Annotated in this window: 53 protein-coding genes, 10 tRNA genes and 1 other RNA gene (2 of these 64 cut by a window edge); 23 read left to right on the top strand and 41 right to left on the bottom strand. The window is 68.7% G+C overall.

Going from position 1 to position 54,524, the window contains the following annotated elements; translation table 11 throughout:
• The 12 genes from ACT9AS_RS06440 to ACT9AS_RS06385 all read right to left on the bottom strand — a co-directional run.
• Window positions 1-164, bottom strand: partial view of a DNA polymerase III subunit delta' gene (locus ACT9AS_RS06440; protein WP_445099295.1) — the start only. It extends 820 nt beyond the left edge of the window; only the first 164 of its 984 coding nucleotides appear in the window; it begins with the start codon at window positions 162-164; the stop codon falls past the left edge of the window.
• Window positions 161-808, bottom strand: a complete 648-nt coding sequence (gene tmk / locus ACT9AS_RS06435; protein WP_445099294.1) for a dTMP kinase — start codon at window positions 806-808, stop codon at window positions 161-163. The genes ACT9AS_RS06440 and tmk overlap by 4 nt, the downstream gene beginning before the upstream one ends.
• The gene (gene mltG, locus ACT9AS_RS06430) at window positions 805-1,836 is read right to left on the bottom strand and encodes an endolytic transglycosylase MltG (protein ID WP_445099780.1); all 1,032 of its coding nucleotides are present in this window, start codon (window positions 1,834-1,836) and stop codon (window positions 805-807) included. The genes tmk and mltG overlap by 4 nt, the downstream gene beginning before the upstream one ends.
• Window positions 1,837-1,865: 29 nt before the next feature.
• Window positions 1,866-2,747, bottom strand: coding sequence for an aminodeoxychorismate lyase (gene pabC, locus ACT9AS_RS06425; RefSeq protein ID WP_445099293.1), 882 nt, complete (start codon window positions 2,745-2,747; stop codon window positions 1,866-1,868).
• Window positions 2,734-4,125, bottom strand: a complete 1,392-nt coding sequence (locus ACT9AS_RS06420; RefSeq protein ID WP_445099292.1) for an aminodeoxychorismate synthase component I — start codon at window positions 4,123-4,125, stop codon at window positions 2,734-2,736. The genes pabC and ACT9AS_RS06420 overlap by 14 nt, the downstream gene beginning before the upstream one ends.
• A gap of 33 nt (window positions 4,126-4,158) precedes the next feature.
• A complete protein-coding gene (gene fabF, locus ACT9AS_RS06415) occupies window positions 4,159-5,415 on the bottom strand; it encodes a beta-ketoacyl-ACP synthase II (RefSeq protein ID WP_445099291.1) in 1,257 nt (418 codons plus the stop codon).
• Between the two features lie 133 nt (window positions 5,416-5,548).
• On the bottom strand, window positions 5,549-5,788 hold the full coding sequence (gene acpP, locus ACT9AS_RS06410; protein WP_332615151.1) for an acyl carrier protein: 240 nt from the start codon (window positions 5,786-5,788) through the stop codon (window positions 5,549-5,551).
• Between the two features lie 103 nt (window positions 5,789-5,891).
• Window positions 5,892-6,638 (bottom strand): 3-oxoacyl-ACP reductase FabG, encoded by a 747-nt coding sequence (gene fabG, locus ACT9AS_RS06405; protein WP_445099290.1) that lies wholly within the window; start codon window positions 6,636-6,638, stop codon window positions 5,892-5,894.
• 107 nt (window positions 6,639-6,745) lie between these two features.
• The gene (fabD, locus tag ACT9AS_RS06400) at window positions 6,746-7,672 is read right to left on the bottom strand and encodes an ACP S-malonyltransferase (protein ID WP_445099779.1); all 927 of its coding nucleotides are present in this window, start codon (window positions 7,670-7,672) and stop codon (window positions 6,746-6,748) included.
• 126 nt (window positions 7,673-7,798) lie between these two features.
• Window positions 7,799-8,779, bottom strand: coding sequence for a beta-ketoacyl-ACP synthase 3 (locus ACT9AS_RS06395; RefSeq protein ID WP_445099289.1), 981 nt, complete (start codon window positions 8,777-8,779; stop codon window positions 7,799-7,801).
• 218 nt (window positions 8,780-8,997) lie between these two features.
• The gene (gene rpmF / locus ACT9AS_RS06390; RefSeq protein WP_215219914.1) at window positions 8,998-9,192 is read right to left on the bottom strand and encodes a 50S ribosomal protein L32; all 195 of its coding nucleotides are present in this window, start codon (window positions 9,190-9,192) and stop codon (window positions 8,998-9,000) included.
• Between the two features lie 53 nt (window positions 9,193-9,245).
• Window positions 9,246-9,782 (bottom strand): YceD family protein, encoded by a 537-nt coding sequence (locus ACT9AS_RS06385; RefSeq protein ID WP_445099288.1) that lies wholly within the window; start codon window positions 9,780-9,782, stop codon window positions 9,246-9,248.
• A gap of 169 nt (window positions 9,783-9,951) precedes the next feature.
• Between ACT9AS_RS06385 and ACT9AS_RS06380 the strand changes: the two genes are divergently transcribed.
• Window positions 9,952-10,326 carry a hypothetical protein gene (locus tag ACT9AS_RS06380; RefSeq protein WP_445099287.1) on the top strand — a complete coding sequence of 125 codons (375 nt, stop codon included), beginning with the start codon at window positions 9,952-9,954 and terminating at the stop codon, window positions 10,324-10,326.
• A gap of 4 nt (window positions 10,327-10,330) precedes the next feature.
• Window positions 10,331-10,909 carry a Maf family nucleotide pyrophosphatase gene (locus ACT9AS_RS06375; RefSeq protein ID WP_445099286.1) on the top strand — a complete coding sequence of 193 codons (579 nt, stop codon included), beginning with the start codon at window positions 10,331-10,333 and terminating at the stop codon, window positions 10,907-10,909.
• Window positions 10,910-10,921: 12 nt separating this feature from the next.
• Here the strand turns inward: ACT9AS_RS06375 and ACT9AS_RS06370 are convergent, their stop codons facing one another.
• A complete protein-coding gene (locus ACT9AS_RS06370; RefSeq protein WP_445099778.1) occupies window positions 10,922-12,796 on the bottom strand; it encodes a glycosyltransferase family 39 protein in 1,875 nt (624 codons plus the stop codon).
• A gap of 167 nt (window positions 12,797-12,963) precedes the next feature.
• On the opposite strand from ACT9AS_RS06370, the gene ACT9AS_RS06365 reads away from it, so the two are divergent.
• From ACT9AS_RS06365 to ACT9AS_RS06350, 4 genes are read left to right on the top strand one after another with little or no spacing between them, the layout of a single operon-like run.
• Complete coding sequence (locus tag ACT9AS_RS06365) at window positions 12,964-13,923, top strand: AAA family ATPase (protein ID WP_445099285.1); 960 nt, start codon at window positions 12,964-12,966, stop codon at window positions 13,921-13,923.
• Window positions 13,923-14,888: a DUF58 domain-containing protein gene (locus ACT9AS_RS06360; RefSeq protein WP_445099284.1), complete on the top strand. Its 966-nt coding sequence runs from the start codon at window positions 13,923-13,925 to the stop codon at window positions 14,886-14,888. The genes ACT9AS_RS06365 and ACT9AS_RS06360 overlap by 1 nt, the downstream gene beginning before the upstream one ends.
• Window positions 14,881-16,872, top strand: coding sequence for a transglutaminaseTgpA domain-containing protein (locus ACT9AS_RS06355; RefSeq protein WP_445099283.1), 1,992 nt, complete (start codon window positions 14,881-14,883; stop codon window positions 16,870-16,872). Before ACT9AS_RS06360 ends, ACT9AS_RS06355 begins: the two co-directional genes overlap by 8 nt.
• A gap of 26 nt (window positions 16,873-16,898) precedes the next feature.
• Window positions 16,899-17,396 carry a Slp family lipoprotein gene (locus tag ACT9AS_RS06350; protein WP_445099282.1) on the top strand — a complete coding sequence of 166 codons (498 nt, stop codon included), beginning with the start codon at window positions 16,899-16,901 and terminating at the stop codon, window positions 17,394-17,396.
• Between the two features lie 63 nt (window positions 17,397-17,459).
• On the opposite strand, the gene ACT9AS_RS06345 is transcribed toward ACT9AS_RS06350, so the two are convergent.
• From ACT9AS_RS06345 to dnaX, 4 genes are all read right to left on the bottom strand, one after another.
• The gene (locus tag ACT9AS_RS06345) at window positions 17,460-17,810 is read right to left on the bottom strand and encodes an HIT domain-containing protein (RefSeq protein WP_445099281.1); all 351 of its coding nucleotides are present in this window, start codon (window positions 17,808-17,810) and stop codon (window positions 17,460-17,462) included.
• Window positions 17,811-17,918: 108 nt separating this feature from the next.
• Window positions 17,919-18,515: a recombination mediator RecR gene (gene recR / locus ACT9AS_RS06340; protein WP_445099280.1), complete on the bottom strand. Its 597-nt coding sequence runs from the start codon at window positions 18,513-18,515 to the stop codon at window positions 17,919-17,921.
• 16 nt (window positions 18,516-18,531) lie between these two features.
• Complete coding sequence (locus tag ACT9AS_RS06335; protein WP_445099279.1) at window positions 18,532-18,852, bottom strand: YbaB/EbfC family nucleoid-associated protein; 321 nt, start codon at window positions 18,850-18,852, stop codon at window positions 18,532-18,534.
• 105 nt (window positions 18,853-18,957) lie between these two features.
• Window positions 18,958-20,754 (bottom strand): DNA polymerase III subunit gamma/tau, encoded by a 1,797-nt coding sequence (dnaX, locus tag ACT9AS_RS06330; RefSeq protein ID WP_445099278.1) that lies wholly within the window; start codon window positions 20,752-20,754, stop codon window positions 18,958-18,960.
• Window positions 20,755-20,962: 208 nt separating this feature from the next.
• Between dnaX and ACT9AS_RS06325 the strand changes: the two genes are divergently transcribed.
• A tRNA-Ser gene (locus tag ACT9AS_RS06325) sits at window positions 20,963-21,055 on the top strand.
• 48 nt (window positions 21,056-21,103) lie between these two features.
• An RNA gene (ffs, locus tag ACT9AS_RS06320) (signal recognition particle sRNA small type) lies at window positions 21,104-21,200 on the top strand.
• Here the strand turns inward: ffs and ACT9AS_RS06315 are convergent.
• Window positions 21,187-21,975 carry an MBL fold metallo-hydrolase gene (locus ACT9AS_RS06315; protein WP_445099277.1) on the bottom strand — a complete coding sequence of 263 codons (789 nt, stop codon included), beginning with the start codon at window positions 21,973-21,975 and terminating at the stop codon, window positions 21,187-21,189. The two genes, ffs and ACT9AS_RS06315, sit on opposite strands and share 14 nt — an antisense overlap.
• Before the next feature lies 1 nt (window position 21,976).
• Window positions 21,977-22,726, bottom strand: a complete 750-nt coding sequence (locus ACT9AS_RS06310; protein ID WP_445099276.1) for a 3-deoxy-D-manno-octulosonic acid kinase — start codon at window positions 22,724-22,726, stop codon at window positions 21,977-21,979.
• Window positions 22,727-22,781: 55 nt separating this feature from the next.
• Here ACT9AS_RS06310 and ACT9AS_RS06305 point away from each other — a divergent pair, with 55 nt between their 5' ends.
• Both ACT9AS_RS06305 and ACT9AS_RS06300 read left to right on the top strand, forming a co-directional pair.
• Window positions 22,782-23,825 (top strand): glycosyltransferase family 9 protein, encoded by a 1,044-nt coding sequence (locus ACT9AS_RS06305; protein ID WP_445099777.1) that lies wholly within the window; start codon window positions 22,782-22,784, stop codon window positions 23,823-23,825.
• 45 nt (window positions 23,826-23,870) lie between these two features.
• Complete coding sequence (locus ACT9AS_RS06300) at window positions 23,871-24,191, top strand: hypothetical protein (protein ID WP_445099275.1); 321 nt, start codon at window positions 23,871-23,873, stop codon at window positions 24,189-24,191.
• 16 nt (window positions 24,192-24,207) lie between these two features.
• Here the strand turns inward: ACT9AS_RS06300 and ACT9AS_RS06295 are convergent, their stop codons facing one another.
• On the bottom strand, window positions 24,208-24,615 hold the full coding sequence (locus ACT9AS_RS06295; RefSeq protein ID WP_445099274.1) for a DUF6165 family protein: 408 nt from the start codon (window positions 24,613-24,615) through the stop codon (window positions 24,208-24,210).
• A gap of 101 nt (window positions 24,616-24,716) precedes the next feature.
• Between ACT9AS_RS06295 and ACT9AS_RS06290 the strand changes: the two genes are divergently transcribed.
• Window positions 24,717-24,807: transfer RNA gene (locus ACT9AS_RS06290), tRNA-Ser, on the top strand.
• Window positions 24,808-25,032: 225 nt separating this feature from the next.
• Complete coding sequence (locus ACT9AS_RS06285) at window positions 25,033-25,737, top strand: protein phosphatase 2C domain-containing protein (protein ID WP_445099273.1); 705 nt, start codon at window positions 25,033-25,035, stop codon at window positions 25,735-25,737.
• 3 nt (window positions 25,738-25,740) lie between these two features.
• On the opposite strand, the gene dnaQ is transcribed toward ACT9AS_RS06285, so the two are convergent.
• The 3 genes from dnaQ to ACT9AS_RS06270 are packed head-to-tail and all read right to left on the bottom strand — an operon-like array spanning window position 25,741 to window position 27,612.
• Complete coding sequence (gene dnaQ, locus ACT9AS_RS06280; RefSeq protein ID WP_445099272.1) at window positions 25,741-26,469, bottom strand: DNA polymerase III subunit epsilon; 729 nt, start codon at window positions 26,467-26,469, stop codon at window positions 25,741-25,743.
• Between the two features lie 25 nt (window positions 26,470-26,494).
• Window positions 26,495-26,947 carry a ribonuclease HI gene (gene rnhA / locus ACT9AS_RS06275; protein ID WP_445099271.1) on the bottom strand — a complete coding sequence of 151 codons (453 nt, stop codon included), beginning with the start codon at window positions 26,945-26,947 and terminating at the stop codon, window positions 26,495-26,497.
• Complete coding sequence (locus ACT9AS_RS06270) at window positions 26,944-27,612, bottom strand: methyltransferase domain-containing protein (RefSeq protein WP_445099270.1); 669 nt, start codon at window positions 27,610-27,612, stop codon at window positions 26,944-26,946. Before ACT9AS_RS06270 ends, rnhA begins: the two co-directional genes overlap by 4 nt.
• 72 nt (window positions 27,613-27,684) lie before the next feature.
• On the opposite strand from ACT9AS_RS06270, the gene gloB reads away from it, so the two are divergent.
• From gloB to ACT9AS_RS06255, 3 genes are all read left to right on the top strand, one after another.
• Window positions 27,685-28,464, top strand: coding sequence for a hydroxyacylglutathione hydrolase (gene gloB, locus ACT9AS_RS06265; protein ID WP_445099269.1), 780 nt, complete (start codon window positions 27,685-27,687; stop codon window positions 28,462-28,464).
• Window positions 28,461-29,444 (top strand): transglycosylase SLT domain-containing protein, encoded by a 984-nt coding sequence (locus tag ACT9AS_RS06260; protein WP_445099268.1) that lies wholly within the window; start codon window positions 28,461-28,463, stop codon window positions 29,442-29,444. Before gloB ends, ACT9AS_RS06260 begins: the two co-directional genes overlap by 4 nt.
• A gap of 65 nt (window positions 29,445-29,509) precedes the next feature.
• Window positions 29,510-30,304, top strand: coding sequence for an SDR family oxidoreductase (locus tag ACT9AS_RS06255; protein ID WP_445099267.1), 795 nt, complete (start codon window positions 29,510-29,512; stop codon window positions 30,302-30,304).
• 65 nt (window positions 30,305-30,369) lie between these two features.
• Here ACT9AS_RS06255 and ACT9AS_RS06250 read toward each other — a convergent pair whose 3' ends face one another.
• The 14 genes from ACT9AS_RS06250 to ACT9AS_RS06185 all read right to left on the bottom strand — a co-directional run bounded on the left by ACT9AS_RS06250 (window position 30,370) and on the right by ACT9AS_RS06185 (window position 40,506).
• Window positions 30,370-32,349, bottom strand: a complete 1,980-nt coding sequence (locus ACT9AS_RS06250) for a SurA N-terminal domain-containing protein (protein WP_445099266.1) — start codon at window positions 32,347-32,349, stop codon at window positions 30,370-30,372.
• 144 nt (window positions 32,350-32,493) lie between these two features.
• Window positions 32,494-32,570, bottom strand: a tRNA-Asp gene (locus tag ACT9AS_RS06245).
• Window positions 32,571-32,682: 112 nt separating this feature from the next.
• Window positions 32,683-32,759, bottom strand: a tRNA-Asp gene (locus ACT9AS_RS06240).
• 39 nt (window positions 32,760-32,798) lie between these two features.
• Window positions 32,799-32,873, bottom strand: a tRNA-Val gene (locus ACT9AS_RS06235).
• Between the two features lie 46 nt (window positions 32,874-32,919).
• A complete protein-coding gene (locus tag ACT9AS_RS06230; RefSeq protein WP_445099265.1) occupies window positions 32,920-33,192 on the bottom strand; it encodes an HU family DNA-binding protein in 273 nt (90 codons plus the stop codon).
• A 223-nt stretch (window positions 33,193-33,415) separates the two neighbouring features.
• The gene (gene lon / locus ACT9AS_RS06225) at window positions 33,416-35,854 is read right to left on the bottom strand and encodes an endopeptidase La (protein WP_445099264.1); all 2,439 of its coding nucleotides are present in this window, start codon (window positions 35,852-35,854) and stop codon (window positions 33,416-33,418) included.
• A gap of 223 nt (window positions 35,855-36,077) precedes the next feature.
• The gene (gene clpX, locus ACT9AS_RS06220) at window positions 36,078-37,373 is read right to left on the bottom strand and encodes an ATP-dependent Clp protease ATP-binding subunit ClpX (protein ID WP_445099263.1); all 1,296 of its coding nucleotides are present in this window, start codon (window positions 37,371-37,373) and stop codon (window positions 36,078-36,080) included.
• 183 nt (window positions 37,374-37,556) lie between these two features.
• Window positions 37,557-38,183, bottom strand: a complete 627-nt coding sequence (gene clpP / locus ACT9AS_RS06215) for an ATP-dependent Clp endopeptidase proteolytic subunit ClpP (RefSeq protein WP_445099262.1) — start codon at window positions 38,181-38,183, stop codon at window positions 37,557-37,559.
• Between the two features lie 119 nt (window positions 38,184-38,302).
• Window positions 38,303-39,607, bottom strand: a complete 1,305-nt coding sequence (gene tig / locus ACT9AS_RS06210; protein ID WP_445099261.1) for a trigger factor — start codon at window positions 39,605-39,607, stop codon at window positions 38,303-38,305.
• A gap of 252 nt (window positions 39,608-39,859) precedes the next feature.
• Window positions 39,860-39,944, bottom strand: a tRNA-Leu gene (locus ACT9AS_RS06205).
• 123 nt (window positions 39,945-40,067) lie between these two features.
• A tRNA-Lys gene (locus tag ACT9AS_RS06200) sits at window positions 40,068-40,143 on the bottom strand.
• A 63-nt stretch (window positions 40,144-40,206) separates the two neighbouring features.
• Window positions 40,207-40,283: transfer RNA gene (locus ACT9AS_RS06195), tRNA-His, on the bottom strand.
• Window positions 40,284-40,324: 41 nt separating this feature from the next.
• Window positions 40,325-40,401: transfer RNA gene (locus ACT9AS_RS06190), tRNA-Arg, on the bottom strand.
• A 28-nt stretch (window positions 40,402-40,429) separates the two neighbouring features.
• Window positions 40,430-40,506 (bottom strand) — tRNA-Pro (locus tag ACT9AS_RS06185).
• 144 nt (window positions 40,507-40,650) lie between these two features.
• On the opposite strand from ACT9AS_RS06185, the gene ACT9AS_RS06180 reads away from it, so the two are divergent.
• On the top strand, window positions 40,651-41,406 hold the full coding sequence (locus ACT9AS_RS06180; protein WP_445099260.1) for a Bax inhibitor-1/YccA family membrane protein: 756 nt from the start codon (window positions 40,651-40,653) through the stop codon (window positions 41,404-41,406).
• Between the two features lie 48 nt (window positions 41,407-41,454).
• On the opposite strand, the gene ACT9AS_RS06175 is transcribed toward ACT9AS_RS06180, so the two are convergent.
• From ACT9AS_RS06175 to grxC, 3 genes are all read right to left on the bottom strand, one after another.
• Window positions 41,455-42,816: a Na+/H+ antiporter NhaC family protein gene (locus ACT9AS_RS06175; RefSeq protein ID WP_445099259.1), complete on the bottom strand. Its 1,362-nt coding sequence runs from the start codon at window positions 42,814-42,816 to the stop codon at window positions 41,455-41,457.
• 331 nt (window positions 42,817-43,147) lie between these two features.
• Window positions 43,148-44,155: an isocitrate dehydrogenase gene (locus ACT9AS_RS06170; protein ID WP_445099258.1), complete on the bottom strand. Its 1,008-nt coding sequence runs from the start codon at window positions 44,153-44,155 to the stop codon at window positions 43,148-43,150.
• A 122-nt stretch (window positions 44,156-44,277) separates the two neighbouring features.
• Complete coding sequence (gene grxC, locus ACT9AS_RS06165) at window positions 44,278-44,523, bottom strand: glutaredoxin 3 (protein WP_445099776.1); 246 nt, start codon at window positions 44,521-44,523, stop codon at window positions 44,278-44,280.
• 87 nt (window positions 44,524-44,610) lie between these two features.
• Between grxC and ACT9AS_RS06160 the strand changes: the two genes are divergently transcribed.
• The 7 genes from ACT9AS_RS06160 (at window position 44,611) to ACT9AS_RS06130 (ending at window position 53,992) form a co-directional block, all read left to right on the top strand.
• On the top strand, window positions 44,611-46,302 hold the full coding sequence (locus ACT9AS_RS06160) for a M48 family metalloprotease (protein WP_445099257.1): 1,692 nt from the start codon (window positions 44,611-44,613) through the stop codon (window positions 46,300-46,302).
• Between the two features lie 126 nt (window positions 46,303-46,428).
• Window positions 46,429-47,157 (top strand): phosphate regulon transcriptional regulator PhoB, encoded by a 729-nt coding sequence (phoB, locus tag ACT9AS_RS06155; protein WP_445099256.1) that lies wholly within the window; start codon window positions 46,429-46,431, stop codon window positions 47,155-47,157.
• Between the two features lie 37 nt (window positions 47,158-47,194).
• Window positions 47,195-48,535: a phosphate regulon sensor histidine kinase PhoR gene (phoR, locus tag ACT9AS_RS06150; protein ID WP_445099255.1), complete on the top strand. Its 1,341-nt coding sequence runs from the start codon at window positions 47,195-47,197 to the stop codon at window positions 48,533-48,535.
• A gap of 14 nt (window positions 48,536-48,549) precedes the next feature.
• Window positions 48,550-50,691 (top strand): polyphosphate kinase 1, encoded by a 2,142-nt coding sequence (gene ppk1, locus ACT9AS_RS06145; RefSeq protein ID WP_445099775.1) that lies wholly within the window; start codon window positions 48,550-48,552, stop codon window positions 50,689-50,691.
• Between the two features lie 14 nt (window positions 50,692-50,705).
• A complete protein-coding gene (locus ACT9AS_RS06140; RefSeq protein WP_445099254.1) occupies window positions 50,706-52,238 on the top strand; it encodes a Ppx/GppA phosphatase family protein in 1,533 nt (510 codons plus the stop codon).
• Window positions 52,239-52,317: 79 nt separating this feature from the next.
• Entirely contained in the window at window positions 52,318-53,481 is a 1,164-nt protein-coding gene (locus ACT9AS_RS06135; protein ID WP_445099253.1) for a glycosyltransferase, read from the top strand.
• Window positions 53,441-53,992, top strand: a complete 552-nt coding sequence (locus ACT9AS_RS06130; protein ID WP_445099252.1) for a phosphatase PAP2 family protein — start codon at window positions 53,441-53,443, stop codon at window positions 53,990-53,992. Before ACT9AS_RS06135 ends, ACT9AS_RS06130 begins: the two co-directional genes overlap by 41 nt.
• A 20-nt stretch (window positions 53,993-54,012) precedes the next feature.
• On the opposite strand, the gene ACT9AS_RS06125 is transcribed toward ACT9AS_RS06130, so the two are convergent.
• Window positions 54,013-54,524: the 3' portion of a GNAT family N-acetyltransferase gene (locus tag ACT9AS_RS06125; RefSeq protein WP_445099251.1), read on the bottom strand. Its footprint extends 139 nt past the window's final position; the window shows 512 of its 651 coding nt (coding positions 140-651); its start codon lies beyond the right edge, outside the window; its stop codon occupies window positions 54,013-54,015.

The following is a 54,524-nucleotide window of genomic DNA, read 5'->3' as shown; positions in this document are numbered from 1 at the left end:
CGACGGTCGGTGCACAGCAGGCGACGGGCGAGATGTTCGGCGACCTGGCGCTTGCCCAGCCTGCCCGGCCCGCAGAACAGCAGGCCATGACCCAGCCGGCCGGCGTCGAGCGCGGCCGCGGCCTGGTCGTGGATGCGTTGCTGCCAGGGCGCGAAGGTCGTCATCCGGATACCTGCAATGCGTCACGATGCGCCTGCAGTTGCGCCACCGCCTGTGCGGCAACCGCTTCAACCGGCTGGCTGGCATCGATGATCCGGAACCGCTGCGGTTCGGCCTCCGCGCGCGTGCGATAGCCGGTGCGCACGCGCTCGAAGAACTCGTCGGCCTCCGACTCGATCCGGTCCGCATCGCCACGTCCGCGGGCACGCTGCAGGCCGATCTCGACCGGCACGTCGAGCAGCAGGGTCAAGCCCGGACTGATCCCGACCACGCGCCGCTCGAGCTCGGCGATGAAATCGACATCCCCGCCACGGGCCGCGCCCTGGTAGGCGTAGCTGGCGTCGGTGAAGCGATCGCTCAGCACCCAGGCGCCCCGGCGCAACGCCGGCAGGATGGTCTCGCTGACGTGCTGGGCGCGTGCGGCGAACATCAGCAGCAGTTCGGTTTCCGGTGACGGCGGCTCGTGGCGGGTATCGAGCAGCAAGCCACGGATCTGCTCCGCCAGCGGCGTGCCGCCGGGTTCGCGGGTGCACACGACCTCGCAACCACTGGCCAGCAACGCATCGCGCAGCGCGGCCAGCACGGTCGACTTGCCGGCGCCCTCGCCGCCTTCCAGGGTCACCAGCCGCGGCTGTCGCTGCAGGCTCATTCGGCGTTACCGGTGTTCTGGTGGTAGTTGCGCAGGTACGTGCGGACGTTGGCCTGGTGCTCGGCCAGGCTGTCGGCGAACAGGTGCCGGCCGCTGCCGTCACCGATGGCGACGAAGTACAGCGCGGTGCCGTCGGCCGGGTTGGCGACCGCGTTGAGCGCATCGACACCGGGCATCGCGATCGGGGTCGGCGGCAGGCCGGCGCGGGTGTAGGTGTTGTAGGGCGTGTCGGTGACCAGGTCGCGGCGCCGGATGTTGCCGTCGTAATCCGTGCCAAGCCCGTAGATCACGGTCGGATCGGTCTGCAGCTTCATGCCGATGCGCAGGCGGCGCTCGAACAGTCCGGCGATCTGCGGCCGTTCCGAGGCGATGCCGGTTTCCTTCTCGACGATGGAGGCGAGGATCAGCATCTCGTAGGGCGTAGCGAGCCGGGTGTCGGGATCGCGCTGTTCCCATGCGGCAGCCAGCGCCTTCTCGCTGGCGGCGTACGCGCGACGCAGCAGGTCGAGATCGCTGTCGCCACGGGTGTAGAGGTAGGTCTCGGGCAGGAAGCGCCCTTCGGGATGTTCGTCGGCATGGCCGAGCGCCGCCATCAGCTCGGCGGCGTCCATTTCAGCGGACTCGTGTTCCAGCGGCTCGGCGGTCGCCAGCGCGGCGCGAAGCTCGCGGATGTTCCAGCCTTCGACAATGGTGAAGCGGTGCTGGATGGTGTCGCCCTCGCGCATGGCGACCAGCAGCTCGCGCGGCGAAGTGCCGGGATCGAGCGCGTATTCGCCGACATGCAGGTTCGCGGCCGCACCCAGTTGCCGCGCCAGCAGGCGCCATTCGAGCTGTTCGCCTTCGCGCACGCCAGCCGTACGCAGCTTCGAGATCACCGTCGGGAACGAATCGCCGCGTTCGATCACCACGCTGTCGCCCTGCTGCAAGCCGGCGAGCGGTGCGTCGGCGAACGCGGTGTAGCGCTGCCATGCCCAGGCCCCGACCGCGGCGGCCGCGATCGCCAGCACAACCAGAAGCAACAGGAACATCACGCCAAAACGACGCTTGCGGGTGCGGCTCACGGCATCTCCGATGGGCTGGATGGGTGGGAACCGGACGGAGCAGGTTCCGTCGCGGCAAACCCGGGATGGGCCCGGGCCAGGCGTCGCTGCCATTCAAGCACCGCGGGGTGCTGCCGCCAACGTCGCGCGCCCAGTCGCGCGACCGGCAGGATACCGCGCACCGCGTTGGTCAGGACGACGGCGTCGGCAGTTTCGATATCGGAAACCGCCAGCCTCGCCTGCTCGATCCCGGCGTTGTCGAGCAGCCACTGCCGGCACACGCCCGCGACGCCGCAGCGGTCCAGCAACGGCGTGCGCCAGCGGTCGCCATGCAGTACGAACAGGTTGGCGGCGGTCGCGCTGACCACGTCACCTTCGGTGCTGCACATCAGGCCGTCGTCGGCGTTGCCGTCATCGGTACCGGCGGCCAGCCATTCGGCGCGCGCGAGCACCTGTTCGAGGCGGTTGCAATGCTTGATCCCGGCCAGCGCCGGCTGGATCGCCAGGCGGGTGGCGCACCAGCGCAAGCTGATGCCCTGCGGCGGCATCGCCGCGGGCAGTGGATGGCGGGCGAGGATCCAGACCGGCTCGGCATCCTGCGATGGCGCATAGCCGCGACCGCCACGGCCCCGGTCGAGTTGCAACCTGAGCACGGCATCGGTGCCGGCGAGCAGGCGCCCGGCCTCCTCTCGCACCTGCGCCTGCCGCGGCAACGCCAGCCCCAGTCGCGACGCGCCGCGTTCGAACCGTGCCCAGTGCAAATCCCACCACGGCAGTCCGCCACGATGCGCGCGCATGGTTTCGAACACGCCGTCGCCGTAGGCCAGTCCCCGGTCATCCAGCGGGATACCCGACACCCGGTCGTCGCCGACGAATACCCGGACCTCAGGGCTCGCCACGCGCCCCCCGTGCATCATCGATCCCGAGCGCACGCAACATGCCGCGCGCCTTGGCCCGGGTTTCGTCGAGTTCGCGCTGCGGGTCGGAGTCGGCGACGATGCCGGCGCCGGTGCGGAACCGGAGCAGGCTGCCATCGCAATCGTCCTCGACCTCGGCGCTGCGGATCAGGATATTGAGGTCGAGGTCGCCGTCGCGGTTGAGCCAGCCCATCGCGCCGGTGTACGCGCCACGGCCCTCCCCTTCCAGCTCGGCGATGATCTGCATGCAGCGCACCTTGGGGCAGCCGGTGATGGTGCCGCCGGGAAAGGTCGCGCGGATCACCTCACCGGGGGTGACGCCTTCGCGCAGGCGGCCGCGCACATTGCTGACGATGTGGTGGACGTGGGCGTAGCTCTCGACCGTCATCAGTTCGTCGACCTCGACACTGCCCGGCGTGCAGACACGGCCGAGGTCGTTGCGCTCCAGGTCGATCAGCATCACGTGTTCGGCGCGTTCCTTGGGATGGCCGACCAGCTCGCTGATGCGCGCGTGGTCGTCGTCACCGGGCGTGCGTGGACGGGTCCCGGCGATCGGACGGGTCTCGACCAGGTCGCCGCGCACCGATACCAGGCGCTCCGGTGACGCGCTGACGACCGCCCAGTCCGCGCCGGCGAACAGTCCCGCAAACGGCGCCGGGTTGTTCTCGCGAAGGCGCTGGAACAGTGCCGCCGGCTGCAGCGGCCGGTCGAACCGCGCACGCCAGCCGCGCGACAGGTTGGCCTGGAACACATCACCGGCGACGAGATAGTCGAGCACCCGGGCGACGCCATCGGTGTAGCAGTGCGGCGGGTCCTCGTCGATCCGGTCCGGCGGCTGCCATCCGGGCAACGTAGCGAGCGTCGCGACCGGCGCGAGGTCGGCCACGATGCTTTCCAGCAGCGCCTCGTGACCGGGCTCGACAACCGCCACGCAGTCGCCGCTGGCGTGGTCGCGCAGGATCGCACCGGGGCACCGCAGCGCGAGCGCCACCGGCAGGCCACCCGGTGCCGGCGGCAGCCGCAGAACCGGCTCGACCTGGGCCGCCAGTTCATACCCCAGCAGCAATGCCCAGCCGCCACGGAACGGCCAGCGCGGCTCGTCACGGGCGGTCCGGGCGGCGCTCCATGCAGCATCCAGCGCCTGCAGGAAGTCGCCGGTGACAACCCGGCCATCGGCATCGCGGGTGACCCCATCGCGATCCAGCCGCAACGAAGCGCCTTCGACGACCAGCAGCAGGTCCCAACGTCCCTGCGCGGTGCCGGCGGCACTGGATTCAAGCAGCAGCGGATAGCGCTCGCGATCGTGCCGGTGCAGGTCCAGCAGGTCGATCGAGGGCGGCAGCGCGCGGGTCAGCAGCATGTGGAGTCGTCACCGCGTGCGCGCGAATCCGTTTCAGACCCGCTTGAACACCAAGGTGCCGTTGGTGCCGCCGAAGCCGAAGCCGTTCGACATCGCGACGTCGATCTTCGCCTCGCGCGCGGTGTTGGGCACGTAGTCGAGGTCGCAGCCCTCGCCCGGCTCGTCCAGGTTGGTGGTCGGCGGGATGATGCCCTCGTGCAGCGCCATCACCGAGAAGATCGCCTCGGCGCCGCCGGCCGCGCCGAGCAGGTGGCCGGTCATCGACTTGGTCGAGCTGACCATGGTCTTGTAGGCGTGGTCGCCGAACGCGCGCTTGATCGCGAGGGTTTCGGCCAGGTCGCCCAGTGGCGTCGAAGTACCGTGGGCGTTGAGATAGCCGATCTCTTCCGGGTTGACCCCGGCATCCTTGATCGCCATCGCCATGCAGCGCGCCGGGCCTTCGCCGTTCTCGCTGGGCGCGGTCATGTGGAACGCGTCGGAGCTGGCGCCGAAGCCGGCCAGCTCGCAATAGATGCGGGCGCCGCGGGCCTTGGCGCGCTCGTACTCCTCAAGCACGAGGATGCCGGCGCCGTCGCCGAGCACGAAACCGTCGCGGCCCTTGTCCCACGGGCGCGAAGCGATCGTCGGGTCGTCGTTGCGGGTCGACATCGCCTTCATCGCGCAGAAGCCGCCAACCGACGTCGGCGAGGAGCCGCGCTCGGCGCCGCCCGCGATCATCACGTCGGCGTCGCCGTACTGGATCATCCGCATCGCCATGCCGATCGAGTGGTTGGACGTGGCGCAGGCCGAGACCGCGGAAAAGTTGGGCCCCTTGATGCCGGTCAGCAGCGACACCTGCCCCGGCAGCATGTTGATGATGGTGCTGGGCACGTAGAACGGCGAGATCTTGCGCGGGCCGCCCTCGTTGAACTTGATGGTCTGCTCCTCGATACCGAGGATGCCGCCGATGCCCGAACCGATCAGCGCACCGATGCGCTCGGCATTGGAGTCGTCGACGACCAGGCCCGCGTCCTCCATCGCCATCATCGAGGCGGCGACGCCGTAGTGGATGAACGGGTCCATCTTGCGCGCGTCCTTCGGCGACACCCATTTGGTGACGTCGAAATCGCGCACTTCGCCGGCGATGCGGGTGGTGAAGCCCGTGGTGTCGAAATGCGTGATCGGACCGATGCCGGAGCGGCCGTTGATGACGCCGTCCCAGCTGCTGGCCAGGTCGTTGCCCAGCGGCGAGACAAGGCCGAGGCCGGTGACGACGACGCGCCGGTTGAAGGAGGCCGGACGATTGGACATGGATGACTCCGCTTGCGAACGCGACCGGCGATGGGCCGGATCCGCGCCTGGAAATGTGCGACGGGCGATGGCTGTCGAGAAAGACGCAGGGCCGCACGATGCGGCCCCGGTCTGTGTTGCTGGAAGCAGGTGCTTACGCCTTGACGTGCGCCTTGACGTAATCGATCGCCTGCTGGACCGAGGTGATCTTCTCGGCCTCTTCGTCCGGGATCTCGCACTCGAACTCTTCTTCCAGCGCCATCACCAGCTCGACGGTGTCGAGCGAGTCGGCACCCAGGTCGTCGACGAACGAGGCGTTGTTGGTGACGTCCTCTTCCTTCACGCCCAGCTGTTCAATCACGATCTTCTTGACGCGCTCTTCGATGCTGCTCATTGCTGTTCACTCCTCCCGGACGGGATATTCGATGGAATAGTGTAGTGGAATCGAGGCCCCTGCGAATAGCCGCAAAAGGCCTTGTGTCTCAATGCTTTATGGCCTAGGCCATATACATGCCGCCGTTGACGTGCAGGGTCTCGCCGGTGATGTAGGCGGCCGACGGCCCGGCCAGGAACGCCACCGCGCGCGCGATGTCGGCCGGTTCGCCAAAGCGGCCCAGCGCGATCTGGCCGAGCATCGCCTCCCTTGCGTCCTGCGGTAGTTCGCGGGTCATGTCGGTGTCGATGAAACCCGGCGCGACGACATTCACCGTCACCCCGCGCGAACCGATCTCCTTCGCCAGCGACTTGCTGAAGGCGATGATGCCGGCCTTGGCCGCGGCGTAGTTGGCCTGCCCGGCATTGCCGGTGACGCCGATCACCGAGGCGATGTTGACGATGCGGCCCTTGCGCGCCTTCATCATCGAACGCATCACCGCCTTGGAGGTGCGGTAGACGCTGGTGAGGTTGGTGTCGAGGATCGCCTGCCAGTCCTCGTCCTTCATCCGCATCAGCAGGTTGTCGCGGGTGATGCCGGCGTTGTTGACCAGGATCGAGATCGCGCCGATGTCCTTGCCGATGGCATCGAGCAGCGCGGTGATGGAATCCGGGTTGGCGACGTCCAGCACGCGGCCGTGGCCACCGCTGGCCGACAGGCGTTCGCCGATGGCGGCGGCGCCCGCTTCGGACGTCGCGGTACCGATGACCGTGGCGCCCTGCGCGGCCAGTTCGTCGGCGATCGCCGCACCGATGCCACGGCTGGCGCCGGTGACGAGTGCGATCTCTCCAGTGAGGGGCAAGTTGCTCATGTGCTTCCTTCCTTCGAGGGAGTAGGAGCGGCTTCAGCCGCGATCGAGAGTCGGTTCGCACGACAAGGCATGCGATCGCGGCTGAAGCCGCTCCTACAGGGTTCGGGTTATTTCCAATCGCCCAGCGCGGCGTCGAAATCGCCCGGCGCCCCGAGTGCGCGTGCGTCGACCGACTTGTCGATGCGCTTGACCAGTCCGGCCAGCACCTTGCCGGGGCCGCACTCGGCAACGCGGGTCGCACCCGCCGATACCAGTGCCTGCACGCAACCGGTCCACTGCACCGGAAGGTACAGCTGGCGCACCAGCGCGTCACGGATCGCGTCGGTGCCTTCGTGCACGGTGGCGTCGACGTTCTGCACAACCGGCAACCGCGGCACCTGCCATTCGATTCCGGCCATTGCCTCGGCCAGCCTGTCGGCGGCCTCGCGCATCAGCGGCGTGTGCGAGGGCACGCTGACGGCAAGCTTCACTGCCTTGCGCACCCCGCGTTCGGCCAGTTGGGTCAATGCCTTGTCGACGGCCGCCGCATGGCCGCCGATCACGATCTGGCCGGGCGAGTTGTAGTTGGCCGGGACCACCACTTCCTTGCCCGAGGCCGCTTCGCAGACTTCCTGCACCAGCGCATCCTCGGCGCCGAGCACGGCCGCCATCGCGCCGGTGCCCGCGGGTGCAGCGTCCTGCATCAGTTGTCCACGCAAGCGCACCAGCCGGGCCGCATCCTCCAGCGCCAGCACGCCGGCCGCGACCAGCGCGCTGTACTCGCCCAGGCTGTGACCGGCGAGCCGCGCCGGCATCGCGCCACCGCGCGCCTGCCACAGGCGCCATACCGCGACGCCCGCCGCCAGCAACGCCGGCTGGGTGAATTCGGTCTGGTTGAGACGGTCCTCGGGACCGGACTGGCCCAGCGTCCAGAGGTCGGTGCCGGCACCGTTGCTGGCCTCGGCGAAGGTTTCACCGATGACCGCGTGGTCCTGCGCCAGCCCGGCGAGCATGCCGAGCGACTGCGAACCCTGCCCCGGGAAAACGAAGGCCAGTTGCGGATCAGCTTGTTGGTCGGTGTGTTGTGGATCGCTCACACGACGGCCCCTGCGGAAAGAACGCGCCATGATACGAGCGATCGCACCGACCCGTCTGTACCACGGCGTACAGTTTGCGCGGGATCAGTAGCGCAGCAGCGCCGAACCCCAGGTGAAACCGCCACCAAACGCCTCCAGCAGCACCAGTTGCCCGCGCTGCATGCGCCCGGAGCGAACGGCCTCGTCCAGCGCCAGCGGAACCGACCCGGACGACGTGTTGCCGTGCTTGTCGACGGTGACGATGACCCGCTCCATCGGCATGTCCAGCCGCTTGGCGGTGGCCTCGATGATGCGCAGGTTGGCCTGGTGCGGGATCAGCCAGTCGATGTCGTGGCGGTCCAGCCCGTTGGCCTCGAGCGTCTCATCGACCAGTGCGTCCAGCGCCTTCACCGCGTGCTTGAACACGTCGTTGCCGGTCATCAGCACCTTGACGCCGGCGTTGTGTTCCCCGGGCTTGAAACCGACCGAGACGCCGACCGGGTTCCACAGCAGCTCCTTCTTGCCGCCATCGGCGTGCAGGTGGGTGCTGAGGATGCCGGCTTCACTGTCGGCCTTGAGCACGACCGCACCGGCGCCATCGCCGAACAGCACGCAGGTGGAACGGTCGTTCCAGTCGAGCATCCGGGTCAGGGTCTCGGCGCCGACCACCAGTACGGTCTTCGCCGCGCCGCTGCGGATGAACTTGTCGGCCACGGTCAACGCGTAGATGAAACCGGAACACGCGGCGTTGACGTCGAATGCAGGGCAGCCGTTGGCACCGAGGCGATGCTGCAACAGGCAGGCCGTCGACGGGAAGATCAGGTCGGGGGTGGTGGTGCCGAGCACGATCAGGTCAAGCTCGGACGCCTCGACACCGGCCGCTTCCATCGCGCGCATCGCGGCGTGGTAGGCCAGGTCGCCGGTGGTCTCGCCTTCGGCGGCGACGTGGCGTTCACGGATGCCGGTGCGCGAGGCGATCCACTCGTCGGTGGTATCGACGATCTTCGACAGGTCGTCGTTGGTCAGCACTTTCTCCGGCAAGTAGCTGCCGGTACCCGCGATGCGGGAAAAAATGGGATCGGTCATTGCGGCTCCGCGGCGAAAGGGCTGGTTCACGAGGGCTGTTCACGAACGCCCGCGCGCTGGCGATGAGGCTCCCCGCAGCCGGCCGGACGAACAACGCCATGCCACCACGAGCCGGACCGGGCCGGCCCGGCAAACGCCCGGGCTGGCCTGGTAAACCATTCAGCCCGACGTGACCACCGCGGTGCGGGAGCGCCCGCGAACCCGCGGGCGCATCGAGCTTACTCTTCGTCGGCGATCTTCGACTGGGTGTCGATCACCTTCTTGCCACGGTAGTAACCGTCGGCGGTGACGTGGTGGCGGATGTGGGTCTCGCCGGTGGTCGGATCGGTCGCCAGCTGCTTGCTGGACAGCGAGTCGTGGGCGCGACGCATGCCACGCTTGGACGGGGAAACGCGGGACTTCTGGACAGCCATGGTCTTACTCCAGGGAAAACCTTGAAAACTTCAGTCGATGGACCGGCGAAAAACTACTTCGACGAATCCGGTTTGTTCTTCAATGCCGACAGCGCCGCGAACGGGTTGGCACGCTCCAGTTCGGTCTCTTCGGCGGGCCAGTCACGCTCCATCGCCTCGGTGCCGGGCTTCACCGGAATCACCGGGAGCGCGAGGATCAACTCGTCCTCCACCAGCTCGACCGGCTTCAGCATGCCGTCCTCGGGCACCAGCAGCGCCTCGTAGCCCGGGGGCAACGCGGCCTCGTCGGCTTCGTCGCGGATCAGGCCAAGCCGCTGCTCGATCGCCACCGGGAACAGGAAGCGCTCGAGGCTGCGCTGGCACAGCAGCGGCAACTCCGTCTCGACCCGCAACTCGACGAATGGAACCTTCAGTTCGTCGGTGCCGAAGTCGAGCGAATACGCCACCTCGCCATCGTCATCGACCAGGCTGTCGCGCAACCTCGTCAACGCCGACAGAGGCACCCGCCCCGCCACGCCACGTCGCGCCGCGACCATGCGTGAGGCATCCAGGACTTCGGGTACCGGCACTTTGGGCGCGTCAGCGGACATAAGCCGCGGAATGTTAAGGATGACGGGGACACCTGTCAAACCTCCGACCCCCCGCCACAAGCCGCTCCGGAGCGGTGCGCACGGGGATTGTACGCCGCCGGACCCGCCGGTTTGCCCCTGCCCCCGCGTGCGCGGCACACTGGATCCTCGATTCCCGCTTGTTGGCGCCGTGAACGTATCCCTACTGACAGTGCTCGGCCTCGCCCTGGTCGTGGCAATACTCCTGTTCATCATCGTGGCTGCGCGGCGCCGGGCCAGCCGTCGCCATCGCGAAATCCGGCAACTGCTGGATGCCGCGGACGCACTGGAAGCACGCCTGCGCACCGCGCGATCTGAAATCGAGGCAGTCGCCGGCGACCATATCGACGACCCGGTCCATGACGCATTGCGCGAGATGCTGCGCCAGCGCCTGTGGCTGCGGGAACACGGCGACACCGCCAGCGTCGATGAGCTGCAGCAGGTTCGCGGCTCGATCGTCGACGCACGCAGCCGGATCGAGCAGCAACTGGACCGCATCGAGCGCGCCCGCGTGCCCGTGGTCTGAATTGATGGCGCAACCACGGCTGATCCTCGCATCCACCTCGCCCTATCGCCGCGAACTGCTGGCGCGACTGGGACTGCCGTTCGAGACCCTCCGCCCCGGAACCGACGAGGCCGCCCTGCCCGGCGAAACACCGACCGGGCTGGTCCGGCGCCTCGCCATCGCCAAGGCCACGGACATAGCCGACCGCCATCGCGACGCGTGGGTGATCGGGTCCGACCAAGTGGCCGAACTGGACGGACACCCCCTGGGCAAGCCCGGTGACCGCGACGGTGCGGTCGCGCAGCTCCAGGCGATGTCGGGCCGCACGATCGCATTCCGCACCGGGCTGGCGCTGTGCCGTGGCCGGCACTGCCTGACTGCGGTCGACACCACCATGGTGCGGTTCCGTCCGCTGTCGGCCGGGGAAATCACGCGCTATGTCGATGCCGAGCAGCCCTTCGACTGCGCCGGCAGCTTCAAATGCGAAGGCCTTGGCATCAGCCTGTTCGAGGCGATCGAAAGCCGTGACCCGACCGCCCTGGTCGGCCTGCCGTTGATCGAAACCGCCCGCCTGCTGCGCGAGGCGGGCTTCGCGGTGCCCTGACGCGCCCGACCGTCAGCGGATCTCGACCGGCTGCTCCGGCCAGACTTCCACGCTGCCGTCGCTGCCATGCAACCGCAGCCCGAGCCAGTGGCGGCCGGGCGTAACCGAAGTGGCGTCGACGCTCGCCCTGAAACCCACCCGTGGCTGGTTGGGGTCGTTCGCAAGTTGCCAGTAGCGCGCGACCCCGGGATTTTCCAGCCCGTACTGCGCCTGCGCGACCGGGACACCATCGAGCGTCACCTCGACCCGGTCCAGCCCCACCCCGTTCCTGAAGGCCCAGCCCGCAACCTCGAAGCTGGAGCCAACCGTCGCCGCACTGACGGGCGTGTCGATCCACGCCATCGCTGGCGTGGTGCAGGTCGCACCAACCGACGCATCCGCCCCACCTTCCAGCTTGAACAGCAGGAACCTCTGGTGTCCATGGTCGACATTGACCACCCGCGGCGGCGGCAGCGGCCCGACCATTCCGCACAGGTCGTGGTAGCGCTGCAGCAGCGATTTGTAGGGCACGTCGGTCGCACCGACCACCAGCAACACCGGCGCATCACCCCACCCGGCGCGACCGGATGACTGCAGGCCCCACAACCGCAGTTGCGGCGCGCGGCCGTGCTTGTGGTTCAGCGGATGGTCGAGCACCTCGATGTGCGGGTTGCCCAGGGCGAAGCCCAGTTCGGCACCGAGCTTGAAGTTGCCCGCGACGATCCGGGTGCCGTCGGGCATCTGCGCGCGGGCAAGGCGCACGGCCTGTTCCAGTTCGTCCCAGCCGGCGAAGTTGGACGGATACCACTTCTCCGCCGCGGTCCGCGCCCGCAGGTCGGGAATGGACACCGCGACGTAATAGCCCAGCATCGCGACCAGCCCGAGGCCCGCCAGCCCCCAGGTCGCCCCGCGCAGCCAGCGCGGCCATGCCGCGAGCACGGCCGGCAGCAACGGCAGCAGCGCGAGGTAGCCCGGCAGTGGCCAGTGGAAACTGACGCGCTCGGTATCGGCGAAGAACCCGAGCCCGAAGAAGCCGAGCACCACCAACCCGCCGAGCAATGCGAAATAACGCGAGGTCGAGGATCCGCTCCGGTTGCCGCGCCAGCTCGCCGAGGCCAACGCCACGAACAGCAGCGGCGTGACCAGCAACGCCTGGATCGCGATGAACCACAGGCCATCGACATGGAACGCCCAGGGGTGGCGGTCGACCAGTTGGAAACGCAGGCCGGCGTCGGAGTTGTCGAAGTTCCACGCCACCAGCGGGGTCCATGCCGCCGCGCCGATCGCGATCGCGGTCCAGACGCGGGCATCGCGCAGCAGTTTCCGGCCGTCCGCGAGCAGTAGCAGGACGACCAGGCCGACCCCGATCACCGCGATGAACCGGTAGTGGCTCAACGCGCCGATGGTCAGCCCGAGCGCGAGTTCCAGCGCGCCGCCGGCCGTCACCTTGCGCAGCAGTCGCGCGCCGGCGTCGACACACAACAGCGTCGCCAACGCCATCGCCGCGTCCGGCAGCGCCAGCAGGCCAAGCGTGCCCGACAGCGGCAACAGCAATGCGAAGCAACCGGCCTGCCAGCCGTAGACCTCGCCGTATTCGCGCGCGGTGATCCGCATCGCCAGCCACGGCACCAGCGCGGCGATCAGCAGGAACGGCAACCGCAGGCCGAGCGCGGTGTCGCCGCCGAGAGTGACGCCGAGCCGCGCCAGCCATGCGGTCAGGCCCGGCAGGTCGGAATACGCGGGTGCCAGGTGCTGCCCTTCGAGCCAGTAGAACGCCTCGTCGACGAACAGCGGCAAGCGTGCGGCCACCAGCAACTTGATCGCGAACACCACCGCGAACAGTCCCCAGAACAACCGGCGTGCATTCGCCGCCTGCGGCTCCGACCACGATGAAGCCGGGCCGGACAACGGTGATCGCGGTGGCGCGACAGGCGACGGGCTTTCCCGCATGGACATGTGACCTCGGTAGACTCGGATGATCGTGGCCGCAGCAGACACCGCGGCATCGCTTGGCTTGACCCGCGATGCCGGCAAGGGTTCCGCAATGTGGCCGGACGGCTTCCTGGAGAATACGAATGGCGGTATCCGCAACCCCGGCTTCGGCGAGCATGCTACCCGACCACCTGCGCGCCGCCCTTGACGGTGCACAGACGCAGGTCAACTCGCTGGTGCTGGGCAAGCCGCACGAGGTTAGGCTGGCATTCGTGGCCCTGTTGTCGGAGGGACACCTGCTGATCGAGGACCTGCCCGGCCTTGGCAAGACCACCCTCGCCCACGCACTCGCCGCGACCCTCGGGCTGCAGTTCCAGCGCGTGCAGTTCACCTCCGACCTGTTGCCGGCGGACATCGTCGGGGTGTCGGTGTTCGACCCGCAGACGCGCCGTTTCGAGTTCCATCCCGGGCCGATATTCACCCAGGTGCTGCTGGCCGACGAGATCAACCGCGCACCACCGCGCACGCAGAGCGCGCTGCTGGAAGCGATGGCCGAACACCAGGTCACCGTCGACGGCAACAGCCACGCGTTGCCGTCGCCGTTCTTCGTGATCGCCACGCAGAACCCGGTCGACCTGTCGGGCACCTATCCGTTGCCGGACTCGCAACTCGACCGCTTCCTGTTGCGGCTCGCGCTGGGCTATCCGGGCGAAGACGCCGAGCGCGGCCTGCTGGCCGGCACCGACCGCCGCAGCCTGATCGCGCAGGCGCGGCCGCTGCTGACCGCCGACGACGTGATCGCGGCACGCGCGGCGGTCACGTCCGTGCATGCCGGCGATACCCTGATCGGCTACGTGCAGGCGTTGTTGACGCGCAGCCGCAAGCATCCGGGCGTGCGGGTGGGGCTGTCGCCGCGCGCGGGGCTGGCGTTGTTGCGGGCCGCGCGGGCCTATGCGTTGCTGCTCGGTCGCGGCCACGTGCGTCCCGACGATGTGCAGGCGCTGTTCACCGCGGTCGCCGCGCATCGGCTGGTCCCCGAGGCCGACGCCGGCAACGATGCGGCGCTGGCCAAGTCGATCCTGCACGCGGTGCCGGTGGACTGATGTTGTCGACCGCCATGCGGCGTCTGCATGACCTGGCGCTGGTGTGGACGCGCCCGCGCGAACCCGAGGCGCTGCCGGCGCGTTTCGACCGCCGACGGGTCTACGTGCTGCCGACCCGGTTCGGGCTGTTCTACGCCGTGTTGCTGCTGGTGATGCTGCTGGGCGCGCTGAACTACAACAACAATCCGGCGCTGCTGCTGGGCTTGCTGCTCGGTGGTGCGGGACTGGCCAGCCTGGTCGCGGCGCAGTTGCAGCTGACCGGGCTGGCGGTGGTCGCGATCGAGGCCGAACCGGTCGCCGCCGGCACCGACCTGTTGTTGCGGGTGCATGCGCACGCCGATGACGGCCGGCGCCGGCGTGGGCTCGCGGTCGGCCTGGAACCGTCGCCGTCACGCGAGGCGGTGCTCAACCTCGAACAGGGCCGTGGCGAAGCCGGGCTGCCGCTGCCGACCGTCGAGCGCGGCTGGCTGGACCTGCCGCGACTCAAGGTCTCGACCACCCGACCGCTGGGCCTCGCGCGGGCCTGGTCGTACGCCTGGTCGCAGGCACCGCTGCTGGTGTACCCGCGCCCCGAAGCCGATGGCCCGCCACTGCCAAGCGGTTCCGGCGACCGGGTACAGAGCCGTTTGCATCCCAGCGGCGACGACGTCCACCACCTGCGCAGTTACCGTCGCGGCGACTCGCGCCGGGCGATCGCATGGAAGCCGTCGGCGCGGCGCGACACCCTGCTGGTACGCGAGTACGAGCAGCCGCTGGGTTCCGACATCGTGCTCGACTGGCATGGCCTCGGGCCGCTGCCGTACGAGGCGAGGATCTCGCGCCTCGCACGCTGGGTGGACGAGGCCGAACGCGATGGCCGCCGCTATCGCCTCGCCCTGCCCGGCCAGCCTTCGATCGGTCCCGGCCAGGGGCCGGTCCACCGCCATGCCTGCCTGCGCGCACTGGCGCTGATGCCGCATGGCTGAGCGCGCACCCGTACCAACGCCGCAACTCGACCCCGGCAGCCGGCGCTGGGCACTGGTCGCCGCCGCGGCCTGCCTGTTGCCGCTGCTGCTGCAGTTGCCGGCGGCGCTGTCGATCACCATCGCGGCAGCGGCGGTACTGGTGGCGGCGCTGTCCTTGCGGCGACCGATGCACGGCCTGCTGCGGGCGGTGTTCGCAGTCGGCCTGCTCGGCACGGTGCTGGTGCTGACCAACTTCGGCATCGGCCGCGACACCGGCTGCGCGGTACTCGCGGCGATGCTGGCGATCAAGCCGGCCGAGACCTCGACCCTGCGCGATGCCCGCAGCCTGATTGGCTTTGCGCTGTTCGCCCCGTTCGGAACCTTCCTGCTCGACCAGGGGCCGCTGGCGCTCGCGCTCGGACTGGTCGGCGCGCTGTTGGGCCTGTGCGCGCTGCAACGCCTGGCCGACCTGGAATCGGGTGATGCGGTGGCGACCGGCGCCGGCCGTCGGTTGGCGGGCATCGGCCGCCTGCTGGCGATCGGGTTGCCGTTGGCGCTGGCCGCGTTCTGGCTGTTCCCGCGCCTGGGTTCGCCGATGTGGGGCGTGCCTGAACGTGCGCTCGGGCGGCCCGGGCTGTCCGGCGAGATGACCCCGGGACAGTGGATCGACCTGATCGCCGACGACACCCCGGCATTGCGGGTGCGCTTCTTCGGCGCGACCCCGCCGACTTCGCAGATGTACTGGCGCGGCCCGGTGATGTGGCAGTACGACGGCCGCAGTTGGACGCGCTCGGACTGGCTGCGCTCACTGCCGCCGGCCGAGGTGCGGCACGGGCCGGCGCGCTGGGATTACGAGGTCGAGATCGAGCCGACCGACCGCCGCCAACTGGTCGCACTCGAACTGCCGCTGGCCGCGCCCGACGGCACCCGGCTCAACCACGACCACGAATTGCTCGCGCCGCGACCGTTAACCTCGCTGACGCGCTGGCGCATGCAATCGTCACCGCCACTGGCCTACGAGGCGCAACTGCGGTCGGTCCTGCGTCGTGCCGCGTTGCAGTTGCCGACCGGCTACAACCCGCGCACCCATGCCCTCGCCCGGCAATGGCGCGCGGAGGCCGGCGACGATGACGCGGCGATCGTGCAGCGCTCGCTGGACTGGATCCGCGGCGAGTTCGCCTACACCCTCGACACCCCGCTGCCCGGCCGCCATGCCGTCGACGAATTCCTGTTCGACCAGCAGGCGGGGTTCTGCGAGCATTACAGCTCGGCCTTCGTGGTGCTGATGCGTGCCGCCGGGATTCCGTCCCGAGTCGTCACCGGTTACGTCGGCGGTTACCGCAACCCGCTCGGCGACTACTGGCTCGTGCGCCGCTCCGACGCGCACGCCTGGGCCGAGGTCTGGCTGGATGGCCGCGGCTGGGTCCGGGTCGACCCCACCGCCGCGGTCGCGCCCGAGCGCATCTACGACACCATCCACGATCGCCTGCCCGGCGCGGACGGCCTGCTGGGCGGCGTGTTCGGCGCCGGCAGCGACTGGTTCAACGCCGGCGACTGGTTGCGGCGCGGCTGGAACAACCTCGTTCTCGGCTTCGACGCCGACCGCCAGGCGCGCATGCTGCGACCGCTCGGCATCGAACGGCTCGACGGCGTGCGGCTGGGCCTGATGTTCGCGCTGGCGGTGCTGCTGGCCCTGCTCTGGATGGCCTGGCTGAGCCGTCGCGGCGAGCGCCAGCCCGATCCGGTGCTGCGCGCCTGGCACGCGCTGGACAAGCGTTATCGTCGGCTGCACCTGGGCCGGGAGCCGTCCGAGAGCGCGCTGGCATGGGCGAAACGCGTCGGCCAGGCCCGGCCCGACCTTGGCACCGAGTTGCAAAGACTCAGCCAACGTTTCAGCGATTGGCGCTACGCTGGGGATCACCCGGGCGCGGCACGGGCCCTGGAAACACGCCAGCTGGTCCGCGCCCTGCGCGCCCACCGGCCACGCAACGGAGAACCTCGATGAAACCCGCCTCGATGAAAGGTGTCCCGATGAAGACCACCCGAATGATTCGATGGGCCGCGCTTGCGTTGGCCCCCGTGTTGCTGGCGGCCTGCGCCACCCAGCCGAAACCGCTGCAGGGCGAGTTCGCGCAGATCAGCCCGCGCGATGCCGCCAGCACCGACCGCGCCGGTGCGATGGTGCGCTGGGGCGGTCGCATCGTGCAGGTCGAGCCGCAATCCAACCGCACCTGCTTCGAGATGATCTCGACCCGGCTCAGTGCCTCCGGCCGTCCGTACTGGGCGACCGACGACGTCGGCGGCCGCTTCATCGCCTGCCGGGATGGCTTCTACGATCCGGCGCTGTTCGAGAAGAACCGCGAAGTGACCTTCACCGGTCGCATCGACGGTTACGAAAGCCGCCGGATCGGCGAGTACGACTACCGCTTCCCGCGGGTCGCCGCCGACGTGGTCTACCTGTGGCCGGTGCGCGAGCGCGTCGACGTCGTGACCCGTCCGGCGCCGTGGCCGTGGTGGGGCTGGTGGTGAGCCAAGACCGCAAAAGAAAACGCCCGGGCTGACCGGGCGTTTTCTTTTGCGGCGGAGCCTGCGTCACTTCGGCGTGCCGAACCGTCCCAGCGGCGCCCCGGCCAGCAGGTGCAGATGGATCTGGAACACCGTCTGGCCGCCGTGCTCGTTGCAGTTCATCACCACCCGGTAGCCGTCCTCGGCGAAGCCTTCGTTCCTGGCGTATTGCGCGGCCGCGTAGGCCAGCCGGCCGACGGTCGCGGCCTGTTCCGGGGCGAGGTCGTTGAGCGTGGCAATCGGCGTCTTCGGCACGAACAGCACGTGCACCGGCGCCTGCGGGGCGATGTCGCGGAACGCGATCAGGTGCTCGTCCTCGTACACGATGTCGGCCGGGATCTCGCGCCGGATGATCTTGTCGAAGATGGTGTCGGTCATAAGCTCTCCGTGGTGGGACGCAGCTGATGTAGGAGCGACGTAAGTCGCGATTTCACTGATATTCGTTTCGCCGTGGAATCGCGACTTACGTCGCTCCTACAGAAACCACTACGGCATTTCGCTGCGGCTGCCGAACGCGTGCGACAGGGTGCCGCGGTCTACGTATTCGAGCTCGCCGCCGAGCGGCACGCCGTGGGTCAGGCGGCTCGGGCGTACCCGGTGCCTGCGGGCCAGCTGTCCGAGGTAATGCGCGGTGGCCTCGCCTTCGACGGTCGGATTGGTCGCGATGATCATCTCCGACACTTCGCCCTCGGCCAGCCGCGCGTCGAGCCGGTCCAGCCCGAGTTCGTTCGGGCCGATGCCGTCGAGGGGGCTCAGCCGGCCCTGCAGCACGTAATACAGGCCGCGGTAGCCGGTGGCCTGCTCGATCGCCAGGCGGTCGACCGGGCTTTCGACCACGCACAGCTGCTGCACATCGCGCGCGGCGCTGGCACAGGTCGCGCAGACCTCGTCCTCGCTGAAGTCGCGGCAGCGGCTGCAATGGCCGACCTTCTCGACCGCAGCCGCCAATGCATCGGCCAGCCGCCGGCCACCATCGCGTTGGCGTTCGAGCACGTGGTAGGCCATGCGCTGGGCGGATTTCTGGCCGACGCCGGGCAGCACCCGGAAGGCTTCGATCAGCTGTTCGAGCAGCGGCGAGGTCATCGGGCGACGGCGCCGGTCAGAACGGCATCTTCATCCCGGGCGGCAACTGCATGCCCGCGGTGGCCGCGCCCATCTTCTCCTGCGAGGCGACGTTGATCTTGTTGACCGCGTCGTTGATCGCCGCGGCGATGAGGTCCTCGGCCATTTCCGGGTCGGCCAGCACGCTGGGGTCGATCCGCACCTTGCGGCACTCCATGCGGCCGGTCATGGTCACGTTGACCATGCCGCCACCTGCGTTGCCGGTGGCCTCGATGTTGGCCAGTTCTTCCTGCGCGCGCTGCACGTTTTCCTGCATCTTCTGCGCTTGCTGCATGAGTTGGGCGATGTTTCCGCGCATGTCGTTTTACTCGTTGGCTGGGACGGAATGGGTGCCGTCTCGGACGACGGCGGCATTGTCATGTGGATGATGGCGATGGGGCCGTGGTTCAAGACCCCGGGTCCGTCACGCGTCGTGGAAGGGACGGATCGAATCCGGCACCACCCGGGCGCCGTGCTGCTGGATCAGGCGCTGCACCTCGGGGTCGTCCATGAACGCCTGCTCGGCGGCGACCTGGCGCTCGTCGCGCACGCGTTCGGTGCGGCGGCGCAGCGATTCGGCGGGGCGATCCGACAGTTCGAACTGGACCCTCGGCGGCGCGCCGAACAGCGGCGCCAAGGCTTGGGCGATCTCGTTGACCAGCGCCGGCTTGTTCAGCAGCTCGTCGCCTTCGGCCAGGGCCAGCGCGAGGGTGCCGTCGCCGCTGCGGATGAAACCCGCATGCTCGGCCAGGACCCGCGCAGGCCCCCTGAGCTCGCAGCGTGTGAGCCAGTCGAGCCAGCCCTCGGCGTCGACGATGGCGCCGTCCGCCAATCCGGGCGCCGGCGCGAGCGACACGCTGTCATCCTGCGGAACCATCCTGTTCTGTTCCGGGAATGCGGTTTCGCGGACGCCCGGTTCGGCCACGCGGTGGCTCGCCGTGGCGGTTGTCGCAACTTCATCCGCCTGCACCGCAATGGCGGGTTCGGCTGGCTCGGCTGAGGCAGTATCGATCGCACCCGTCGAAGCCGGGGCAACGGGCGCCGGATTGTCATTCTCCGCGCGCGCCACCGGAGCCGGACCGGCTGGCGTCGACGCCCCGGACCGTCGCGTGGCGGGCACTGGCCGCGGCTCGCCGCCCTCGCCCGCCGGACGGAACGCCAGCATCCGCAACACGCTCATCTCGAACCCGGCGCGCGGGCTGGGCGCCAGCGGCAGGTCGCGGCGGCCGTGCAATGCCATCTGGTACCACAGTTGCACCAGTTCCGGCCGCAACCGCCCCGCAAGGCCATCGACATCGACCCCGTCGCTTTCGACCGCCGCGGACGGCACCAGCTGCCGCACCTGGATCCGGTGCAGTGCCTCGGTCAACGCCTCCAGCACGCCGCCCCAGTCGGGCGAGAACTCGGCCAGCGCCGCGACCTCGGCCAGCAGCGCCTCGCCATCGCCGTCGGCCAACGCCTCCAGCAGGGCGCCGACGCGGGTGTGGTCGACGCTGCCGAGCATGGTCGCGACCGCGGCGTCGGTCAGCTCGCCACCGGTATAGGCGATCGCCTGGTCCAGCAGCGACAGGCCGTCGCGCAGGCTGCCGTCGGCGGCCTTGCTGAGCTGGCGCACCGCGCCGGGCTCCACCGCGATGCCCTCGGCGTCGAGGATCCTGTTGATCTGTCCGCTGATCTGGGCTTCGTCGAGCCGCTTGAGGTTGAACTGCAGGCAGCGCGACAACACCGTCACCGGCAGCTTCTGCGGATCGGTGGTGGCCAGCAGGAACTTCACGTGTCCCGGCGGCTCCTCCAGGGTCTTCAGCAGCGCATTGAACGCCGCCTTCGACAGCATGTGCACTTCGTCGATCAGGTAGACCTTCATGCGCCCGCGCGACGGCATGTACTGGGCGTTCTCGATCACCTCGCGGACATCGTCGACGCCGGTGTTGGAAGCGGCGTCGATCTCCAGCAGGTCGAGGAAGCGGCCCGCGTCGATGTCCATACACGAGTTGCACTCGCCGCAGGGCTCCGCCGAGGTGCCGCGCTCGCAGTTGAGCGACTTGGCGAAGATCCGCGCGATCGTGGTCTTGCCCACGCCGCGGGTGCCGGTGAACAGGAAGGCGTGGTGGACGCGTCCGCTGTCGAGGGCGTTGGTCAGCGCGCGCACGACGTGCTCCTGCCCGACCAGTTCGGCGAAGCGCCGGGGGCGCCATTTGCGGGCGAGGACGAGGTAGGACATCGGTACCTTTGGGGAGTCCGGCAGGGTCGGCGGCCGCGACGGTTCGCGTCGCGCGGCCGGTTCCGGGGCATTGTGCCATGGCACCCGGCGCGGGCCGCCGGTCCTTCGGCGCGCTTGCTGGCAGGCCCCGCCACCGCTAGACTTTGCGGCCCGCTGCGGCGCGATGCCGTTCGCGGGGGCCTGCGTGTTCAGGCGCCGTGTTCAGTGCGGAGAGGTGTCCGAGTGGTTGAAGGAGCACGCCTGGAAAGTGTGTAAGCGTCTAAACCGCGCTTCGGGGGTTCGAATCCCCCTCTCTCCGCCAGTTCTACCGGCAGGAATGCCGGCAAGTCAGCAAGTCTCTGTGGTGGCCCCGTCGGCCCCTCGCGACGCTAGGTCGAAAACCCCGCCAGGGCCGGAAGGCAGCAACGGTATCGACTGACGCGGGTGCCGAGGTCAGCCGGCGGGGTCATCGCCTTTCCGGGCGTCGTCCGGATGCACCTGCGCGGCGCTGGTGTCGGCCAGTTCGACCCGCTCGCCGCGGCGGCCGATCCGGTAGCCGCGCGCGGCCAGCGCCTCGCCGTCGGCGGCGCTGGCGTAGTGGTAGAGCAGGCAGCGGTCGAGCAGTTCGCGCGGGTATTCGCGCTCCAGGTCATCGATCCCGCTGTGCGACGGGTTGCCGTGCAGCGCGCAGTCGTGGGCGACCAGCTCGCCGGCGTCGGCGAACCGCGCCAGCACTTCCGGAATCGGCCGGGTGTCGCCGGTCCAGACCAGGCTGCCGCGCAGGCGCAGGCCGAATGCGGTGCCGGGCCAGTGGTGCCGCGCCGGGAACACTTCCAGCCGCACGCCGTCATGCCAGAACGCCTCGCCGACCGGGATCACCTGGAACGCATCCCAGAAATTCGCGCCTCCCTCGGCCAGCGCATTGGGGTAGTCGCCGACACGCTGGTGCAGCAAGGGCACCAGCTTGGCCGGCACGTACAGGCGCACCCTGCCGCGCCGCTCTTCATTGAAGTAGCTGCCGACGAACAGCCGCTCGAATCCCCCGACATGGTCGAGGTGGGTGTGGGTGACGAACAGTGCCCGTGGCATTTCGCCGTACTGCGCGAGGTAGGCGGTCAGGCCTTCGCCGCCGCAGTCGATGGTCAGCCATGGCTTGCCATCGCGCTCGACGGTGGCCATCGCCGAGCCCAGCTCGACCGCCGAGGAGTTGCCGACACCGTTCAGCCGCAATGCCCAACCCATGTCAGTAGCCCCGTGCCCAGATGCGGTCGTAGGTGTCGCGAAGGCGTGCGAAATCGCGCTCGACCGCTTCGACCCGGCGCTCGCCGCGCAACTTCAACAGCGAGCGTTTGAGTCGCTTGAGGTTGCGCTCGCGCCAGCCGGTCGCGGGGATATGCATCCGTCCGCGATCCAGGTCGATCACCCAGCCCTGCCCGGTCGTGTCGAACAGCAGGTTGTGCGCGTTGAGGTCGGCATGGTCGAGCCCGGCCCGATGCGCGCGCGCGACCAGCCGGCCTGCCTCTTCCCAAGGCGCACCGTCACCGGCCACGATCGCGCGGTCGGCCAGGGTGCGCACGTCGGGCAGGCGCTCGACCAGGATCGCGGCGCGGTAGTACAGGCCTTCGCGCCGGTAGCAGGCGGCGATCGGCCGCGGCACCGGCACGCCCTTTTCGGCGACGGCGCGGGTCAGGCGGAATTCGGCGAAACTGCGGGTGTGGTCGGCGCCGCGCCACAGGTAACGGTCCCGGTTGAAGCGGGCCACCAGGCCGCCGCGCAGGTAGCGCCGCAACACCGCCTGCCCGAACGGCGCATCCACGAACCACGCGCCACCGCGTCCACCGCTCTCGACCGGACGGGCCTTGCCGTCCCAGTATGCTGGCGAGAACCATTCGGGATCCGCTTGCCGCACCCGCGTCAGGTCGAACAGAATCGCACCGTATCCGCCAGCGTCGCGGAACGGCGTCAATCCCTCAGTGGCGTCATACCCCGTCATCGCCCGGAGTCTAGCAATTACCGCCACGCACGCATCCGCCTCCGCACCCGCCTCGATCTGCCTGCTGCGGCTGTCGGCGCTCGGCGACGTCACCCATGTCGTGCCATTGGTGCGCACGCTGCGGTCGGCATGGCCCGGCACGCGCCTGAGCTGGGTGATCGGCAAGGGCGAGCGACGTTTGCTCGAAGGCCTGCAGGGGGTCGAGCTGATCGAGTACGACAAGAAGTCCGGCCTGCGCGGCATGTTGGAGTTGCGGCGCCGCTTGCGGCAGGACCACGACCTGCCGTTCGACGCGCTGTTGCAGATGCAGGTCGCCGCGCGCGCGAACGTGCTGTCGGCCTTCATCCCGGCGCGGATCCGTGTCGGCTACGACCGCGCGCGCTCGAAGGATGGCCACGGGCTGTTCGTCAACCGGCGCATCCCCGACCGTCCCGGCATCCACGTGCTCGACGCGATCGGCAGCTTCTGCGAGCCGCTGGGCCTGCGCCAGACCGAAGTCGTATGGGACCTGCCGGTTCCGGCGGACGCACGCGAATGGGCCGCCGCGCAATGGCCGGCCGACGGCGTGCCGACGCTGATGGTCTCGCCCTGCTCCAGCCACGTCCGGCGCAACTGGCATGCCGACCGCTACGCCGAAGTGGCCGACCACGCGATCGGTCGCGGCTGGCGGGTGGTGCTGTGCGGCGGTCGCAGCGAACTGGAGCGGCGGACCGGCGACGCGATCATCGCCGCGATGCGTGGCCCGGCGCTGGACCTGATCGGCAAGGACACGCTCAAGCAACTGCCGGCGCTGCTGGAGCGCGCGCAATTGGTCATGACGCCGGACTCCGGTCCGATGCACATCGCCAATGCCATGGGGACCAGGGTGCTGGGGCTGCACGCGGCGAGCAACCCGGCCCGCAGCGGGCCGTATTCGGACCGGCGCTACTGCGTCGACCGCTATGACGACGCCGCGCGAAAGTACCTCGGCAAACCCGCCGCGGACATCGCGTGGGGCACCAAGATCGAGCATGACGGCGTGATGGACCTGGTCAGCGTCGACGACGCCATCGCGGCGTTCGAGCGCTATCGCACCGACCATCCACACGTGGGAGCGTAGGCTGCACGCCACGCTCCGTGATCGACATATTTTCAGGAGGTACCGATGGCAGCCTGGTTCACCGCGGTCGCGCCGTTCCTGCCCGACATCATCCAGATGGCCAAGCCGATCTTCACCCGCAGCAGGGGCGAGGAAAAGGCCCCGGACCTGGTACCGCGACAGATCGCCGAGCTGCAGGACGCGGCCGCACAGAACGCCGAATCGGTGCGGGTGCTCGCCGCGGAAATGCAGCAGACGCTGACCGCGCTGCAGCAGGCGTCCGGCGAACTGGAGCGAAAACTGGAACGCGCCAACCGGCTGTCACTGGTGGCGGCGACGGCCGCCGCGCTGGCGTTCGTGGTCGCCGCCTACGCGCTGGCGACCTAGGCCGCGGCGGGCCTGCTCAGGGCGCGCCCGCGGAGCCGTAATCCTCGTACGACTTTTCCTCGACGTAGGCCGAACCCAGCGCGGCATTGATCTCGCGCTTCAGGCGGGCGCGCTCGTCGTTCTGGAAGTAGACGCTGCGGGCCAGTTTGATGAAGCCCTCGTCGAAGGCCTGGGCCTTCTCCTTGACCCGGATGTCGTCCTCGATGTCCCACAGGCGCTCGTTGACCGCCTTGAGGTCCGCGCGCAGGCGCACGATGTCGGTATTGGCGGCCGGATGCCCCATCCAGGTCTTCTCCAGCGCCGACAGTTCGTTGCGGACATTGGCCAGCTTGGCCGGATCGCTCATGCGCTCGGACTTGATCTGCAGGATCGCGATCTTGTCGAGCAATTCGCCGAAGGACACGGGGACCAGGATTTCCGACATGACGCCGCCATCGAGAAAGAGAGGCGGACAGTGTACCGCCGGCACGAAAGATCTTGTCGCGGCGGCGATCGACCCGTATCATTTCCGGCTCGACTGCACCCGGAGAGGTGGCAGAGCGGTTGAATGTACCTGATTCGAAATCAGGCGTACGTTAATAGCGTACCGGGGGTTCGAATCCCCCCCTCTCCGCCAATGTTCCAGGAAACGGGCTGCTTGCAGCCCTTTTTCTTGGGCGGCCGTAATTGCCGGCCGCCTTCGCCTGATGGGCATGACGCCCTGCCCACCTCCCCTGCCTGCCTTCCGGTGCCTCCATCGACACCGTCCGGACAGGGATCGTCTTGCCTCGCGGCCGCCACGCCCCGATGATTCCGTTATTCCGTCAGAAGAGCCCGACAACGCGACCGGCATGACCGACCCATGATCGAATTCGGACACCTGACCCACGTCGGCCTGCGTCGCGAGCTCAACGAAGACAGCTACTACGGCGACAGCGAGCTGGGATTGTGGCTGGTGGCCGACGGCATGGGCGGGCACGAGTACGGCGAGGTCGCCAGCGCGCTCGCCCGCGAGACCATCGTCCGCGAGGTCCGCGACGGCACTCCGCTCGCGCAGTCGATCCGGATCGCCGACGAGGAGATCATCCGCACCTCGCGCCGCCGCCACGATGCCCTGCCGATGGGCACTACCGTGGTCGCCGCGCGCATCGACGGCAACCGTTTCGAGGTGGCCTGGGTCGGTGACAGCCGCGTCTACCTGTGGCGCGACGGCCAGCTCGCCCAGCTCTCGCAGGACCACAGCTACGTGCAGGAGCTGATCGCCAACGGCGCTATCACCCACGAGCAGGCGCGCAGCCACCCGCACCGCAACGTCGTCACCCAGGCCCTGGGCGTGACCGACCCGCGCAACCTCAACGTCGAGACCATGACCGGCGAGTTGCAACCCGGCATGCAGTTGCTGCTATGCAGCGACGGCCTGACCGAGGAGGTCGACGACCGCAGCATCGCCCGCGTGCTGGGGCACCAGGATTGCAGCGCGCAGGAATGCGTCGACAGCCTGGTCGCCGCGGCGCTGGACGGTGGCGGTTCGGACAACGTCACCGTGGTGCTGGTACGCAGCCACTAGCTTTCAGGCCGGGACTGCCTCATCGGCTTCGGCCGCCACGTCCCACAGCGCGCGCCCGGCCTTCTTGCGCAGGCCGGCCAGCCGCGCCTCGTGGGCGGCGCGCTCGTCGTCGGAAACCAGCACGCGCGGGCGCGGGCGGCTCGGGTCGACCTTGAATTCCACCGCGGCAGCCGCGCCCGGCTCCGGCGTCGGGGCGCCGAACCCGATTTCCTCCTGCCCCGAAGTCAGCCCGATGTAGACCTCGGCGAGCAACTGGGCATCGAGCAATGCGCCGTGCAACTGGCGGTGGGCGTTGTCCACGCCGAGCCGCTTGCACAGCGCGTCCAGCGAGTTGCGCTGGCCGGGATAGCGTTCGCGGGCGAGCCGCAGCGAGTCCTCGATCGCACAGCGGTCGGCCAGGCAGCCGTGCTGGGCGCCGGCCAGGCGCAGCTCGTTGTCGAGGAAGCCGACGTCGAACGCGGCGTTGTGGATCACCAGCTCGGCGCCGTCGATGAACTCCAGGAACTCCTCGACCACCTCGGCGAAGCGCGGCTTGTCGGCAAGGAACTCCAGGGTCAGGCCGGTGACCTCCTGCGCGCCCTGCTCGAACTCGCGGTCCGGGTTGAGGTAGCGGTGGAAGGTGCGGCCGGTCGGGCGTCGCTCGACGAACTCGACGCAGCCGATCTCGACCACGCGGTTGCCGCGCTCCCAGCTCAGGCCGGTGGTTTCGGTATCGAGGATGACTTGGCGCATGGCGGTCAGTGTAAGCGGCGCGCGGTCAGCGACGCAGCCTGATGGCCTCGTCGCGCGCCAGCACGTCGACGCGCTCGTTGTCGGGGTTGCCGGAGTGGCCCTTGACCCAGCGCCAGTCGATCACGTGACGCTGGGCGGCGGCATGCAGGCGCTCCCACAGGTCGCGGTTCTTGACCGGGGCACCGGCCGCGGTCTTCCAGCCTCGCCGCACCCAGTTCGCCATCCATTGGGTGATGCCCTGGCGCACGTACTGGGAGTCTGTGTGGAGGACCACCTCGCAGGCTTCGCTGAGGGTCTCCAGCGCGGCGATCGCCGCCATCAGTTCCATCCGGTTGTTGGTGGTGTCGGCCTCGCCGCCGACGACTTCGCGCTCGCGGCCCTTGCAGCGCAGCAGTGCGGCCCAGCCACCGGGGCCGGGGTTGCCGAGGCAGGCGCCATCGGTGTGGATTTCAACGGTCTTTCTGGAATCGGAGGTCATCCGCCCATTATTGCCGAGCGCAGCCGCAAGCGGGCGGGCGGAATGGGCGCGCGCACCCGCTTGCCGACCGTCAACGCCAGCCCGGCGCGCAGGCGGTCGGTCGCGCCGATGCCGGTTTCGCCGTGTCCCACGCGCCAGTGCGGCCCCAGCCATTGCAGGCTGACCGAGTTGCCGGAGAATCCGGCGCGGCGCAACGCGGCTTGCCAATGCCCGGGGTCGCGTGCGCGCAGGCCGGTGCCTGCCCAGCGAAAACGGTACGGCGTCCACGGGTTGAGCGCGGCGAGCCAGAGCGTGCCGCCGGGGGCAAGCACGCGGGCGCATTCGCCCAGCAATGCATCGGGGTCGGATGCGTCGTCGAGCACGTGCTGCAGCAGCACCGCACCGAGGGTTTCGCTTGCCAACGGTAGCGGCAGGCCGCAGTGCACGGCCCCGACCCAGTGCCGCTGCCCGCGCTGCAGCAGCAGGCCGCGTCCCGCCGCCGGCGGCGGCTCGGCAGCGGTCACCCCGAGCCAGGTCCACGGCAGCCCGGGAGGCGAGCGTCGCAGTATCCGCGCCACCGCCCCGGCTTCGGTCGCCAGCAGGCCTTGCCCGGCTTCGCTCGCGAACCAGTCGAAGGGTGTGCCGGACGATGGCTGGATTTGACGCTGGGGTGCGGTCGCGAGCATGGTCCCGGTGCGCGAAACGGTCGATGGCGGCCTGATTCTGCGCCACTCCGTCCCCTGGCCCAAGGAGTTCCGATGCAACTGCTGGCCCTGCCCGCGCTGTCCGACAACTACATCTGGGTGCTGCGCGACGACGACGGCGGTGCGGTGGTGGTCGATCCCGGCCAGGCCGGCCCGGTGCTGGAGGCCGCCACGGCCGGGGGCTTCCGTCCCACCGCGATCCTGCTCACCCACCACCACAACGACCACATCGGCGGCACCGCGGAACTGCAGGCGCACTGGCCCGGACTGCCGGTATTCGCCCCGCACGACGACCGGATCGTCTGCGCGGCCACCCGGGTCGGCGACGGTGCGCGGTTCACCGCCGGGGGTTACGGATTCGATGTGATCGCCGTCCCGGGTCACACCACCAGTCACATCGCGTTCCACCTGGCTGACGGCCGCGAAAGCCTGCTGTTTTGCGGCGACACCCTGTTCAGCCTCGGCTGCGGGCGCTTGTTCGAGGGTAGCGCGGCGCAAATGCACGGGGCACTATCCCGGCTGGCCGCGTTGCCGGGCACCACCCGCGTCTGCTGTGGCCATGAGTACACGTTGTCCAACGCGGCATTCGCGCGCGTGGTCGAACCCGATAACCCGGCGCTGCAACGCCGTACCGAGGAAGCCCAGGCAATGCGACAGGCCGAACGCCCCACCCTGCCCAGCACGATCGCGCAGGAGCTTGCCTGCAACCCGTTCCTGCGTTGCGACCAGCCGGCGGTGATCGCCGCGGCTGCGCAACGGCTGGGGCGCGAGCCGGACGGTCCGGTCGAGGTATTTGCCGAATTGCGGCGCTGGAAAGACGGGTTTACCGCATGACGCGGGCGTCGGGCAGGCTGGTTGCGGCCGCCTCGGGCATCCTGCTGGCGGTCGCACTGGCACCAGCCATCGCAGCAGCGCCCGGTGCCACCGGCGGGACACCGCCCACAGATGCATCCGGCATCACCACCCGCAACGGCCAGGAAATCTACCGGCAATTCCGCGACGGCCTGGCCACCCCGACCTGCGGGCCGGAGGTCAGCGCGCGCTGGAGCAAGCATTTCGCCGCCGCGCCCAAGCGGCTGGCGAAGGCCGACGCCAATACTCTGGCGCTGTTCGGTTACGTGGTCGACAACCTGCGGAAGTCCAGCCTGCCGACCGAATACGCGTTGATCCCGTTCGTCGAGAGCGGTTACAAGCCCGCCGCCCGGAGCCCGGCCGGGCCCGCCGGGCTGTGGCAGATGATAAAGCGCACCGCGCGCGACCACGACGTGCCCATCCGCAACGGCTATGACGGGCGGCTGTCGCCGGTCGATTCCACCCGCGCGGCGGTGCGTTACCTCAAGACCCTGCATGGCATGTTCGCCGGCGACTGGCGACTTGCGGCGATGGCCTACAACGCCGGCGAGTACCGCATCCTCGGCGCCCTCAAGCGCGGCGGCCAGGTCGCCCGTGATGCGCGCCCGGCCGAATTGCCCGGGCTGTCCGGCATCACCCGGGCCTACGTGCGCAAGCTGCATGCGCTGGCCTGCGTACTGACCGCCGCGGGAGACGACGAACCCTGGCTGCAGGCGCTCGACCGCCCGGTGCCGCGGCTGGAAGTGGTGACCGTGCCAGCCGGGATCGATCGGATCGAGGCCTGGGCCGCGGCGAACGACCAGGACGCCGAACGCCTGCGCCGGCTCAATCCCGCATTCGCCGACGGGCGCATCCGCCACGGAGCGACTCCGGCCCGACTGCTTGCGCTGGCCAGCGCCCCGACCGGAAACGCCACTGCCCAGGCGGCCCCGGCGACGGGCGAGGCCGCCGGAGGCAACTAGCGCGCAGGTACACTAGCGGCTTGCCGACCGGATCCCGGGTCGGCACCCACCATCGAGGAGCACCCATGGGTTTCCTGCAAGGCAAGCGCGCATTGATCACCGGTATCGCCAGCGAGCGCTCGATCGCCAGCGGCATCGCCGAGGCGATGCACGCACAAGGCGCCGAACTGGCGTTCACCTACCAGACCGAGAAGCTGAAATCGCGCGTGGAGAAAGCCGCCACCGCATACGGCAGCGACATCGTGTTGCCACTGGACGTCGCCGAGGACGGCAGCATCGCCAACTGCTTCGAGCAGCTCGGCCAGCGCTGGGACGGCTTCGACATCCTGGTGCACGCGATCGCCTACGCGCCGCGTGAAGCGATCGCCGGCCAGTTCCTCGACGGCCTGACCCGCGAGAACTTCGCGATGGCGCACGACATCTCGGCCTACTCGCTGGCGGCGCTGGCAAAGGCCGCGCGGCCGGCGATGGCCGGGCGCAACGGTTCGATCCTGACCCTGTCCTACCTCGGCGCCGAGCGCGCGCTGGAGGGCTACAACGTCATGGGCGTGGCCAAGGCCAGCCTCGAGGCGACCGTGCGCTACCTCGCCTACAACCTCGGCCCCGAAGGCATCCGCGTCAACGCGGTTTCGGCCGGCCCGATCAAGACCCTGGCCGCGGCCGGCATCGCCGGGTTCCGCAAGATCCTCGGCCATGTCGAGGAGAACGCACCGCTGCGCCGCACCGTGACCATCGAGGATGTCGGCGGCGTCGCCGCGTTCCTGTGCTCGGACCTGGCCGCCGGCGTCACCGGCGAGGTGACCTACGTCGATGCCGGCTACAACATCCTCGGGATGACCGGACTCGGCAGCGAGGAGTAACCCCGGCCATTCGGGAAACTCCGTCGCCAGAAAAAAGCCCGGCTCGAAGCCGGGCTTTTCATTGTTCAGAGGTTCTGTTCGACGACCTCGACCTTGATGTCCTTGCGCATCGCCGCGACCAGTGCGGCCGCTTCGTCCGCACCGGCGATCTGCGCCAGTTGCTGCTGCAACTGCTGGACCTGCTGCGGCGGCAGTTCGGCGGCATCGCCCGGTACCACCTTGTCGACGGTGAACAGCACGGTCGTCCCGTCGTCCAGGACCTTGCGTCCCGGGGTCACCTTGCCCTCGGCGGGCACCGCGGCAACGAAGATCGCCTCCGATACCGACGGATCCACCAGCGGGGCGCCACGCGGCACGCCTGGCACGGACTGTGGCGCCGGCAGCGACGCGGCGGTGGCGACTTCCGCGAGGGTCTTGCCGCCGACCACCTCCGCCAGCAATGCGTCGGCACGCTCGATGGCGGCCTTGCGGGTACGGTCGGCACGGATCGCCGCGACCACGTCGTCGCGGACCTCGGCCAGCGGCTGCGCGCGTTCGGGCATGTGGTCGGTCACGCGAATCCATGCATTGTGACCAGGCGCAATCTCGATCGGGTCGCTGACCGTGCCGTCCTGGACCAGCGCCTCGGAGAACGCCGCGCGCTTGATCGCCGGGTTCGCCGCGAGTCCTTCGGTTGCCTCGCGCGAGAACGGACCGAGTTCCTGTACGCTCGCACCCACCGCTGCCGCGGCCGGCGCCAGCGCACCGGGGTTCTGCAACACCGCATCCACCACGGCGCTCGACGCTTCGCTGAAGGCGCGCTCGCGGTCGGCTTGGACCTGCTCGGCGGCCAGTGCATCGCGGACCTGCTCGAACGGCTCCTGCTCGCCGGCGCGGACTTCGCGCAGCTGGATGACGTGCCAGCCGAAATCGGTCCGGACCGGGTCGCTGACGTGGCCGGGCTCCATCGCGAACAGCGCGTCGGAGAACGGCCCCGGCATCATCTCCTTGCTGATCCAGCCAAGGTCGCCGCCACTGGCACTGGAGCCGGCGTCGTCACTGTTGGCCGCGGCGAGCGCGGCAAAATCGACACCCTCGGCGCGGGCCTGGGTGGCCAGCTGGCGCGCCTCGGCTTCGGCGGCCTGCCAGGCCGCTTCGTCGGCGCCCTCCTCCACCGTGACCTGGATGTGCGAAGCCAGCCGCTGCGACTCTTCGGTGTAGCGCGCCTTTTCCTGCTCGTAGCGCGCGCGCAGCGTCGCCTCGTCGGGCGCGGGCGGTGCCGGCATGGTGTTGGCATCGAGTTCGATGTACTCGATGGCCACGCTTTCGGGCGCGCGGTAATCGGATTCGTGCGCGGTGTACCAGGCCTGGACCTCGGCGTCGCTGACAGCCGCGGCATCGGCTTCGGCCGGCGGCACCACCAGCAGGCTGACATCGCGGCGCTCGCCCATCAGCCGGACCAGACGGTCCATTTCGCCGGAGGTGATGAAGTTGCTGCCGGCCACCGTACTCGCCATCAGGGACTGCTGCAGCCCCTCGCGCACGAGCTGGTCGAACTGCGCCGGGGTCTGTGCCGGTACCTGCGAGGCCAACGCCAGCTGGTAGCGCTGCAGGTCGAACTTGCCGTCGACCTGGAACGCCGGGATCGCCTGGATCGCGTCACGCACCATCGCGTCGCTGACGCGCACGCCAGCCTGGTCGGCGGCCATCGCCTGGACCTTCTGGTCGATCAGCGTGTCGAGCACCGCACGCTTGCTCTCGACACTCTCGAATGCCCGCGCGTCGAACGCGTCGCCCTGCATGGCGCGCTGCTGCTGACGCGCCTGCTCGAAGCTCTGGCGGAACTCGTCGACCGTGATCTCCTCGTGGCGCCAGAACACCGACACCGGCCAGAACGAAGGCGCCGAGCTCCACCAGGTCGGCGGCGCCTCGAGCGAGGCGACGGTGGTGTTGCTGCGCTGGCCCATGTACTGCTCGAGCCCGAAGAACGCAAAGGGAATGATCAGCAGGCCGAGGATCACCGTGGCGATCCAGCCGGAGGTCTTTTCGCGGAGTTTCTGCAGCATGGTCCAGTCGCGTCGAAAGGCGGAAGCCGCACAGTCTAGCGCGTTGGCCACGGCCAGTCCCTTGGCACGGAACCCGGACCCGCAAATGGCAGGCCGCAAAAAAAACGCCGGGAGATCGGCTCTCCCGGCGTTCGACATCAAGACTGGCGGAGTGGACGGGACTCGAACCCGCGACCTCCGGCGTGACAGGCCAGCATTCTAACCAACTGAACTACCACTCCGCGCTCTTGCAACTGCCGGCAGCGGCGCGCGGACATGCCACGCAAAAAACCACTGCCTTCACTAAAAGCAAGGACGCCGGGAGAGCGTATCTCCGGCGTCCTTGGTTACAACTGGCGGAGTGGACGGGACTCGAACCCGCGACCTCCGGCGTGACAGGCCAGCATTCTAACCAACTGAACTACCACTCCGCACTTTGAAACTGTCCCGCGACTGCCCCGACCGGTGCCTGGTGGGTGCTGAGGGTTTCGAACCCCCGACCCTCTCCGTGTAAAGGAGACGCTCTACCACTGAGCTAAGCACCCTTGGGTACAGTACCGATGCGATGTTCAGCACCGGCGGGCAAGCTGCTTAGTTTACAGCGTCCTTCAGGGCTTTGCCAGCCTTGAACGCCGGATTCTTCGAAGCCTTGATCTTGATGGCCTCGCCGGTCTTGGGGTTGCGACCCTGGCGAGCGGCGCGCTTGCGGACCTGGAAGGTGCCGAAGCCGACCAGCGTCACCGTGTCACCCTTCTTGAGGGCCTTGGTGATGACGCTGACCATCGCGTCTACCGCGTTGGCGGCGTCGGTCTTGGACAGCTCTGCGGCGTCGGCGACGCTGGCAACAAAATCAGCCTTGTTCATTCGTTTGGACTCCCTGTGCGGATTGGCCCGCATTGTTCTGAGAATCGAAGCGCCCCCCGCGCACGGCGAGCCTTCGACCGACCTTGCCGCACCGCAGGACATGGGCGCCACTGCGGTGCGGTTGCCAGTTGTTATACCAGCGGCATTTTGGGGGTGCAAGCCGGAAACGTAGCAATGACGCGGGTTTCAGCCGATTTGTGCGTTTTGCGTCGGATCATGCCGGTTAGTGCTTGACGCCGGTCCGGGAAGCGGGTTCGTTTTTCTCGTGAACCGGCAGCACGCCGCCACCCGAGGCGGGCATCGGGGTCAGTGGCCGCTCCAACGCAACATCGAGTACTTCGTCGATCCATTTGGCGGTGACGATCGTGAGCCCCTGCGTCACGCTCTTGGGCAGGTCGGCCAGATCCTTCTTGTTCTCCTCCGGGATCACGACCGTGGTGATGCCGCCGCGCAGCGCCGCCAGCAGCTTCTCCTTCAGGCCGCCGATCGGCAGCACGCGGCCACGCAGGGTGATCTCGCCGGTCATCGCGACCTCGGCCTTCACCGGGTTGCGGGTCAGGGTCGACACCAGTGCGGTGGCCATCGCGATGCCGGCGCTGGGGCCGTCCTTCGGCGTCGCGCCCTCGGGCACATGCACGTGCACGTCCTGCTTCTGCAGGAAGTCCAGGTCGATCCCGAGCCGTTCGGTACGCGCGCGCACCACCGACAACGCGGCGGATGCCGACTCCTTCATGACGTCGCCCAACTGGCCGGTCAGCATCAGCTGACCCTTGCCCGGCACCAGGGTGGTCTCGACCTGCAGCAGTTCGCCGCCGACCTCGGTCCAGGCCAGGCCGGTGACCAGGCCGATCTCGTTCTGCTCCTCGGCGCGGCCGAAGTCGAAGCGCCGTACGCCCAGGTACTTGTCGAGGTTCCTGGAATTGACGGTGGTGGTTTTCGCCTTCTTCTGCGGACCGGCCAGCGCCACCTCCTTCACCACCTTGCGGCAGATCTTGGAAATCTCGCGCTCGAGGTTGCGCACGCCGGACTCGCGGGTGTAATAGCGGACGATGTCGCGCACCGCGGCCTCGGCCAGCTTCAACTCGTCGGGCTTCAGGCCGTTGGCCTTGACCTGCTTGGGCAGCAGGTAGCGCATCGCGATGTTGACCTTCTCGTCCTCGGTGTAGCCCGGGAGGCGGATCACTTCCATGCGGTCGAGCAACGGGCCCGGGATGTTGAGCGAGTTGGACGTCGCCACGAACATCACCTCGCTGAGGTCCAGGTCGACTTCCAGGTAATGGTCGTTGAAGGCGTGGTTCTGCTCGGGGTCGAGCACCTCCAGCAGCGCCGACGACGGGTCGCCGCGGAAGTCCATCGACATCTTGTCGATCTCGTCGAGCATGAACAGCGGGTTGCGGGTGCCGGTCTTGTTGAGGTTCTGCACGATCCGGCCCGGCATCGAGCCGACGTAGGTGCGACGGTGGCCGCGGATCTCGGCTTCGTCGCGCACGCCACCCAGCGACATCCGCACGAACTTGCGGTTGGTCGCCTTGGCGATCGACTGGCCCAGCGAGGTCTTGCCCACGCCCGGCGGCCCGACCAGGCACAGGATCGCGCCCTTCATCTGCTTCACCCGGGTCTGCACGGCGAGGTACTCGAGGATGCGCTCCTTGACCTTTTCCAGCCCGAAGTGGTCGGCGTCGAGCACGTCCTGCGCGGCCTTGAGGTCCTTGCGGACCTTGCTGCGCTTCTTCCACGGCACGCCCAGCAACCAGTCCAGGTAGTTGCGCACCACCGCGGCCTCGGCCGACATCGGCGACATCTGCTTGAGCTTGTTGAGTTCGGACTTGGCCTTGGCCTCGACCGGCTTGGGCATGCCGGCCGCGGCGATCCGGCGGGTCAGCTCCTCGATGTCGTTGGGCGCGTCGTCGATCTCGCCCAGCTCCTTCTGGATCGCCTTCATCTGCTCGTTGAGGTAGTACTCGCGCTGGCTCTTCTCCATCTGGCCCTTGACCCGGCCGCGGATGCGTTTTTCCAGCTGCTGGACGTCGATTTCGCCGTCGACGAGGCCGACGAGCTGCTCCAGCCGGGCACCAATGCCGTCGGTTTCCAGCAACTTCTGCTTGTCGCCGAGGCGTACGCCCAGGTGCGCGGCGATGGTGTCGGCGAGGCGGCCCGGCTCGTCGATACCCGACAGGGTCTGCATCAGCTCCGGCGGCAGCTTGCGGTTGGTCTTGACGTACTGCTCGAACAGGCTCATCAGCGAGCGGGTGATCGCCTCCAGTTCGCGCTCCTCGCGGTCGACCACCGGCTCGACCGCTTCGGCATGGCCGGCCAGCGCCCCGTCGCGCTCGACGATCGCGCCGACCCGCACCCGCGACACGCCCTCGACCAGCACCTTGATGGTGCCGTCCGGCAGCTTCAGCAACTGCAGCACGTGCGCCAGGGTGCCGACCTCGTACAGGTCGTCGCCGGCCGGGTCGTCGGTCTCGGCGGTCTTCTGCGCCACCAGCAGGATCCGCTTGTCGGACTCCATCGCCTGGTAGAGCGCGCGGATCGACTTGTCGCGGCCGACGAACAGCGGAATCACCATGTGCGGGAAGACCACCACGTCGCGCAGCGGGAGCACGGGAAGGTCGGACGTTTCGCGCCCGACGGGGTCGCGATCGAGGGATTCGGTCATGGGTGGCTCCGGGACGATCAGGTGGCCGGGCACGCGGGGGCGCCGGGCCGGAAATGGGCAAGCGCCGGCTTTGCCGGGGCCTTGGCCACGGTTATGGGGGCCGGCGCGCGAGGATGCAAGCAACGCGTGCGTCCCGCTGTCTTCGGGACGGGTATTCGTCAATGAAAACAGCCGCTTGCGGCTGCAAGCGGCTGTCGGGAGCGAATCCGGCGGATCGGGCGTTTCAGTCGCCCGAAGCGGCCTTCTGCGGCGCGGCGGCCGGCGGGGTCTGGTAGATCAGGTACGGCTCGGTCTTGTGGTCGATCACCGACTCGTCGACCACCACCTTGCTGACGTTCTCCAGCGACGGCAGCTCGTACATGGTGTCGAGCAGCACCGATTCGACGATCGTGCGCAGCCCGCGCGCGCCGGTCTTGCGCTTGAGCGCCTTGCGGGCGATCGCGACCAGCGCGTCGGGGCGGAACTCCAGCTCCACGCCTTCCATGTCGAACAGCTTCCTGAACTGCTTGGTGATCGCGTTCTTCGGCTCGGTCAGGATCGTCACCAGCGCGGCCTCGTCCAGCTCCTCCAGGGTCGCGACCACCGGCAGGCGGCCGACGAACTCCGGGATCAGGCCGAACTTGATCAGGTCCTCCGGCTCCACCTCGGCCAGCACCTTGCCGATCTCGGTCTTGCGCTCGGAACTCTTGACCTTGGCGCCGAAGCCAATGCCGCCGGCCTCGGTGCTGCGCTGCTGGATGATCTTGTCCAAGCCGGCGAACGCACCGCCGACGATGAACAGGATGTTGCGGGTGTCGACCTGCAGGAACTCCTGCTGCGGGTGCTTGCGCCCGCCCTGCGGCGGCACGCTGGCAACGGTGCCCTCGATCAGCTTGAGCAAAGCCTGCTGCACGCCCTCGCCCGACACGTCGCGGGTGATCGACGGGTTGTCGGACTTGCGCGAGATCTTGTCGATCTCGTCGATGTAGACGATGCCCTGCTGCGCCTTGTCGACGTCGTAGTCGCACTTCTGCAGCAGCTTCTGGATGATGTTCTCGACGTCCTCGCCGACGTAGCCGGCCTCGGTCAGCGTCGTTGCATCGGCCATCGTGAACGGCACGTTGAGCATGCGCGCCAGCGTCTCGGCCAGCAGCGTCTTGCCCGAGCCGGTCGGGCCGACCAGCAGGATGTTGGACTTGGCCAGCTCGACGTCGTCGTTCTTCTGCCGGCTCTCGATGCGCTTGTAGTGATTGTACACCGCGACCGCGAGCGTGCGCTTGGCGCGGGCCTGGCCGATCACGTACTGGTTGAGGACTTCCAGTATTTCCTTCGGCTTGGGCAGGTGGCTGCGTGCCGACTGCGCCTTCTCCTCGAGTTCCTCGCGGATGATGTCGTTGCACAGCTCGACGCACTCATCGCAAATGAACACGCTGGGGCCGGCGATCAGCTTGCGGACCTCGTGCTGGCTCTTGCCGCAGAACGAGCAGTACAAGATCTTGGTGCTGTCGCCGGTGCTGCGGCCCTGTCGGTCGTCGGTCATGCGTATGCCTGAAGGTTCATTTGCCGGGCCTGCGCCGCGCGGCGGGCCCGTTGGTGTTGCGATCCGAGAATAACACAGGGTAGCGGGCGGCCCGGAGGCCGTTCCGGGCACTGCAATCCCTTATGAATCAAAGTGTTGAACGTGCCCGGAGCCGGCCGGCCTCGGTGCCGGTCCGCTGCGCGCCTACCCCGCCTGGATCGACTCGTCCGGACGCCGCTCCAGCACCTGGTCGACCAGGCCGTAGTCGCGGGCGGCCTCGGCGCTCTTGAAGTTGTCGCGCTCGGTGTCGCGGGCGATCGTCTCCAGCGCCTGGCCGGTGTGCTTGGCCAGCACCTCGTTGAGCTTCTGCTTCAGCGCCAGGATCTCGCGGGCGTGGATCTCGATGTCGCTGGCCTGGCCCTGGAAGCCACCCAGCGGCTGGTGGATCATCACCCGCGAGTTCGGCAGCGCGTAGCGCTTGCCCTTGGCGCCGGCGGCCAGCAGCAGCGCGCCCATCGAGGCGGCCTGGCCGACGCAGATCGTGCTCACGTCGGGCTTGATGTACTGCATGGTGTCGTAGATCGCCATGCCGGCGGTGACCACGCCGCCGGGCGAGTTGATGTACAGGCTGATGTCCTTCTCGGGGTTCTCCGCCTCAAGGAACAGCATCTGCGCGACGATCACGTTGGCCACGTGGTCGTCGACCGGACCGACCAGGAAGATCACCCGCTCCTTCAACAGGCGCGAGTAGATGTCGTACGCGCGCTCGCCGCGGCTGGTCTGCTCGACCACCATCGGCACGAGGTTCAGGGCTTGGGTTCGGTTGTCCATCTGGGCGGCACCTGTTGAATGACGTTTTGGGGCTTCGGCCCGGAACACCCGACATGCGGCCGCCCCGGTGCCATCACAAGAGGCGCCCGGCTCGCCGGAACCGGCGGGCCACTTGCCGCTTACTGCCGGATGGCGTCGCTGAACGACATCGCCTGTTCGGTGTGCTGGGCGCGCTCGGCGATCCAGTCGATCACCTGCTCCTCCATCACCCGGCCCTGCAGGCCCTGCATCAGTTGCTGGTCCTGGCGGTACAGGTCGATCACCTGCTGCGGCTCCTCGTAGGTCGAGGCGATCAGCTGCAGGGTCTCGTTGACGCGCTTGGGATCGAGCTTGAGCTCGTTGCGGCGCGCGACCTCGCCGACCAGCAGGCCGACCAGCACGCGCTTGCGGGCGACATCGAGGAACTGCTCATGGGCCGGCACGTCGACCTTGCGACCCTGGCGACGGGCCTGCTCGGCGGCGTTGTTGGCCATGTCGCGGGCCTCGTTCTCGACCAGCCGGGCCGGCATCTCGACGCTGGAATAGGTCGCGATCAGCTGCTCGCCGACCTCGCGGCGCAGGCGCGCCATCAGCGCACCCTTGAGCTCGCGCTGCAGGTTGCTGCGGATGTCGTTGCGGAACTGCTCGGCGTCACCGCTCTTGATGCCGAAGCTCTTGATGAAGGCGGCATCGACCTCCGGCAGGACCGGCTCGGACACCTTGGTCGCCTTGACGTTGACCATGACCTTCTTGCCCGCGAACTGCGGCACGCGCCATTCGGCCGGGAACTCGACCTCGGTGTCCTTGTCCTCGCCCGCCTTGAGGCCGACCAGCGCCGACTCGATCGCCGGGAACATCGCGGCCGAACCGATCACGGTGGCGCCGCGTTCGGCACCCTCGGCCGGCAGGCGCTCGCCATCGACGGTCGAATAGGTTTCCAGCTCGACGGCATCACCAGCCTGTGCACCACGCTCGACGGGGTTCCAGGTCCGGCGCTGCAGGCGCAGGTTCTCGACCATCGCGTCGATGTCCTCGTCCTTCACCTCGGCGGTGTGGCGGATCACCTTCAGCGTGGACACGTCGATCTCGCCGAAGTCCGGCACGATCTCGAAGGTTGCGACGTAGGCGAGGTTCTCGCCCTCGGTGGCCGGCTCGATCTTCGGGTTGCCGGCGATCTGCAGCTCGTTCTCGCGCACCGCCGTGCCGAAGCTCTCGCGCAGCAGGCCATCGAGCACCTCGGCGCGGACCTGCTGGCCGAAACGCTGTTCGATCACCTTGGCCGGCACCTTGCCGGGGCGGAAGCCCTTGATCTTGGCGCCCTTCGCGATCTCGCGCAGGCGGCCGCCAACCTGGCTCTCAAGGCGCTCGGCCGGGAGGCTGAAGGTCATGCGGCGTTCGAGGTTACCGATCGACTCGACCGACACGGGCTGTTCCAAGGCTGGCATATCCACTCCTGCAACCGCGGCGGACGACCGCGGCACGATGATTTGATGAACGAATTTTCGATGGGACCCGGCGGGCCACGCGGCCACCCCGCATCCGCGCGGAACGCAATAGTTTGGCTGATTCCGGGCGCGGCCGCCAGTTGTGCGAAGCGGCTGTGCGATGGAGCCGGCAAAAGCAAAACCACCCGGCGGACAGGGCGCCACTCGCGACCGCTCGCCTGGACTGCCCGACCGCCCATTGCCTGCCCGGGTTGGTGCGAAAGGCGGGACTCGAACCCGCACGCCTTGCGGCACTGGCACCTAAAGCCAGGGCGTCTACCAATTCCGCCACTTTCGCGATGCCCGGCCATACGCGTCCGGCGCGGGGCGATTCTAGGCCGCCGGCCTGCCGTCCGCCATGCCCCGGGATGCTTCCGCCAAAGAAAAAAGCACCTGGCGCGAACCAGGTGCTTTTCCGATTTGGTGGGCCGTCAAGGATTCGAACCTTGGACCTATTGATTAAGAGTCAACTGCTCTACCAACTGAGCTAACGGCCCGCTAAGCGGTGAATTGTAGCAGGAAGTCCCTGCCTGGAATCAACACTTGCGCTGAACTGCAAGTGGGGTGGAAGACGGGATTCGAACCCGCGACCCCCGGAATCACAATCCGGTGCTCTAACCAGCTGAGCTACATCCACCACGGACAACCACAACAACGTTGAAGCATTATCGCATCGACTGGCGCGCCCGGCAGGACTCGAACCTGCAACCACCGGCTTAGAAGGCCGGTGCTCTATCCGGTTGAGCTACGGGCGCCTGCAAACATCTTACCGGCGCCGCTAGGTGGTCGGGGCAGAGGGATTCGAACCCCCGACCCTCTGGTCCCAAACCAGATGCGCTACCAGACTGCGCTATGCCCCGATCCGGGCCTCCGTTGCACGCCAGTGCCGCGAAAGGCCGGCCATTTTGGGCGCGTGCCGGCCCGGTGTCAACGAATTCGAGCGCGGACATCCGCCCCGTGTATGCTCGCCAGCAGACACCATCCAAGATCCCCAGGGGAATCCCATGATCCGCAGCGGCAACCCGGCTCTCAAGGAGTCGACCTTCCTCGACCTCGGCAGCGGCGCCATCGTGCGCGACGACGGCAACGTCATGACCCTCAACGGCACGGTCAACAAGACCGGAATGCTGTTGCTGATGTGCGTGTTCAGCGCGGCGTTCGCGTGGAGCCAGGTGTCGACCCCGGCCGGGATCGTCGGCGCCGGCCCGTACGTGTGGGGCGGCGCGATCGGCGGACTGGTGCTGGCGCTGGTGACGATCTTCAAGAAGCAGTGGGCGCCGGTCAGCGCGCCGCTGTACGCGGTGGTCGAGGGCCTGTTCCTGGGCGCGATCTCGGCGATGTACAACCACATGTACGAAGGCATCGTCATGCAGGCGGTGCTGCTGACCTTCGGCACCCTGTTCGCGATGCTGTTCTGCTACCGCTCGGGCCTGATCAAGGCGACCGAGAACTTCAAGATGGGCGTGGCGGCGGCGACCGGCGGCATCTTCCTGGTCTACCTGGCGAGCATGGTGCTGGGCTTCTTCGGCATCGACATCCCGATGATCCACGAGTCGGGGCTGGTCGGGATCGGCTTCAGCCTGGTGGTGGTGGTGGTCGCGGCGCTTAACCTGGTGCTGGACTTCGACTTCATCGAAACCGGCGTCGAGAAAGGCGCGCCCAAGTACATGGAGTGGTACGGCGCGTTCGGCCTTATCGTCACCCTGGTGTGGCTGTACATCGAGTTCCTGCGGCTGCTGTCGAAGCTGCAGTCACGCTGAGGCGCGGGTTCGCCGGAACCTGAAAAGGGGCGCTTCGGCGCCCTTTTTTCATGGGCGCCCGGCGACGCTCGGCCCGGCTTCGGCCACCCGCGACGCGCGCGTCGGCCACAGCATGAAGCCGATGGCGACCAGCGCCAGCAGCCAGCAGTACCAGACCTTGCCGGCGATCAACAGCGGCGACAGCCCGGCCAGCGAACCGGCCAGCAGGATCTGCGCGCCGTAGGGCAGCACGCCCTGGACCACGCACGAGAAGATGTCGAGCACGCTGGCGGCGCGGCGCGGGGTCACGCCGTGGCGCCGGGCGATGTCGCGGGCGAGGTCGCCGCCGACCAGGATCGCGACGGTGTTGTTGGCGGTCAGTGCGTCACCGCCGGCGGCCAGCGCGGCGATGCTGATCTCGCCGGCGCGGCGGCCGCCATGCCCACGGGCGAACTTCGCGATCGTCGCGGCCAGCCAGTCTAGGCCGCCATTGGCCTTGATCAACGCGGCCAGTCCGCCGATCAGGATCGACAGCAGGGTGATCTCGACCATGCTCTCGAAACCGGCGTAGATGTCGCTGGCGAAACTGATCACGTCGTAGCCATCGGCCAGCACATAGCCGAAGGCGCCGGCCACCAGCAGGCCCAGCCCGAGCACCAGCACCACGTCCAGGCCCAGCAGCGCCAGCACCAGCACGACCAGGTACGGCAGCACCAGCCACGCCGAGGCCGCTTCCGGGGCGACAACCGGGGCGGCATCGCCGAGCACCGCCAGCAGCACGACGGTCGCCAGCGCCGCCGGCAGCGCGATCTTGAAGTTCTCGCGGAACTTCTCGTTCATCCGGCAGCCCTGGCTGCGGGTCGCGGCGATGGTGGTGTCGGAAATGATCGACAGGTTGTCGCCGAACATCGCCCCGCCGACCACCGCGCCGAGCACCAGCGCCGTGTCGAGCCCGGCGGCGTCGGCCAGGCCGATCGAGATCGGCACCACCGCGGCGATCGTGCCCATCGAGGTGCCGATCGACAGCGACACGAAGCTCGCGACCAGAAACAGGCCCGGCAGGATCAGCGCCGGCGGCAACGCGCCCAGGCCGAGCGCGACCACCGCGTCGACCGCGCCGATCGCCTTGGTCACGGTCGCGAAGGCGCCGGCCAGCAGGAACACCAGCACCATCAACATGACGTTGCTGTGGCCCATGCCCTGCAGCAGGGTCTCGACCGGCTTGATCCCGCGCCGCCAGGCCAGCCACGCGCCGAGCGCCAGCGCCGGCAGGATCGCGACCGGCGCGCGCAGCTGGTAGAAGCCCATCGCCTCGCCTTGCGCGGTGAAGTACAGCCCGGCGCCGAAGAACAGCAGCAGGAACAGCAGCAGCGGTGTCAGCGCGATGGCGCTGGGACGGGGGCTGGAACCCGGGGGATTCGTGCTGTTCATCGCTTTATTCGGATGAAAGGAAATAAGAGCGCGATTGTGCCGGGACGCAAGGCCGCTGTCGAGCACGCCGGCGAAACACTGCAACCCGCCAAAGCCCCCCCTGTAGGAGCGACGTAAGTCGCGAAAGCGAGCGCAATCGGGACCGGGACATCCACAACCACCTGGGCTCCCGGCGAAACCGTGCATCACCGCGACCGGACCGGAAGTTCGCGACTTACGTCGCTCCTACAGTCGAACGGCGGCCAGGCCGTAGGCGCCCTCGCCGGACCGCGGGACGCCAAAGAAAACGGGGCGCCATTGGCGCCCCGTCGGCACACACCTGGTCGCTGCCTCAGACCCGGCTGGCGATCGCCTTGGCGAAGCCCATGGTGTTGCCCTGCCCGCCCAGGTCGGGGGTCAGGTTGTCCTTGGCCTCCAGCGTGGCGACGATCGCGTCGCGCAGGCGGGTCGCCTTGTCGGCCATGCCGAGGTGGTCGAGCATCTGCGCGGCCGCCGACAGCAGCGCGCACGGGTTGGCCTTGCCCTGCCCGGCGATGTCCGGCGCGGTGCCGTGCACGGCTTCGAACATCGCCGCGTCGGTGCCGATGTTGGCCCCCGGGGTCAGCCCCAGGCCGCCGATCAGGCCGGCGCACAGGTCGGAAATGATGTCGCCGAACAGGTTGGTGGTGACGATCACGTCGAACTGCTCCGGGCGCATCACCAGCTGCATGCAGGTGTTGTCGACGATCATCTCGTCGCACTCGATGTCCGGGTACTCGGCCGCGACCACGCGCGCGGTCTTCAGGAACAGGCCCGAGGTCGACTTCAGGATGTTGGCCTTGTGCACCACGGTGACCTTCTTGCGGCCGGTCTTGCGGGCCAGCTCGAAGGCGTAGCGGACGATGCGCTCGGAGCCGCGGCGGGTGGTCTTGGTGATGGACGTGGCGGTCTCGCCGTCCTCCGACACCGCCTGGCCCTCGGCGCTGTAGGCGCCCTCGGTGTTCTCGCGCACGGTGATCAGGTCGACCCCGGTCGGGAAGCGCGACTTGGTGTTCGGGAACGACTTGGCCGGGCGCACGTTGGCGTACAGGTCGAAACGCTTGCGCAACTCCACGTTGATCGAGGAGAAGCCGCCACCGACCGGGGTGGTCAGCGGGCTCTTCAGCGCCACCCGGTTCTTGCGGATCGAGTCCATGGTCGCCGCCGGCAGCAGCTCGCCGGTCTTCTCCAGCGCGACCAGGCCGGCGTCGGCGAATTCGTACTGCAACCCGACGTCCATCGCGTCGAGCACGTGCAAGGTGGCGTCCATGATTTCCGGGCCGATACCGTCGCCTCGGATGACCGTGATGGTCTGCGTCATTGGGGGTTTCTTCCTGCTGGGGGCGGCACATGGCCCGCGGAGGGCCGTACGGCGCCGTGTGTGAACCGCGGAATTATGTCAAAAACCGCGCGGCGCCGCTTTCGACCAAAGTCTCGAACGGTTCAGGCGCCAGCGGCCAGCAGCGGTTCCAGCTTGCCCTCGCGGTGCAGCGCGATCATGTCGTCGTAGCCGCCCACGTGGGTTTCGCCGACGAAGATCTGCGGCACGCTGGTGCGCCGGGTCAGCGCCATCATCTTCTCCCGTTCGGCCGGATCCTGGTCGATCCGGACCTCGGTCCAGGTCTGGCCCTTGCTCTGGAGGAAGTTCTTCGCCGCGATGCAGTACGGGCAGACCGCGGATGTGTACATGACGATCGCGGGGGTGGCTGTATCGCTCACGGTCGATTCTCCTGCGTGGGGATGTGTTAATGAACTCGGGTGACCGGTTATGGTCGAATGGTCCCGTTGAACACGTGTTGCCGGGACGTGCTGCTGGAATATGGGTCCTCGCCCCCCACTTTTCCAGTCAGCCACGATCCGCAACTGTCCAGCGTCACCCGGGAGTCACGCTTGCGCCGCATCGTCCTGCTCACCGCCGCCGTCACCCTTGCCCTGGCCAGCGTCTGCGCACCGGCGCAGAACTCGCTGCCGGATATCGGCTCCTCGGCCGGCCAGTTGCTGACGCCGCACCAGCAGGAGGAGTACGGCGCGATGATGCTGGCGCAGCTGCGCCATTACGACTACGCGCTGGAGGACCCGCTGGTCGACAGCTGGCTCGACAGCCTCGGCTCCCGACTGGCAGCCAACAGCGACTCGCCACGGCAGCGGTTCACCTTTTTCATGCTGCGCCAGCGCGAGATCAACGCGTTCGCCACCCTCGGCGGTTACGTCGCGGTCAACGCCGGCCTGGTGCTGGCGGCGGAACGCGAGGACGAGGTCGCCGCGGTGATGTCGCACGAAATCGCCCACGTCAGCCAGGAGCATGTGCTGCGCGGGGTCGAGCGCGCCCAGCGCGACCAGTTGCCGATCCTGCTGGCGATGCTCGGCGCGGTGGTGCTGGCGCAGTCGGCCGGCGGCAATTCCAGCGACGACGCGGCGCAGGCGGCGATCGTCTCCGGCCTCGGCCTGATGCAGCAGCGCCAGATCAACTACACCCGCTCCAACGAGCACGAGGCCGACCGGCTCGGCATCCAGACGCTGTCGCGCAGCCACTACGACACCGACGCGATGGCCGAATTCTTCGTCACCATGCAGACCCAGTCGCGGGCCAACGGCGCCGGCGCCTACGACACGCCCGACTACCTGCGCACCCACCCGGTCACCACCACCCGCATCAGCGAGGCGAAATCGCGCTCGGAGCAGCTCAAGCGCTCCGGCGCCGGCTTCGCGGCCGCGCCCATCGCCACCGACAACCCCCTGCTTCCCGGCGGCCTGACGATTTCGAGCGACGTGCTCGCGCGTGGAGGCACCGGCGTGTTCGAGCTGGCCCGCGAACGCCTGCGCGTGCTGAGTGCGGACAGCCCCCGCGCGGCCCTGCGCGAATACGAGCAGATGACCCACGGCGGCAAGCTGGACGAGGCGCAACGTTATGGCCGGGCAATCGCACGGTTGCGTGCGAACGACATCGGGGCGGCGATCGACGATCTGGAGGCTTTGCTGGACGAGCGTCCCGGCGACCTGTGGATCGAGCTCGGCCTGGCCGAAGCGCAGGCGCGCGGCAGCCAGCGCGATGCCGCGGACGAGCGCTTCGCGCGCCTGCTGTCCCGGGCGCCCAACAATCGCGCCGTCGCCCTCACCTACGCCCAGGTCCTGTCGGAGCGCAACACCATCGCCGCCGGCAAGCATGCCCAGGCGGTGCTGCGGCCATTGCTGGCGCGTTCCTCGGACGATCCCGCGTTCCAGCGGATCTATGCGCGCGCCAGCGAAGTCGCCGGCGAACCGATCCGTGCCGGCGAAGCCTATGCGGAGGCGGCCTTCCTGGGCGGTCGCGCGGAACAGGCGCTGATCCAGCTCAACACGCTGAAAAAGCGGCCTGAAGTCGATTACTACGCGCGGGCCCGGATCGAGGCGCGGATCGCGCAGATCACCCCGGTGGTGCTGGAACTGCACCGCCAGGGCATCTATGACGAAGTGCTGGACCGGCGCTGAGGATCGTGACAGTTCAGCGACGTTGTCATTGTCGCGTCACAAAACGGTAGTGTACTGGGGCGGCCCCGGGGACATGGCCGGAACACCGCCTCCCGGGAAGGCTTCCGTCCACGCCCCCGGTGACCCGTGCAGAAACACATCCTGATCGTCGAAGACGAACCCGCCATCCGCGACATGGTGGCCTTCGCCCTGCGCAAGGGCGAGTACGAGCCGATCCACGCCGGCGATGCCCGCGAGGCCCAGGCCGCGATCGCCGACCGCGTGCCCGACCTGATCCTGCTCGACTGGATGCTGCCCGGCACCAGCGGCCTGGAGCTGGCGCGGCGCTGGCGCAAGGAGACGCTGACCCGCGAGATCCCGATCATCATGCTGACCGCGCGCGGCGAGGAGAACGACCGCGTCGGCGGCCTCGAGGCCGGGGTCGACGACTACGTGGTGAAACCCTTCTCGGCCCGCGAGCTGCTGGCGCGCATCCGCGCGGTGCTGCGGCGCTCGCGCGAGGACGACGAGGACGGCAGCATCGACGTCGGCGCGTTGCGGATCGATGGCCTGGCGCACCGGGTGTTCGCCCGCGGCAAGGCCGTAGACGGAGAGGCCCGCGGCCCGGACCAGCCGGTCCAGATCGGTCCGACCGAATACCGCCTGCTGCACTTCTTCATGACCCATCCCGAGCGCGTCTATTCGCGCACCCAACTGCTGGACCACGTATGGGGCGGCAGTGTCTACGTCGAGGAACGCACGGTCGACGTCCACATCCGCCGGTTGCGCAAGACGCTGGAGCCGTATGAGCTGGACGGCATGATCCAGACCGTGCGCGGTTCGGGTTACCGGTTCTCCGCCGCGATGACCGACTGACCCGCGACGGTCACGTCATTTGCCGGATACTCGACTCATGCCTCCGCACGCCCGCACCGCCTGGTTCCGGACCCTCGGCCTGCTCGTCCTGGTCCTGCTGGGCGCGGCCGTGCTCGGTGTCGTGGTCGGCTATCCGTGGGAGGTCTTGGCGACCGTCGCGCTGGGCGTGGTGGCCTGGCATTACTGGCGGCTGCACCGCGTGCTCGGCCGCCTGACCGCCCGCCAGCGTTACGCGCCGCCGGACGGCATCGGGGTCTGGAACGAGCTCGACCGCCTGCTGCATCGCGGCCAGGTCGAGATGCGGGGACGCAAGCGCCGCCTGGTCGAGATGCTGCGCGCCTATCGCGCCGCGGCCGCGGCGTTGCCGGACGCGATCGTGGTGGTGGACCGCAACAGCCAGCGCATCCAGTGGTTCAACGAAACCGGCACGCCGCTGCTCGGCCTGCGGTATCCCGACGACATCGACGCCCCGCTGGTGGAGCGCCTGCAGCCGTTGCCGCTCGCGCACTGGCTGGCCGGTGGCCGCAACGCGGAAGCGCTGGAGACACCGTCGCCGCTGGACAGCTCGACCACGCTGAGCCTGCGCCTGATCCCCTACTCGGAAAACCTGTGGCTGCTGGTCGCGCGCGACGTCACCCGGCTGCTGCAACTGGAGCAGATGCGCCGCGACTTCGTCGCCAACGTCTCGCACGAACTGCGCACGCCGCTGACCGTGATCCACGGCTACCTGGACATGATCGAGCAGGAAGACCTGCCCGAATGGCAGCCGATGTTCAACGAGATGCAGCGACAGTCGCAGCGCATGACCCAACTGGTGGAAGACCTGCTGACCCTGTCGCGACTGGAGTCGCAGGGCACGCTGTCGACCGAGGAAACCGTGGCCATGGCGCCCGTGCTGACCACCTTGCGCCGCGAGGCCAACGCGCTGAGCCAGGGCAGGCACCGGATCGACGTCGAGGACAGCGCGATGGTCGACCTGTTCGGGGCCGGCAAGGAGTTGCACAGCGCGTTCTCCAACCTTGTCAGCAATGCCGTCCGCTACACCCCTGCCGGCGGCGCGATCGGCATCCGGTTCCTGCGTGCAGGCCGGGGCGTGGTGCTGGAAGTGAGCGACAGCGGCTACGGCATCCCGGCCGCGCACCTGCCGCGGATCACCGAGCGCTTCTACCGCGTATCGACCAGCCGCTCGCGCGAAAGTGGCGGCACCGGGCTGGGCCTGGCGATCGTCAAGCACATCCTCAACCTGCACCAGGCCAGGCTGGAGATCACCAGCGAGGTCGGCCGTGGCAGCATCTTCGCCTGCCACTTCGGCAGTGAGCGCATCCGCCCGCGCGATGCAGGTGACGCCGATACCGGACGCGCGGAGGCGCATGCATGACCCGTCCCGACGACATGACCGCAAGCCCGACCGGACCCGCGACTGGCGCCAGCCCGGCGCCGGAGGTGTCCACGCCCTCCGCCCCCGCGCCCGGCAGCAGCGAGGACCCGTGGCACGACCCGACGCTGTACTTCAACCGCGAACTGTCGCAACTGGACTTCAACTTCCGTGTCCTCGCCCAGGCCCAGGACCCGCAGGTGCCGCTGCTGGAACGGCTGAAATTCCTGTGCATCAGCTGCACCAACCTCGACGAGTTCTTCGAGATCCGCGCCGGCACCCTGCGCCACGCGCATGACCTCGGGCTGGTGGCCGGTCCCGACGGGCTCGCGCCGGCCACCGTGCTGGCGCGCATCCACGAACGTGCGGCCGAACTGGTCGATGCGCAGTACGACTGCTGGAACGACATGCTGCGCCCTGCCCTGGCCAAGTCCGGCGTACGCGTGCTGGCGCGCGACCGCTGGAACGCCGCGCAGTCGCGCTGGCTGCGCGACTACTTCCGCGACGAAGTGATGCCGGTGCTGTCGCCGCTGGGGCTGGACCCGGCGCATCCGTTCCCGAAGATCCTCAACAAGTCGCTCAACATCGTGGTGGTGCTGCACGGCCGCGACGCGTTCGGCCGCGAGGGCAACCTGGCGATCGTGCGCGCACCCCGTTCGTTGCCGCGCATCATCCAGATCCCCGAGTCGGTGAGCGGCGGTCCGCACGACTTCGTGTTCCTCTCCAGCGTGCTGTCGACCTTCGTCGACGAGCTGTTCCCGGGTATGGAGGTCGAAGGCGCGTACCAGTTCCGGGTAACCCGTAATTCGGAGCTGCTGGTCGACGAGGAGGAAGTCGACAACATCGCGCTGGCGCTGCGCGACGAACTGGTCGGCCGCGGCTACCTGCGCGCGGTGCGGCTGGAGATCGCCGAGCAGTGCCCCGAGCCGATCGTGCGCACGCTGCTGGACAACTTCGACCTGCCCGCCAATGCGGTCTACCGGATCGACGGTGCGGTCAACCTCAACCGGGTGATCCAGGTCTACGACCTGGTCCAGCGACCGGACCTGAAGTTCCCGCCGTTCCAGTCGCGGCCGTTGCCGGGCAGTGACAGCATGTTCGACACCGTGTCGCGCGGCGACGTGCTTTTGCACCACCCGTTCGACGCGTTCACGCCGGTGCTGGAACTGCTGCGGCAGGCGGCCGAAGACCCCAGCGTGCTGGCGATCAAGCAGACCCTGTACCGCTCGGGCAAGGATTCGCAGATCGTCGAGCAACTGGTCCAGGCCGCGCGCAAGGGCAAGGACGTGACCGTGGTGGTCGAACTGCGCGCGCGCTTCGACGAGGAGGCCAACCTCGGCTTCGCCGACCGCCTGCAGGAAGCCGGCGTGCAGGTGGTCTACGGCGTGGTCGGCTACAAGACCCACGCCAAGATGCTGCTGGTGGTGCGCCGCGAGGGCACGCGGCTGCGCCGTTACGTGCACCTGGGCACCGGCAACTACCACGCCGGCACCGCGCGGCAGTACACCGACATCGGCCTGATCACCGCCAATCCGGATATCGGCAACGATGTCCACCTGATCTTCCAGCAACTGTCCGGGTTGGCGCCGCGGCTGACGCTCGAGTGCCTGCTGCAATCGCCGTTCACCCTGCACGCCGGGGTGCTGCAACGCATCGAGCGCGAGACCGCCCACGCGCTCGCCGGCCGCCCGGCGCGCATCGTCGCCAAGATGAACGCCCTCAACGAGGTGCGGGTGGTGAGCGCGCTGTACCGCGCATCGCAGGCCGGCGTGCAGATCGACCTGATCGTCCGCGGCGCCTGCACGTTGCGGCCTGGCGTGCCCGGCGTGAGCGACAACATCCGGGTGCGCTCGATCGTCGGGCGCTTCCTCGAACACAGCCGCGTCTACTGGTTCGGCAACGACGGCGCGCCCGAGCTGTTCGGTGCCAGCGCCGACTGGCTGGAACGCAACCTGCTGCGCCGGGTCGAGACCTGCTTCCCGATACTGGACCCCGGACTGGCGGTCCGCGTGCACGAGGAAGTGCTGTCCAACTACCTGGCCGACAACCTCAACGCCTGGGCGCTGCAGGCCGACGGCAGCTACGTCCGGATCGAGCCCGACGATGAGGAAGCACCGCACTCCGGACAAGCCTGGCTGTTGGCCAAACTTTGCGGATGAAGGATCATTCCGCGATGACGGACATCTTCCCGAGCGCCGCGCTGCCATTGCAGGACGGCGACCTGCTCGCCGCAGTCGACCTCGGGTCGAACAGCTTCCACATGGTGGTCTCGCAGTACCTGCTCGGCCAGCTGCGCGTGGTCGACCGCCTGCGCGAGCAGGTACGGCTGGCCGAGGGCCTGGACGGTCGCGGCACCCTGTCCGCCGAAGTGCGGCAGCGCGCGTTCGAGTGCCTGTCGCGGTTCGGCCAGCGCATTCGCGACATTCCGCAGAAGCAGGTTCGCGCGATCGCCACCAACACCGTGCGCCGGCTCGCCTCGCCGCAGTCGTTCCTGATGCCGGCCGAGAGCGCGCTCGGCCACGCCATCGAAGTGGTCGCCGGCCGTGAGGAGGCGCGCCTGATCTACCTTGGGGTGGCGCACGCGCAGCCGTCCAGGCCCGACGAGTTGCGGCTGGTGATCGACATCGGCGGCGGTTCGACCGAATGCATCATTGGCAGCGGCTTCGACGCGATCGAGCGCGAGAGCCTGCAACTGGGCTGCGTGGCCAGCACGATGCGGTTCTTCGGCGACGGCAAGTTGAGCAAGCGCCGCTGGCGCGAAGCGCTGGTCGAGGTGACCGCCGAATTCCAGCAGTTCGCTGCCGCCTACCGTGCGCTCGGATGGACCGATGCGATCGGCGCGTCCGGCACCAACAAGGCGATCGGCGACATCTGCGCGGCGATGAAGCTGACCAAGGGCGCGGTCACCGCCGAAGCGTTGCCGCAGGTACGCGACCGCCTGCTGCAGGCCCGCCGGATCGACGCGATCGACCTGCCCGGCCTGCCCGCCGATCGCCGGCCGATCATCGCCGGTGGACTGCTGATCCTTGAAGCCGCGTTCGACGCGCTCGACCTGCAACGCCTGATGATCAGCAAGGCGGCGATGCGCGAGGGCGTGCTGTACGACATGCTCGGCCGTGGCGGCGCCGACGATCCGCGCGATGCATCGGTCGCCGCGCTGATGCTTCGCTACGGGATCGACAAGGACCAGTCCGGCCGGGTCGAGGCGACGATGCTCCGGCTGTTCGACCAGGTGGCCGACGGCTGGCAACTCGGCATCGACGACCGGCTGATGCTCAGCCGCGCCGCGCGCCTGCACGAGTTGGGCCTGACCATCGCCCACAGCCAGTACCAAGTGCATGGCGCCTACGTGGTCGAGCACACCGACATCTCCGGCTTCTCGCGCCAGCAGCAGCAGTTCCTCGCCGCGCTGGTGCGGACCCACCGGCGCAAGGTGCCCAGGACCGCGTTCGATGCCCTGCCCGACCGCCTGCTGCCCGCGGTCCGTCGCAGCGCCGCACTGCTGAGGCTGGCGGTACTGATGCATCGCGCCCACGAGGCCGACCCGATCCCGCGCCTGGATGCCCACGTCGACGGCGACACCCTCACCTTGATCCTCGACCAGCGCTGGCTCGAAGCCCGGCCGCTGCTGAAGGCCGACTTGGACGGCGAACCGCACGACATCGCGGCGCTGGGGGTCAAGCTGCGGATCGGCACCACGCCGTAAAGCGTCATCCGGCGGTCACCGGACTGCCATTCGCATGACATGCCCTGAGCGCACGCTTGCCCAAACCGGGGAGCCGCGCATGCATTACGCGATCGTCAGTGAAACCTACCCACCCGAGGTCAACGGCGTCGCGCTGACCGTGCAGGCGCTGGAGCAGGGGTTGCGCGCACGCGGGCACGATGTCGGCGTGATCCGGCCGCGGCAACCCGGGGCACCCCCAGCCACGACCGGCGAGCTGCTGGTGCGCGGCGTCCGCCTGCCGCGTTACCCGGGCCTGCAGTTCGGCCTCCCGGCGACCCGCAACTTGCTGCGCCACTGGAAGGCGAATCCGCCGGATGCGATCTACATCGCCACCGAAGGCCCGTTGGGCTGGTCGGCGCTGCGGGCCGCGCGACGCCTGGGCATCCCGGTTGCGACCGGCTTCCACACCCGCTTCGACCAGTACATGCGCGACTACGGCGCCGCGTGGGTGGCACCGGTCGCGCTGGGCTGGATGCGCCGGTTCCACAACCGCGCCGACGCCACCCTCGTGCCGACCCGCGAGCTTGCCGGCGTCCTGCAACGGCATGGCTTCACGCAGGTCCGGCGGCTGCCACGCGCGGTCGACACGGAGCGCTTCAACCCGCGTTGGCGCGACACCGCGCTGCGCGGTGAATGGGGTGTGGGACCACACGACCTGGTAGTGCTGCACGTGGGCCGCCTTGCCGCGGAGAAGAACCTCGACCTCGCAGTGCGTGCGTTCCGCCGCGTGCAGCAGGTGCGGCCGGACGCACGCTTCGTCTGGGTCGGCGACGGCCCGGCACGGGCGAAAATCGAGGCCGACAATCCCGACTTCATCTTCACCGGCGTGAAGCACGGCGAAGCGTTGGCCCGGCACTACGCCAGCGGCGACCTGTTCCTGTTTCCCAGCCGCAGCGAGACCTTCGGCAACGTGACCCTGGAGGCGATGGCCAGCGGTGTCCCGCCGGTCGCCTTCGACTACGGTGCCATCCGCGAGCACCTGCGCGATGGCGAGCACGGCGCGGCGATCGCCGACGGCGATGACGATGGATTCATCGCCGCCGCGGCGCGGCTCGCCGACGACGACGCCACCCGCACCGCGATGTCCCGCGAGGCCGTCGATGCGGTCAGCCAACTCCGGCCGCGGCAGGTCGCGGCCGACTTCGACGCCCTGTTGCAACAACTCGCCCACGGTGGACGCCATGAACCGGCTGCCCTTGTACAAACGCCTCGCAGCCGGTGAATCGCACTGGTGCCTGCAGGCCAACCGCGCCTGCAGCGGGCTGCGGCCGCGCAGGTACTTCGCCGCGGTCAGCCGCCTGGGCGACGGTGTGTTCTGGTACGGGCTGATGGCGATGATGGTCGTCGTCGACGGGATGCAGGGGCTGGCCGCATCCGCACACCTGGCCGCCACCGGTGTCGTCGCGCTTGGCCTGTACAAATTGCTGAAGCGCTGGACCCGGCGGCCGCGGCCGTTCGCATCGGACCGGCGCATCCGGGCCTGGGTCGCGCCGCTCGACGAGTTCAGCTTTCCCTCCGGCCATACCCTTCATGCGGTGGCCTTCAGCCTGGTCGCGGTCGCGCACTACCCGGCGCTGGCGTGGGTACTGGCGCCGTTCACGGCCAGCGTCGCCGCCTCGCGCGTGGCGCTGGGGCTGCATTACCCAAGCGATGTGCTGGCCGCCAGCGTGATCGGCTCGGCACTGGCCGGGGCATCGCTGTGGCTGGCACCGGGGCTGCTGCCCGCAGGTTGAAGCGCGTCGCCGGATCGCGTTCAGCGCGCGCGTTCGAGTGGGCGGAACCAGGCGGTCAGGGTGTGCGGCACGACGCCCTCGCCGGGCTCGCTCCAGTCCAGCACGATCTTCAGGTCCGCATGCGGCCGGTAGCCGCGGCGCTGCCAGAAGGCCTGGTTGTCGCGCCCGAAGGGCGGTCGCCGCGGATGGTCGGGAGCGCGGTCGATCGCACAGAACGCCATCCGGTCGAAGTCGCCCAGCATCCGCGCATGCGACTCGCGCTCGTCGAAGAAACGATGGCCGAGGCCGCGTCCGCGGTACGCCGGCAGCAACGCCGAACCGCCGCAATGGAACACCCGCTGGATGTCCACGCCCGCATCGGCAAAAGGTTGCCGGATCGCGTCGGCCGCATCCGCCAGCGGCAAGCCGGTCGATGCCCCCACCAGCGTGCCCGCGTCGAACACCAGCACCGCCACGCTGCGCCATGAGTCGGTGCAGGCCCGCAGGTGGCGACTGTCCCCCTCCACACCCTGCTCATACAGATGCGGCCAGT

It is taken from the genome of Lysobacter sp. F60174L2 (genome assembly GCF_052547135.1).
This window is presented reverse-complemented; position numbering and strand designations above follow the sequence as displayed.

Excerpts from the sequence above, each read along its gene's own strand:
- ACT9AS_RS06180 (WP_445099260.1), top strand. The coding sequence starts at position 40,651 with ATGATCCGCAGCGGCAACCCGGCTCTCAAGGAGTCGACCTTCCTCGAC.
- tig (WP_445099261.1), bottom strand. The coding sequence starts at position 39,607 with ATGCCAGCCTTGGAACAGCCCGTGTCGGTCGAGTCGATCGGTAACCTC.
- grxC (WP_445099776.1), bottom strand. The coding sequence starts at position 44,523 with ATGTACACATCCGCGGTCTGCCCGTACTGCATCGCGGCGAAGAACTTC.
- acpP (WP_332615151.1), bottom strand. The coding sequence starts at position 5,788 with ATGAGCAGCATCGAAGAGCGCGTCAAGAAGATCGTGATTGAACAGCTG.
- fabF (WP_445099291.1), bottom strand. The coding sequence starts at position 5,415 with ATGTCCAATCGTCCGGCCTCCTTCAACCGGCGCGTCGTCGTCACCGGC.
- ACT9AS_RS06140 (WP_445099254.1), top strand. The coding sequence starts at position 50,706 with ATGACGGACATCTTCCCGAGCGCCGCGCTGCCATTGCAGGACGGCGAC.
- ACT9AS_RS06295 (WP_445099274.1), bottom strand. The coding sequence starts at position 24,615 with ATGTCGGAAATCCTGGTCCCCGTGTCCTTCGGCGAATTGCTCGACAAG.
- ACT9AS_RS06260 (WP_445099268.1), top strand. The coding sequence starts at position 28,461 with ATGACGCGGGCGTCGGGCAGGCTGGTTGCGGCCGCCTCGGGCATCCTG.
- clpP (WP_445099262.1), bottom strand. The coding sequence starts at position 38,183 with ATGGACAACCGAACCCAAGCCCTGAACCTCGTGCCGATGGTGGTCGAG.
- ACT9AS_RS06345 (WP_445099281.1), bottom strand. The coding sequence starts at position 17,810 with ATGACCGACACCATCTTCGACAAGATCATCCGGCGCGAGATCCCGGCC.
- ACT9AS_RS06360 (WP_445099284.1), top strand. The coding sequence starts at position 13,923 with ATGTTGTCGACCGCCATGCGGCGTCTGCATGACCTGGCGCTGGTGTGG.
- ACT9AS_RS06160 (WP_445099257.1), top strand. The coding sequence starts at position 44,611 with ATGGTCCCGTTGAACACGTGTTGCCGGGACGTGCTGCTGGAATATGGG.
- ACT9AS_RS06310 (WP_445099276.1), bottom strand. The coding sequence starts at position 22,726 with ATGACGGGGTATGACGCCACTGAGGGATTGACGCCGTTCCGCGACGCT.
- recR (WP_445099280.1), bottom strand. The coding sequence starts at position 18,515 with ATGACCTCGCCGCTGCTCGAACAGCTGATCGAAGCCTTCCGGGTGCTG.
- ACT9AS_RS06350 (WP_445099282.1), top strand. The coding sequence starts at position 16,899 with ATGAAGACCACCCGAATGATTCGATGGGCCGCGCTTGCGTTGGCCCCC.
- ACT9AS_RS06255 (WP_445099267.1), top strand. The coding sequence starts at position 29,510 with ATGGGTTTCCTGCAAGGCAAGCGCGCATTGATCACCGGTATCGCCAGC.
- ACT9AS_RS06335 (WP_445099279.1), bottom strand. The coding sequence starts at position 18,852 with ATGCGCGGAAACATCGCCCAACTCATGCAGCAAGCGCAGAAGATGCAG.
- phoR (WP_445099255.1), top strand. The coding sequence starts at position 47,195 with ATGCCTCCGCACGCCCGCACCGCCTGGTTCCGGACCCTCGGCCTGCTC.
- ppk1 (WP_445099775.1), top strand. The coding sequence starts at position 48,550 with ATGACCGCAAGCCCGACCGGACCCGCGACTGGCGCCAGCCCGGCGCCG.
- dnaQ (WP_445099272.1), bottom strand. The coding sequence starts at position 26,469 with ATGCGCCAAGTCATCCTCGATACCGAAACCACCGGCCTGAGCTGGGAG.
- ACT9AS_RS06130 (WP_445099252.1), top strand. The coding sequence starts at position 53,441 with ATGAACCGGCTGCCCTTGTACAAACGCCTCGCAGCCGGTGAATCGCAC.
- lon (WP_445099264.1), bottom strand. The coding sequence starts at position 35,854 with ATGACCGAATCCCTCGATCGCGACCCCGTCGGGCGCGAAACGTCCGAC.
- tmk (WP_445099294.1), bottom strand. The coding sequence starts at position 808 with ATGAGCCTGCAGCGACAGCCGCGGCTGGTGACCCTGGAAGGCGGCGAG.
- ACT9AS_RS06285 (WP_445099273.1), top strand. The coding sequence starts at position 25,033 with ATGATCGAATTCGGACACCTGACCCACGTCGGCCTGCGTCGCGAGCTC.
- ACT9AS_RS06300 (WP_445099275.1), top strand. The coding sequence starts at position 23,871 with ATGGCAGCCTGGTTCACCGCGGTCGCGCCGTTCCTGCCCGACATCATC.
- ACT9AS_RS06385 (WP_445099288.1), bottom strand. The coding sequence starts at position 9,782 with ATGTCCGCTGACGCGCCCAAAGTGCCGGTACCCGAAGTCCTGGATGCC.
- fabG (WP_445099290.1), bottom strand. The coding sequence starts at position 6,638 with ATGAGCAACTTGCCCCTCACTGGAGAGATCGCACTCGTCACCGGCGCC.
- ACT9AS_RS06250 (WP_445099266.1), bottom strand. The coding sequence starts at position 32,349 with ATGCTGCAGAAACTCCGCGAAAAGACCTCCGGCTGGATCGCCACGGTG.
- mltG (WP_445099780.1), bottom strand. The coding sequence starts at position 1,836 with ATGTTCCTGTTGCTTCTGGTTGTGCTGGCGATCGCGGCCGCCGCGGTC.
- ACT9AS_RS06135 (WP_445099253.1), top strand. The coding sequence starts at position 52,318 with ATGCATTACGCGATCGTCAGTGAAACCTACCCACCCGAGGTCAACGGC.
- gloB (WP_445099269.1), top strand. The coding sequence starts at position 27,685 with ATGCAACTGCTGGCCCTGCCCGCGCTGTCCGACAACTACATCTGGGTG.
- ACT9AS_RS06315 (WP_445099277.1), bottom strand. The coding sequence starts at position 21,975 with ATGGGTTGGGCATTGCGGCTGAACGGTGTCGGCAACTCCTCGGCGGTC.
- ACT9AS_RS06395 (WP_445099289.1), bottom strand. The coding sequence starts at position 8,779 with ATGACCGATCCCATTTTTTCCCGCATCGCGGGTACCGGCAGCTACTTG.
- ACT9AS_RS06170 (WP_445099258.1), bottom strand. The coding sequence starts at position 44,155 with ATGACGCAGACCATCACGGTCATCCGAGGCGACGGTATCGGCCCGGAA.
- ACT9AS_RS06175 (WP_445099259.1), bottom strand. The coding sequence starts at position 42,816 with ATGAACAGCACGAATCCCCCGGGTTCCAGCCCCCGTCCCAGCGCCATC.
- ACT9AS_RS06420 (WP_445099292.1), bottom strand. The coding sequence starts at position 4,125 with ATGCTGCTGACCCGCGCGCTGCCGCCCTCGATCGACCTGCTGGACCTG.
- rpmF (WP_215219914.1), bottom strand. The coding sequence starts at position 9,192 with ATGGCTGTCCAGAAGTCCCGCGTTTCCCCGTCCAAGCGTGGCATGCGT.
- ACT9AS_RS06230 (WP_445099265.1), bottom strand. The coding sequence starts at position 33,192 with ATGAACAAGGCTGATTTTGTTGCCAGCGTCGCCGACGCCGCAGAGCTG.
- ACT9AS_RS06355 (WP_445099283.1), top strand. The coding sequence starts at position 14,881 with ATGGCTGAGCGCGCACCCGTACCAACGCCGCAACTCGACCCCGGCAGC.
- rnhA (WP_445099271.1), bottom strand. The coding sequence starts at position 26,947 with ATGACCTCCGATTCCAGAAAGACCGTTGAAATCCACACCGATGGCGCC.
- dnaX (WP_445099278.1), bottom strand. The coding sequence starts at position 20,754 with ATGTCCTACCTCGTCCTCGCCCGCAAATGGCGCCCCCGGCGCTTCGCC.
- ACT9AS_RS06365 (WP_445099285.1), top strand. The coding sequence starts at position 12,964 with ATGGCGGTATCCGCAACCCCGGCTTCGGCGAGCATGCTACCCGACCAC.
- ACT9AS_RS06270 (WP_445099270.1), bottom strand. The coding sequence starts at position 27,612 with ATGCTCGCGACCGCACCCCAGCGTCAAATCCAGCCATCGTCCGGCACA.
- clpX (WP_445099263.1), bottom strand. The coding sequence starts at position 37,373 with ATGACCGACGACCGACAGGGCCGCAGCACCGGCGACAGCACCAAGATC.
- ACT9AS_RS06375 (WP_445099286.1), top strand. The coding sequence starts at position 10,331 with ATGGCGCAACCACGGCTGATCCTCGCATCCACCTCGCCCTATCGCCGC.